Source organism: Pseudomonas sp. TE3910, assembly GCF_056279025.1.
In genome coordinates this window covers 1,372,626-1,430,122 of the sequence record NZ_JBWBQN010000001.1, presented here as the reverse complement: position 1 = coordinate 1,430,122, position 57,497 = coordinate 1,372,626, and the positions used below count along the sequence as shown (strand labels likewise).

The 57,497-nt window shown below is 60.8% G+C and carries 46 protein-coding genes, 5 pseudogenes and 1 riboswitch (2 of these 52 cut by a window edge); of the genes and pseudogenes, 25 read left to right on the top strand and 26 right to left on the bottom strand.

Annotation, left to right across the window (positions count from 1 at the left end; translation table 11 throughout):
* From ACZ9H3_RS06280 to ACZ9H3_RS06265, 4 genes are all read right to left on the bottom strand, one after another.
* On the bottom strand, positions 1–10 hold the 5' portion of the coding sequence (locus tag ACZ9H3_RS06280) for an NAD-dependent succinate-semialdehyde dehydrogenase (RefSeq protein ID WP_065758627.1). The gene continues 1,439 nt to the left of window position 1, outside the view; only the first 10 of its 1,449 coding nucleotides appear in the window; its start codon is at positions 8–10; its stop codon lies off the left edge, out of view.
* Between the two features lie 51 nt (positions 11–61).
* A complete protein-coding gene (locus tag ACZ9H3_RS06275; protein ID WP_065758628.1) occupies positions 62–1,183 on the bottom strand; it encodes an aromatic ring-hydroxylating oxygenase subunit alpha in 1,122 nt (373 codons plus the stop codon).
* Between the two features lie 140 nt (positions 1,184–1,323).
* A complete protein-coding gene (locus tag ACZ9H3_RS06270; protein ID WP_102051922.1) occupies positions 1,324–2,925 on the bottom strand; it encodes a BCCT family transporter in 1,602 nt (533 codons plus the stop codon).
* Between the two features lie 193 nt (positions 2,926–3,118).
* Positions 3,119–4,210 carry a tartrate dehydrogenase gene (locus ACZ9H3_RS06265; protein ID WP_476220125.1) on the bottom strand — a complete coding sequence of 364 codons (1,092 nt, stop codon included), beginning with the start codon at positions 4,208–4,210 and terminating at the stop codon, positions 3,119–3,121.
* A 108-nt stretch (positions 4,211–4,318) separates the two neighbouring features.
* Between ACZ9H3_RS06265 and ACZ9H3_RS06260 the strand changes: the two genes are divergently transcribed.
* A complete protein-coding gene (locus ACZ9H3_RS06260) occupies positions 4,319–5,221 on the top strand; it encodes a LysR substrate-binding domain-containing protein (RefSeq protein ID WP_305885270.1) in 903 nt (300 codons plus the stop codon).
* A 57-nt stretch (positions 5,222–5,278) separates the two neighbouring features.
* Here ACZ9H3_RS06260 and ACZ9H3_RS06255 read toward each other — a convergent pair whose 3' ends face one another.
* From ACZ9H3_RS06255 to ACZ9H3_RS06235, 5 genes and pseudogenes are all read right to left on the bottom strand, one after another.
* The gene (locus tag ACZ9H3_RS06255; RefSeq protein ID WP_476220124.1) at positions 5,279–6,298 is read right to left on the bottom strand and encodes a FecCD family ABC transporter permease; all 1,020 of its coding nucleotides are present in this window, start codon (positions 6,296–6,298) and stop codon (positions 5,279–5,281) included.
* The gene (locus tag ACZ9H3_RS06250; protein ID WP_476220123.1) at positions 6,298–7,269 is read right to left on the bottom strand and encodes an ABC transporter substrate-binding protein; all 972 of its coding nucleotides are present in this window, start codon (positions 7,267–7,269) and stop codon (positions 6,298–6,300) included. The genes ACZ9H3_RS06255 and ACZ9H3_RS06250 overlap by 1 nt, the downstream gene beginning before the upstream one ends.
* The gene (locus tag ACZ9H3_RS06245) at positions 7,266–8,051 is read right to left on the bottom strand and encodes an ABC transporter ATP-binding protein (protein ID WP_476220122.1); all 786 of its coding nucleotides are present in this window, start codon (positions 8,049–8,051) and stop codon (positions 7,266–7,268) included. Before ACZ9H3_RS06245 ends, ACZ9H3_RS06250 begins: the two co-directional genes overlap by 4 nt.
* Positions 8,052–8,071: 20 nt before the next feature.
* A pseudogene (locus tag ACZ9H3_RS06240) lies at positions 8,072–10,263 on the bottom strand (TonB-dependent receptor).
* Positions 10,264–10,322: 59 nt separating this feature from the next.
* A riboswitch (cobalamin riboswitch) is annotated at positions 10,323–10,523 on the bottom strand.
* Between the two features lie 30 nt (positions 10,524–10,553).
* Entirely contained in the window at positions 10,554–11,954 is a 1,401-nt protein-coding gene (locus ACZ9H3_RS06235; protein ID WP_476220121.1) for an amino acid permease, read from the bottom strand.
* Between the two features lie 386 nt (positions 11,955–12,340).
* On the opposite strand from ACZ9H3_RS06235, the gene ACZ9H3_RS06230 reads away from it, so the two are divergent.
* The 3 genes from ACZ9H3_RS06230 (at position 12,341) to ACZ9H3_RS06220 (ending at position 15,595) form a co-directional block, all read left to right on the top strand.
* Positions 12,341–13,594 (top strand): 2-aminoadipate transaminase, encoded by a 1,254-nt coding sequence (locus ACZ9H3_RS06230; protein WP_476220120.1) that lies wholly within the window; start codon positions 12,341–12,343, stop codon positions 13,592–13,594.
* A gap of 220 nt (positions 13,595–13,814) precedes the next feature.
* Complete coding sequence (locus tag ACZ9H3_RS06225; protein WP_476220119.1) at positions 13,815–14,675, top strand: CAP domain-containing protein; 861 nt, start codon at positions 13,815–13,817, stop codon at positions 14,673–14,675.
* Between the two features lie 68 nt (positions 14,676–14,743).
* Complete coding sequence (locus ACZ9H3_RS06220; RefSeq protein WP_099775176.1) at positions 14,744–15,595, top strand: CAP domain-containing protein; 852 nt, start codon at positions 14,744–14,746, stop codon at positions 15,593–15,595.
* 99 nt (positions 15,596–15,694) lie between these two features.
* Here the strand turns inward: ACZ9H3_RS06220 and ACZ9H3_RS06215 are convergent, their stop codons facing one another.
* The 4 genes from ACZ9H3_RS06215 to ACZ9H3_RS06200 all read right to left on the bottom strand — a co-directional run bounded on the left by ACZ9H3_RS06215 (position 15,695) and on the right by ACZ9H3_RS06200 (position 18,759).
* Positions 15,695–15,877: a DUF1289 domain-containing protein gene (locus tag ACZ9H3_RS06215; RefSeq protein ID WP_476220118.1), complete on the bottom strand. Its 183-nt coding sequence runs from the start codon at positions 15,875–15,877 to the stop codon at positions 15,695–15,697.
* Positions 15,878–15,880: 3 nt separating this feature from the next.
* Entirely contained in the window at positions 15,881–16,237 is a 357-nt protein-coding gene (locus ACZ9H3_RS06210; protein WP_476220117.1) for a hypothetical protein, read from the bottom strand.
* 250 nt (positions 16,238–16,487) lie between these two features.
* Positions 16,488–17,738, bottom strand: a complete 1,251-nt coding sequence (locus tag ACZ9H3_RS06205) for an MgtC/SapB family protein (protein WP_102051913.1) — start codon at positions 17,736–17,738, stop codon at positions 16,488–16,490.
* A gap of 100 nt (positions 17,739–17,838) precedes the next feature.
* Positions 17,839–18,759, bottom strand: a complete 921-nt coding sequence (locus ACZ9H3_RS06200; RefSeq protein WP_099775172.1) for a helix-turn-helix domain-containing protein — start codon at positions 18,757–18,759, stop codon at positions 17,839–17,841.
* A 172-nt stretch (positions 18,760–18,931) separates the two neighbouring features.
* Between ACZ9H3_RS06200 and ACZ9H3_RS06195 the strand changes: the two genes are divergently transcribed.
* The 3 genes and pseudogenes from ACZ9H3_RS06195 to ACZ9H3_RS06185 all read left to right on the top strand — a co-directional run bounded on the left by ACZ9H3_RS06195 (position 18,932) and on the right by ACZ9H3_RS06185 (position 22,739).
* Entirely contained in the window at positions 18,932–20,290 is a 1,359-nt protein-coding gene (locus ACZ9H3_RS06195; RefSeq protein ID WP_065758644.1) for a glutamine synthetase family protein, read from the top strand.
* A gap of 48 nt (positions 20,291–20,338) precedes the next feature.
* Complete coding sequence (locus tag ACZ9H3_RS06190) at positions 20,339–21,427, top strand: polyamine ABC transporter substrate-binding protein (RefSeq protein WP_476220116.1); 1,089 nt, start codon at positions 20,339–20,341, stop codon at positions 21,425–21,427.
* Positions 21,428–21,441: 14 nt separating this feature from the next.
* A pseudogene (locus tag ACZ9H3_RS06185) lies at positions 21,442–22,739 on the top strand (NAD(P)/FAD-dependent oxidoreductase).
* Positions 22,740–22,770: 31 nt separating this feature from the next.
* On the opposite strand, the gene ACZ9H3_RS06180 reads toward ACZ9H3_RS06185, so the two are convergent.
* The 5 genes from ACZ9H3_RS06180 to ACZ9H3_RS06160 all read right to left on the bottom strand — a co-directional run bounded on the left by ACZ9H3_RS06180 (position 22,771) and on the right by ACZ9H3_RS06160 (position 27,734).
* Positions 22,771–23,910: a GGDEF domain-containing protein gene (locus tag ACZ9H3_RS06180; RefSeq protein WP_102051910.1), complete on the bottom strand. Its 1,140-nt coding sequence runs from the start codon at positions 23,908–23,910 to the stop codon at positions 22,771–22,773.
* A 205-nt stretch (positions 23,911–24,115) separates the two neighbouring features.
* A complete protein-coding gene (locus ACZ9H3_RS06175) occupies positions 24,116–24,520 on the bottom strand; it encodes a DUF488 domain-containing protein (RefSeq protein ID WP_099775169.1) in 405 nt (134 codons plus the stop codon).
* A gap of 12 nt (positions 24,521–24,532) precedes the next feature.
* Positions 24,533–24,946, bottom strand: a complete 414-nt coding sequence (locus ACZ9H3_RS06170; RefSeq protein ID WP_099775168.1) for a DoxX family protein — start codon at positions 24,944–24,946, stop codon at positions 24,533–24,535.
* Between the two features lie 35 nt (positions 24,947–24,981).
* The gene (locus ACZ9H3_RS06165; protein ID WP_476220115.1) at positions 24,982–27,252 is read right to left on the bottom strand and encodes a putative bifunctional diguanylate cyclase/phosphodiesterase; all 2,271 of its coding nucleotides are present in this window, start codon (positions 27,250–27,252) and stop codon (positions 24,982–24,984) included.
* Positions 27,253–27,422: 170 nt separating this feature from the next.
* Positions 27,423–27,734 (bottom strand): hypothetical protein, encoded by a 312-nt coding sequence (locus tag ACZ9H3_RS06160; protein WP_065758650.1) that lies wholly within the window; start codon positions 27,732–27,734, stop codon positions 27,423–27,425.
* A 711-nt stretch (positions 27,735–28,445) separates the two neighbouring features.
* On the opposite strand from ACZ9H3_RS06160, the pseudogene ACZ9H3_RS06155 reads away from it, so the two are divergent.
* The 4 genes and pseudogenes from ACZ9H3_RS06155 to ACZ9H3_RS06140 form a co-directional block, all read left to right on the top strand.
* Positions 28,446–28,721 (top strand): annotated as a pseudogene (locus ACZ9H3_RS06155) (methyl-accepting chemotaxis protein); the annotation flags it as partial.
* Positions 28,722–28,724: 3 nt separating this feature from the next.
* Positions 28,725–29,117 carry a CZB domain-containing protein gene (locus tag ACZ9H3_RS06150; RefSeq protein WP_371917191.1) on the top strand — a complete coding sequence of 131 codons (393 nt, stop codon included), beginning with the start codon at positions 28,725–28,727 and terminating at the stop codon, positions 29,115–29,117.
* 69 nt (positions 29,118–29,186) lie between these two features.
* Entirely contained in the window at positions 29,187–30,833 is a 1,647-nt protein-coding gene (locus ACZ9H3_RS06145; RefSeq protein WP_099775165.1) for a SulP family inorganic anion transporter, read from the top strand.
* A 36-nt stretch (positions 30,834–30,869) separates the two neighbouring features.
* Positions 30,870–31,064 (top strand): hypothetical protein, encoded by a 195-nt coding sequence (locus ACZ9H3_RS06140; protein ID WP_476220114.1) that lies wholly within the window; start codon positions 30,870–30,872, stop codon positions 31,062–31,064.
* A 6-nt stretch (positions 31,065–31,070) separates the two neighbouring features.
* Here ACZ9H3_RS06140 and ACZ9H3_RS06135 read toward each other — a convergent pair whose 3' ends face one another.
* Positions 31,071–31,559, bottom strand: a complete 489-nt coding sequence (locus ACZ9H3_RS06135; RefSeq protein ID WP_158240123.1) for an outer membrane lipoprotein — start codon at positions 31,557–31,559, stop codon at positions 31,071–31,073.
* Between the two features lie 227 nt (positions 31,560–31,786).
* Here ACZ9H3_RS06135 and ACZ9H3_RS06130 point away from each other — a divergent pair, with 227 nt between their 5' ends.
* Positions 31,787–32,476 carry a VIT1/CCC1 transporter family protein gene (locus ACZ9H3_RS06130; protein ID WP_102051907.1) on the top strand — a complete coding sequence of 230 codons (690 nt, stop codon included), beginning with the start codon at positions 31,787–31,789 and terminating at the stop codon, positions 32,474–32,476.
* A 32-nt stretch (positions 32,477–32,508) separates the two neighbouring features.
* Here the strand turns inward: ACZ9H3_RS06130 and ACZ9H3_RS06125 are convergent, their stop codons facing one another.
* The 3 genes from ACZ9H3_RS06125 to lpxO all read right to left on the bottom strand — a co-directional run bounded on the left by ACZ9H3_RS06125 (position 32,509) and on the right by lpxO (position 34,533).
* Complete coding sequence (locus tag ACZ9H3_RS06125) at positions 32,509–33,075, bottom strand: GNAT family N-acetyltransferase (RefSeq protein ID WP_102051906.1); 567 nt, start codon at positions 33,073–33,075, stop codon at positions 32,509–32,511.
* Between the two features lie 72 nt (positions 33,076–33,147).
* On the bottom strand, positions 33,148–33,486 hold the full coding sequence (locus ACZ9H3_RS06120) for a carboxymuconolactone decarboxylase family protein (RefSeq protein WP_065758655.1): 339 nt from the start codon (positions 33,484–33,486) through the stop codon (positions 33,148–33,150).
* 147 nt (positions 33,487–33,633) lie between these two features.
* On the bottom strand, positions 33,634–34,533 hold the full coding sequence (gene lpxO / locus ACZ9H3_RS06115) for a lipid A hydroxylase LpxO (RefSeq protein WP_065758656.1): 900 nt from the start codon (positions 34,531–34,533) through the stop codon (positions 33,634–33,636).
* A 227-nt stretch (positions 34,534–34,760) separates the two neighbouring features.
* Between lpxO and ACZ9H3_RS06110 the strand changes: the two genes are divergently transcribed.
* Positions 34,761–34,958 (top strand): co-regulatory protein PtrA N-terminal domain-containing protein, encoded by a 198-nt coding sequence (locus ACZ9H3_RS06110; RefSeq protein WP_145991779.1) that lies wholly within the window; start codon positions 34,761–34,763, stop codon positions 34,956–34,958.
* Between the two features lie 51 nt (positions 34,959–35,009).
* On the opposite strand, the gene ACZ9H3_RS06105 is transcribed toward ACZ9H3_RS06110, so the two are convergent.
* The 3 genes from ACZ9H3_RS06105 to ACZ9H3_RS06095 all read right to left on the bottom strand — a co-directional run bounded on the left by ACZ9H3_RS06105 (position 35,010) and on the right by ACZ9H3_RS06095 (position 36,778).
* Complete coding sequence (locus ACZ9H3_RS06105; protein ID WP_099775162.1) at positions 35,010–35,333, bottom strand: AzlD domain-containing protein; 324 nt, start codon at positions 35,331–35,333, stop codon at positions 35,010–35,012.
* Entirely contained in the window at positions 35,330–36,028 is a 699-nt protein-coding gene (locus ACZ9H3_RS06100; RefSeq protein ID WP_102051905.1) for an AzlC family ABC transporter permease, read from the bottom strand. The genes ACZ9H3_RS06105 and ACZ9H3_RS06100 overlap by 4 nt, the downstream gene beginning before the upstream one ends.
* A 102-nt stretch (positions 36,029–36,130) precedes the next feature.
* A complete protein-coding gene (locus ACZ9H3_RS06095) occupies positions 36,131–36,778 on the bottom strand; it encodes a sel1 repeat family protein (RefSeq protein WP_371918267.1) in 648 nt (215 codons plus the stop codon).
* A gap of 349 nt (positions 36,779–37,127) precedes the next feature.
* On the opposite strand from ACZ9H3_RS06095, the gene ACZ9H3_RS06090 reads away from it, so the two are divergent.
* The 3 genes from ACZ9H3_RS06090 (at position 37,128) to ACZ9H3_RS06080 (ending at position 42,531) form a co-directional block, all read left to right on the top strand.
* Positions 37,128–39,488, top strand: coding sequence for a DNA polymerase II (locus tag ACZ9H3_RS06090; RefSeq protein ID WP_476220113.1), 2,361 nt, complete (start codon positions 37,128–37,130; stop codon positions 39,486–39,488).
* Positions 39,489–39,736: 248 nt separating this feature from the next.
* Positions 39,737–40,291 carry a DUF4174 domain-containing protein gene (locus ACZ9H3_RS06085; protein WP_102051902.1) on the top strand — a complete coding sequence of 185 codons (555 nt, stop codon included), beginning with the start codon at positions 39,737–39,739 and terminating at the stop codon, positions 40,289–40,291.
* Positions 40,292–40,437: 146 nt separating this feature from the next.
* On the top strand, positions 40,438–42,531 hold the full coding sequence (locus tag ACZ9H3_RS06080) for a TonB-dependent siderophore receptor (protein ID WP_476220112.1): 2,094 nt from the start codon (positions 40,438–40,440) through the stop codon (positions 42,529–42,531).
* Between the two features lie 157 nt (positions 42,532–42,688).
* On the opposite strand, the gene ACZ9H3_RS06075 is transcribed toward ACZ9H3_RS06080, so the two are convergent.
* Entirely contained in the window at positions 42,689–44,026 is a 1,338-nt protein-coding gene (locus ACZ9H3_RS06075; protein WP_476220111.1) for a spinster family MFS transporter, read from the bottom strand.
* Between the two features lie 262 nt (positions 44,027–44,288).
* On the opposite strand from ACZ9H3_RS06075, the pseudogene ACZ9H3_RS06070 reads away from it, so the two are divergent.
* The 9 genes and pseudogenes from ACZ9H3_RS06070 to ACZ9H3_RS06030 all read left to right on the top strand — a co-directional run.
* Positions 44,289–45,375 (top strand): annotated as a pseudogene (locus ACZ9H3_RS06070) (alkene reductase).
* Entirely contained in the window at positions 45,372–47,225 is a 1,854-nt protein-coding gene (locus tag ACZ9H3_RS06065) for a long-chain-acyl-CoA synthetase (protein ID WP_476220110.1), read from the top strand. The pseudogene ACZ9H3_RS06070 and the gene ACZ9H3_RS06065 overlap by 4 nt, the downstream one beginning before the upstream one ends.
* Positions 47,218–48,303, top strand: a complete 1,086-nt coding sequence (locus ACZ9H3_RS06060; RefSeq protein ID WP_476220109.1) for an MBL fold metallo-hydrolase — start codon at positions 47,218–47,220, stop codon at positions 48,301–48,303. Before ACZ9H3_RS06065 ends, ACZ9H3_RS06060 begins: the two co-directional genes overlap by 8 nt.
* 67 nt (positions 48,304–48,370) lie before the next feature.
* Positions 48,371–50,039: pseudogene (locus ACZ9H3_RS06055) on the top strand (DUF1302 domain-containing protein).
* Positions 50,040–50,147: 108 nt separating this feature from the next.
* Positions 50,148–51,359 (top strand): thiolase family protein, encoded by a 1,212-nt coding sequence (locus tag ACZ9H3_RS06050; RefSeq protein WP_476220108.1) that lies wholly within the window; start codon positions 50,148–50,150, stop codon positions 51,357–51,359.
* Positions 51,360–51,364: 5 nt separating this feature from the next.
* A complete protein-coding gene (locus ACZ9H3_RS06045) occupies positions 51,365–52,312 on the top strand; it encodes a bifunctional OB-fold nucleic acid binding domain-containing protein/MaoC family dehydratase (protein ID WP_476220107.1) in 948 nt (315 codons plus the stop codon).
* 255 nt (positions 52,313–52,567) lie between these two features.
* Entirely contained in the window at positions 52,568–53,539 is a 972-nt protein-coding gene (locus ACZ9H3_RS06040) for a WD40/YVTN/BNR-like repeat-containing protein (protein ID WP_065758669.1), read from the top strand.
* 10 nt (positions 53,540–53,549) lie between these two features.
* Complete coding sequence (locus ACZ9H3_RS06035; protein ID WP_099775150.1) at positions 53,550–55,925, top strand: efflux RND transporter permease subunit; 2,376 nt, start codon at positions 53,550–53,552, stop codon at positions 55,923–55,925.
* An 847-nt stretch (positions 55,926–56,772) separates the two neighbouring features.
* Positions 56,773–57,497 carry the 5' portion of a helix-turn-helix transcriptional regulator gene (locus tag ACZ9H3_RS06030; RefSeq protein ID WP_099775149.1) on the top strand. Its footprint extends 508 nt past the window's final position, so only the first 725 of its 1,233 coding nucleotides appear in the window; the start codon lies at positions 56,773–56,775; the stop codon falls past the right edge of the window.

Genomic DNA, 57,497 nt, shown 5'->3' with positions numbered 1-57,497 from the left:
TAAGTTTCACGCAAGGCACTCCGTATACCGCCGCCGACCCGTAGGTCGGCGGCTGGCAGGGTCAGTCGTTGATATGGGCGACGGCGATCAGGTTGTGGAAGTGGGCAATGCCGTGCTCGCTCATGCCGCTGCGCTGACGGTCGGCCATGATCCGGCCCTGACCACGGTAGCCACGCGACTTCAGGCCCTTCTGCACGCTTTCCACCAGGCGCAGGTCTTCAGGACGGAACACTTCGCGGTACCAGTCGATCAGCTTCTGCTGCTCTTCGGTGATGTCCTTGTTCAGGAAGTAGATGTCGTAATGCTGGAGTGTGGTTTCAGCATCGACCGGGAACTCATAGATCACGGTCATGAAGTTCGCACCTGGCGGTACGTTGAACATGGTGCATGGCCAGGTCCAGAAACCGGCGAAGGATGGGTCTTTCACCGAATCGTCGAACTTGAACGACTGCTCCGACGGTTTGGCCAGACCGTATTGCAGGGTCCAGTTACCGAAGGTGGTGTGGGTGTACTGGCCAACGTCTACCGAGTCGGCGAAGCCTGGGTGGGCCGGCGCGCAGTGGTAGCACTCCAGGTAGTTGTCGACGATCGACTTCCAGTTGGCCGGGGTGTCGCTGACGAAGCGGGCAGCCAGGTGCAGGTCATCAATGACCGCACAGGCTTGACGCATGCGCGCCTCCAGGCCAGGCAGCTGTTCTTCAACGGTGCCGGCTTCCATGTCCATGTTGATGAAGATGAAACCGGCGTACTCCTCGACGCGCAACTGCACCAGGGTGGAGTTTTCCTTGTCGAAGTTCACCACGTTTTCGCAGTTACGGGCATGGGCCAGCTCGCCATCGAGCTTGAAGGTCCAGGCGTGGTAAGGGCAGGTGATGACGTTCTTGGCCTTGCCGCTGCCGCTGAGCAGCTGGTGACCACGGTGTGGGCAGACGTTGTAGAAAGCGCGCAGCACGCTGTCACGACCACGAACAACGATGATACTTTCGCCGATCACTTCACGGGTGATGTAGGCGTTGTTTTCGGCGACTTCGCTGCGGTGGCCCACACAGATCCAGCTATGGGCGAAGATCGTTTCTTTCTCGTGCTCAAACACCGATTGCTGGGTGTAGAAGTTCGCCGGAATGGTAAAGGCTTCATCGGCGTTACTGCAGAAGTCGGCGGGCAGACGTTTGAAATCGTTCACGGTGGTTTCCTCTTACAGGCACTGACGCGTTAGCGTCGTACTTTTTACTTGTTGGTTAACGAGTATCTATTGGTTAACAAGCTGGGTAAAAAAATAGCCTGCCGCCTCGGTCCTTGAGGGCGAGCAGACCGTCGCCGTGGTTACGGCGTTGCGACAACCGCAGGGGCCGGGGCTTTTTCTTCAGGGGATTCACCTGCCAGCCGCGCCGCTTCTTCTTCGATGCGGTATGCCGGTACATGGCTGTAGTCCTGAAGCATCCATTTGAAGAAGCCGTAGATCTTCACCAGCAGGATCAGCATGAAAGGGATCGCTGTGAGCACGACAGCGGTTTTCATGGTCGACAGCGAAGCCTTGGCGAACAGCATGGCCAGTGGTACCAGGGTCAACACCAGGCACCAGAACAGGCGGTGGGTTGGCGTTGGGTCTTCACCTTCGCGCAGGTTCGGGGTGCTGGTGGCGGCGACCGCATAGGCAGCGGCGTCCATGTGCGAGGCGCAGAAAACGGCCATGATGAACAGGTACACGGCGAGGAACACCTTGCCCAGCGGCAGGGCGGTCAGCAGCGCACTCACGGCGCTTTCGCCACCTTGTTCCGTCAGGATTTTCGGTACGTCGATGGCACCCGTGATGAACTGGTGCATGCTGTAGCTTTCCAGTGCGCCAAAGAAGAACCAGCACCCGAAGCTGCCACCCAGCAGCAGGGCGAAGACCACTTCCTTGATCTGCCGTCCACGGGAAACGCGGGTCACGAACATGGCCACGCCCGGTGCGTAGGACACCCACCACAGCCAGTAGAACACCGTCCAGTTACGGGTAAATGCACCGTCACCGGCAGGGTCGGTGAACAGGCTCATGTGCACGTAGTTCTGGATCATGATGCCGACGGCGTTGGCTGTGTTGTTGATGGTGAACTGCGTTGGGCCGACCAGCAGTACCACACCGGCAAACACCAGCGCGCCGATACAAACCATCTTGCTCAGACGCTGCAGGCCGCCATCGATGCCGATGTAGGAACTGAGCGAGAACAGCACTGCCACGGCACCGATCACCATCAGTTGCACGGTAAAGGTGTTGGGCGTGCCGGCCAGGTCAGCCAGGCCTCGGGTCAGGGTCGAGGCGGTCAGGGCCAGGGATACCGTCAGTGCGCCCATCATGGTCAGCAGGAAGATCAGGTCCACGGTGCGACCGACCGGGCCGGTGGCCTTGAAGCCGGTTACCGCTTCAACGATCGAGGCCAGGTTCAGGCCGCTCTTCTTGCGGACATGGAAGTGGTAGGCCATGGCCAGGGATGCCAGCGCGTAGATCGACCAGGCGCTGATGCCCCAGTGGAAGAACGAGTAACTGACACTGTATTCCAGTGCCTGGCGCGACTGCGGAACAATGTTCAGGCCCGGCGTCTGGTAGTAGTAGGCCCATTCCATGACGCCCCAGTAGAGGGTCGAGGAGCCCATGCCGGCGCAGATGAACATGAATACCCACGTGGTCGTGGAGTATTCCGGTTTACCACTGCCGAAGCGGATGTTGCCGTACTTGCTGAAGGCCAGGTACAGCACCGCCAGGGAGCTGATGAACACCAGCAACTGCACGCTGGTACCGAAGGTGCGGGTGGAAAACTCGAACAACAGGTTGGCCGTGGTTTCGGCCTGGGTGGGGAACAAGGCTAACCCGATGACAGTGAGCAGCACGGCAATCAGGCTCACGGTAATCAGAAACACATCAATCTTTTTATTTTTGTGGGACATCATCGTCTCCTGGACGTTGGCGTACGTAGTGCTTGGCCCGGAGCAAGTCCGGGGTACTGCGGTACCTCTACCTCCTTGTCGTTAACCAAAAGTTAACATGAATCTTTCGGTTAACAGTTTGCATAGAATCGTCGAGGACTGCAAGCACGCGAAGGCCGGTTGTCGGACAATCCTGACAACCGGCCTTGGGGGATCAGGCCCCGATCAGTTCGGCGATCGCCTTGCCGACCTGCTGGGTGGACGCGTTGCCGCCCATGTCGCGGGTGGTGTCACCGTCGGCGATGACCTGTTCAATGGCCTTGAGGATGTCGTCGTGGGCGGCGCGGTAGCGTGGGTCGGCACCGTCGTTGCCGAGGAATTCAAGCATCAGTGCACCGGACCAGATCATGGCAATCGGGTTGGCGATGTTCTGCCCGAAGATGTCCGGCGCCGAACCGTGTACCGGCTCGAACAGCGACGGGAATTTGCGTTCCGGGTTGAGGTTGGCCGACGGCGCGATGCCAATGGTGCCGGCGCAGGCCGGGCCCAGGTCGGAGAGAATGTCGCCGAACAGGTTGGAGGCCACCACCACGTCGAAGCGCTCTGGCTGCAGCACGAAACGTGCACAAAGGATGTCGATGTGCTGCTTGTCCCAACTGATGTCAGGGTAGTGCGCAGCCATGGCGGCAGTACGTTCATCCCAGTACGGCATGCTGACCGCCATGCCATTGGATTTGGTCGCTGAAGTCAGGTGCTTGCGTTCGCGGGTCTGGGCCAGGTCGAAGGCGTACTTGAGGATGCGGTCGACACCACGGCGGGTGAACACCGACTCCTGCAGGACGAACTCATTCTCGGTGCCTTCGAACATCCGCCCGCCCAGCGACGAGTATTCGCCTTCGGTGTTTTCGCGGATCACCACGAAGTCGATATCGCCAGGTTTGCGCCCGGCCAGTGGGCACGGCACGCCAGGGAACAGGCGAACCGGGCGAATGTTCACGTACTGGTCGAAGTCGCGACGGAACTTGAGCAGCGAACCCCACAGGGAAATATGGTCCGGTACTTTGTCCGGCCAGCCGACTGCGCCGAAGTACAGCGCATCGAAACCTTTGAGCTGCTCAAACCAGTCGTCCGGCATCATCTTGCCGTGCGCCAGGTAGTAGTCGCAGCTGGCCCACTCAAAGAATTCGAACTCAAGGTTCAGGCCGTGCTTGCGCGCAGCCGCTTCGACCACGCGGATACCTTCTGGGAGAACTTCGTTGCCGATGCCATCGCCAGGGATTGCGGCGATCCGGAATGTCTTGCTCATGGGGGACACACTCGTTGTCTAGGGAACAGGTGCGGACCATGCTATAAGGGCTTAGCTTAGAGATAATCTCGTCAATCATGGATTCTTAGTGCACGTATCGTGAACAATATGCCCAGCCTTGAAGACCTGACCATTTTTGTTCAGGTCGCCAAACGTGCCAGCTTTGCGGCAGTTGCCGATGAGCTTGGAATGTCTGCCGCGTTCATCAGCAAGCGCATTCGCGTGCTTGAAGACAACCTGGGGGTGCGGTTGTTGCACCGCACCACCCGGCGTGTGTCGGTGAGTGAAGAGGGCGAGCGCGTCTACCGCTGGGCGCTGCATATCTTTGATGCGGTGCAGCGCATGGGCGACGACATCAGTGCCCAGCACCGCGAGCCGGTAGGGCAACTGCGCATTGCCAGCAGCCTGGGGCTGGGCAGGCGTTTCGTTGCCCCGGCCTTGTCGGAACTGGCCGAACGTTACCCGAAGCTGGATATCCGGCTGGACGTGCATGACCGCCTGGTTGACTTGATCGACGAAGGGGTCGACCTGGATATCCGCGTGGGCAACACCATCGCCCCGAACCTGATCGCCAAGCCACTGGCGAAGAACCGCCGTGTGCTCTGTGCCTCCCCAGACTATCTCGAACGTTGTGGCACGCCGCGAACCCTGGCGGAACTGGCCAGCCATGACTGCCTGGTGATCAAGGAACGTGACCACCCGTTCGGGATCTGGCAATTGGAAGGCCAGCAGGGTGAGGAGAGCGTGCGAGTGACTGGCACATTGTCGACCAACCATGGCGAAGTGGCCCACCAGTGGTGCCTGGATGGTCGCGGGATACTGCTGCGCTCCTGGTGGGACTTGCACGACAGCCTGGCGGCAGGGCGGTTGGTGCAGGTGCTCAGCGAGTACCACCAGCCGGCGGATATCTGGGCGGTGTACGCTTCGCCGCTGGCCAGTTCGGCGAAGGTTCGCGTTGCGGTGGAGTTCTTCCGTCAGTACTTTGCCGAACGCTACACCTTGCCTGGGTAGTCATTGTGTTCTCACGCCCTGTGCGCGGCTTCTGGATCGCCAGCAAAGCTGGCTTACCTATCGGCGCCGTAGCAGGGCGATGAAGAACACCCCGCCAATCGCTGCCGTGGCGATGCCGATGGGCAAGTCTTGCGGGGCGATCAGGGTGCGGGCGGCAACGTCCACCCAGACCAGAAACAAACCGCCGAGCAAGGCGCTGACCGGCAGCAGTCGCCGGTGTTCGGCGCCCACCAGGCGCCGGGCCAGGTGCGGCAGCATCAACCCGACAAAACCAATCGCCCCGGACAACGCCACCAGCACCCCGGTCAGCAATGCCGTGCAGACGAATACCTGCACGCGTACCGCCTGGACATTGAACCCCAGGCTCACGGCTGTGTGTTCTCCGCTCATCAATGCATTCAAGCCACGGGCCAGGGCCAGCAAGGCGAGCAGGCCGAGCAGCAAGCACAGTGCCGGCAGCCAGAGCATCTCCCAACGTGCCAGGCCAAGCCCGCCGAGCATCCAGAACATCACCGAATTGCTGGCGTGTTGGTCGCCGGTGTACAGCAGCAGGTTGACCAGTGCCATCAGCACGAACGACACCGCCACCCCGGCCAGCAACAACCGTTCGCTGCTCATTCGGCCTTGTTGATTGGCTACCGCCAGCACTAGGGCCATGCTGCCCAAGGCGCCGATGAAGGCGGCCAGCGGCAGGCTGAACACCCCGGCAAAATCGCCGAGGAACAGCACCACCAGTACTGCGCCCAGCGCCGCACCGGAGCTGACCCCCAGCAGGTGCGGGTCGGCCAGCGGGTTGCGAGTCACGGCTTGCAGGGCGGTACCGACCAGGGCCAGGCCGGCGCCAACCAGTGCGCCCAGCACCACCCGTGGTGCACGAATCAGCCAGACGATGCGTGACTGGCCCTGCGTCCAGTCACCGCCACCGCGTAGCCCCAACTGCTCGCCAACAATCCCCCAGACGTACGCCAACGGTACGCTCGCCGAGCCAAAGGCCAGCGCCGTCAGGCACGACACCAGCAGCACGCCCAGTAACCCAAGCACCAATAGGCGGTACGCCGCCACGCTACGTATCTGCATCACTGACCTGCCCGCGCCACGGTCTGCGGATGCAGGGCGTTGGCGATAGTTTCGATGGCCTCGGCGTTGTCCACGGACGGCGTCACCGCCACATAGGGCAGCACGATAAAGCGTTGCGTGCGGATTGCACTCACGCCCTGCAGGGCCGGGTGCTGCAGCAGGAAATCACGCTTCTGTTGCCAGGTGCGTGGGCCATAGTCGACGATCAGGATGACCTCGGGGTCTCGCTCGACCACACTTTCCCAGTTGACCTGGGTCCAGCTGGCGGCGATGTCATCCATCACGTTGTGGCCACCTGCCGTCGTCAATAGCGCCTGCGGAATACCCAGGCGCCCAGAGGTCATGGGGCGGTCTTCGCCGCTGTCATAGAGGAATACGCGCGGCGTTTCGTCCGTTGTCGCCAGCCGCACCTGAACCCGGGCGATACGTTGGCGCAGGTCGTTGATCAACGCCTCGGCGCGGGCTTCGACCGAGAAGATTCGCCCGAGATTGCCCAGGTCACGGTACAGGTCGTCAAGGCTGGCCTCGCGTTGCGGCATGATCCGCGAGCAGGACTCGCTCAGTTCATAGACCTTGATCCCCAGCGGTTCAAGGCTGGCCGGGGTGAGCGGGCCGCCAATCCGCATGCCATAGCCCCAACCGGCGAAAAAGAAGTCGGCACCCGCGTCCAGCAGGTTCTCTTCGCTGGCGTAGTGGCTGGCGAGTTCCGGTACGCCCTCGAGGGCCGTGCTGAGCCTCGGGTCGAGGGTTTTCCAGCCGCTGACGCCGGTGTAGCCGACCATGCGTTCGCGCAGGCCGAGGGCAAGTAACATCCCGGTCAGGTTGATGTCATGGCTGACCACGTGCTGCGGCGCCTGCTCGAACGTGACCTGGCGGTTGCAGCTCTGCACACTCAGCGGGTAATGGCTGGCCTGGGCCGAGAGGGCCGGCAGCAGCGCAAGCCAGGCGAGGTAGGGAAGCGCTCGTTTCATGGTTCGGTGATCCAGGTAATGCGCGGGTAGCCGGCCAGTGGATGGGTGTCGACCAGTGCATGCACACCGAATACCTGGTGCAGGCGTTCGGCCGTCAACACCTCGGCCGGTGTGCCGCTGGCGACAATGCAGCCGTTGTCGATGACGTAAAGGCGGTCGCAGAATGCCGCAGCCAGGTTCAGGTCGTGGAAACTGGCCAGGGTGCTCAAGCCCAGGCGGCGCAAGTGGCCCAGCAGTTCCAGTTGGTAGCGTGGGTCGAGGTGGTTGGTCGGCTCGTCGAGTATCAGCAGTTGCGGTTGCTGCACCAGTGCACGGGCCAGCAGCACGCGCTGTTTTTCGCCACCGGAAAGGGTGGCGAAATCGTGTTGATCAAGGTTGCCCAGGCCAACCGCGCCGAGGGTCTGTGCGATCAGCTGGCGGTCTGCCTGGTTGTCGCCGGCAAACATCCCCTGGTGGGGCGTGCGGCCCATGGCCACGACGTCAGCCACGGTAAGGCCGAACGCCTGGGGAAACTCCTGCAGCACGACGGCAATGCGTTGTGCGCTCCAGCGCGGGCGCTGTTGCCAGAGGTCAGTGCCGTCCAGGCTGACGTGCCCGGCCAAGGGCGGGTTGAAGCGGTAGGCGCAGCGCAACAGGCTGGTCTTGCCACTACCATTGGGGCCGATCAGACCGACGAACTCACCGGCCGCCACGTGCAGGTCGATACCGTGCAGCAACCAGTGCTGGCGACGCTCGAGTGCTGCCGGCGTCCAGCGCAGTTGTTGGATATTCAATGCGGTCATGAGCGGCGGTTCCTTGTGCCTTAGAAACGGTAATCGAGGGTGGCGAAGTACGAGCGCGGCGCCCCCATCAGCCATTGCTCAGCGCTATGGGCCGTGACGGCATAGCGGCGGTCGAGCAGGTTATTCAGTTGCAGGCCCAAACGCACCTCCGGCAGCAGTTGCCAGCCGAGATTCCCATCGATCACGGTGTAGCCCGGTACCGTTGCGGTGTTGGCGGTATCGGCATAGCGCGCATCAACGTAACGCAAGCCCAGCCCGGCATCGAGGTTGTTGCGCAAGGCCTTGCTGAGCCAGAGGTTGGCGGTGCGCCGTGGTACACCGATCGGGCGGTTGCCCGAGCGGGACACGATATTACCGGCCACCACCTCGTCGAAGTCATCATACGCGGCACGCACCAGCGAGGCGTTTGCCGAGACGTGCCACTGCTGCGCAAGGGCCAGCTCCAGGGTCGCCTCCAGGCCTTCGGAAGACTGCTGGCCGACTTGCTGGGTGAGTCGCGTGTGGCTGTCGGTGACCACCGGCAGCTTCTTTTTCACGATCTGATAAGCCGCCAGCGTCCACTCGCCACGGCCGTTCCAGAACTGCTGCTTGAGGCCGAGTTCGGTTTGCTTCGACTCGGTCAGGTCCATCTGCTGTGCAGCCGGGCTGAGGCTGATCAGGTCGCCAACCCCGTCTTCACTGGTGGAGTACTGGCCGTACAGCGACAGCTGATCGGTGACTGCATACACCAGCCCGGCACGCCAGTTGCCGCCGTCGAGGCTGCGGTCGCTGCGCGTGCCGTCGACCCGGTTGTCTCGGTCGATATGGTTCTGGTCGCGGCGAATTCCGGTGACCAACGACCAGCGCTCTGACAATTGCGTGCGGTTTTCCGCGAACAGGGCAAAGGTCTGGGTGGTGCTGTGAGTTTGTGGGCGGGTGGGGTCCTGGCTGCTGAAGTATCCCGGGGCCGGCTGCCACGGGTCGATGTAGTCGCCGCCGTTGTCGGTGTACGGCGAATTGCTGTCGACGTCGAAACGAATCCGGTTGTATTCGGCACCGACCACGGTCTTGCTCGTCAGGCCGAACAACGTATGGTCGAGAGAGAAGCTCTGGCGGTCGCCGATTTGCTCCTGGTCATGCTTGATGTGCAGGTAGCTCTGGCGCAGCAGTTGGTCGCGGCTGCTGTCCCAGCTGTAGTCCTCGGCATTGCGCCAGTGCCGGCGGCTCTTGATGTAATAGAGCTGGTTGCTGGCCGTCAGGCTCTCGTTGATCGACCAGTCGCTGTTCAGTCGCGTCCATTCATCGTGGTAACGCTGTACCGCGTCATGGAGGTTGTAGTTCTTTTTGCGCAGGCTGTCGCGGTAGTGGCCGTCGATCAGCGGAGTACCGAAGTCGTTCATCGGCTCACTGTCGCCACGCTCATGGGCCAGGGTGAAGCTCAGGTCATCACTGGCATCCCAACGCAGCGCGGCACTGCCGGCGAGGTTTTCCGAGTCGCCGCGATCAATCCAGCCGTTGCTCTGCTCACGGTTGAGGGTGAGCCGGTAGCTCAGCCGCTCGTTTAACGAACCACCGCTGTCCAGGCCCAATTGCTGGCGGTCATACGAGCCATAGCCCAGGCGCAGATGGTTACGGATCTCGCCGATGAAGGGCTTCTTCGGGATCACGTTGATCACGGCCCCGGTTGCCCCTTCGCCATACAGCACCGAGGCCGGGCCACGAATGATATCGATGCGCTCGACCATCCACGGGTCTACCGGGAAGCTCTGGGTGCCTGCACCGGTGTACAAGCGCGAGCCGTCGAACAGGGTCATCACCGAGCTGTGACCGCTGAAGCCTCGGGCAGAAAGGGCTGTGTTGCCGTTGCCCGGGGTGCCCACAGAGGTGATGCCCGGCGAGCGACTGACCGCGTCCTGCACACTGCGGTTGTTGCGCCCGTCGATGGCCTCGGCATCGAGGCTGCTGGTGCTGGCAGGCGTCTCCAGCGCACTGAGGTTCAGTCGGGAGCCGGTCGGCAGTGGTGTTGCCAGAGTGATGGCTTCGTGTTCGCTATCATGATCGCCCGTGATGGCTGTCGAGGGCAGGGCGAGGATGCGCTCGGTATCATCGGTGGCCAGTGTCGGCAGTGAAAGCGAGAGGCAAGCAGAGGACACAAGTGTGTGAAACAGGTAATTGCGGGACATGTCGTTCCAGGCTGAAACAGGAATGAATGAATCCCGGGGGAATAACGCATAGAGGCATGACGAGCACGCAGGCGCCCGCCAACCGGCCTGCGCCCGCCCACCGCGGGGTTGCCAAACAAGGCTTCAGGCCGGTCTCCGGGCTTGCGAGGGTCATGAGGCCTTCACCTTCCCATGCCGTGGCACAGTGGTCTGTCGAAGGCCTCGCTCGCTTACCGTTGCGGGGGCAGCGCCGGACTGGTCAAAGAGACGCACCGGCTTCCCGTTTCACCCTGCGCACGGCGGCGCAGGACACCTGAAACTGGCGCGCATCTGAACATCGAACGCCAGCTCAGTCAATCACTTAGCCGCGTTGCGCGGCAGCAGCGGCGGGTGTTGTCGTGCTCGATTTGCGCACCAGGCTGATCATCAGGACGATGCCGGCAACCGCTGCGGTCATCAGGGTTTCATAGCGATATGCGGCGCTGAACAACATGTAGCCGAGCACGCTGCAGATCAAGGCGATGACGAACCAGGTCAGCCATGGGAACAGCCACATCCGAAACACCGGGGTCTGGCCTTTCTGCTCCAGCTGCTTACGCATGCGCAGTTGTGACACCGCGATCACCAGGTACACCAGCAGGGCGATGGCGCCGGTGGTCGAGAGCAGGAAGCCAAAGACCTTGCCCGGCAACAGGTAGTTGATCAGGCAGCCGACGAAGCCTGCCAGGGTGGACATCAGCACGGCCACGGTCGGCACGCCGCTGCGCGAAATATAGCGTGTTGCAGTCGGTGCTTCGCCGCGTGCGCCCAGCGAGTAAAGCATGCGTGATGCGGTGTACAGGCCCGAGTTCATGCAACTGGTCACGGCGACGAACACCACCAGGTCAACGATCAGTTTCGCGCCTGGCACATTGAGCACTTCCAGTGCGCGCTGGAACGAGCCGACTTGCAGCAGCCGTGGATCGTTCCAGGCAACCAGCGAGACGATGAAGAAAATCGAGAAGATGTAGAAGATCGCAATACGGTAGATCACCAGGTTGGTGGCGCGGCGGATCTTCTCTTTGGGGTTCTCGGTTTCGTCGGCGGCGATGGTGACGATTTCGGCGCCGAAGAACGAGAAGATGGTCACCAGAATGCCGCCCAGCACCGCACCAAAGCCATTCGGCATGAAGCCGCCATTGCTCAGCAGTTGGCCGACCCCCGAGACTTCAGCCAGCGGCCAGTAGCCCAGTACGGCCGCGCTGCACACGCCGATGAAGGCCAGGATGGCGATGATCTTGATCAGGGCGAACCAGTACTCGAAGGTGCCGAAATTGCGCACGCTGATCAGGTTGGTGGCCGACAGGGTGACCATGATCAGGAAGGTGAAGGCCCAGGACGGGATGGCGGGGTACCAGGCATGCAGGATGTCGGCACCGGCGATGGCTTCTACCGGGATGATCAACACCCAGAACCACCAGTACAGCCAACCGATGGTGAAACCGGCCCAAGGGCCGATGGCCTCGCCGGCGTAGGTGGAAAACGAACCGCTGTTCGGGTTTGCAACGGCCATTTCGCCGAGCATGCGCATGACCAACAGCACCAGCAAACCGGTCAGTGCGTAGGAGATCAGGATGGCCGGGCCTGCGGTGGCGATGGCGTTGGAGGAGCCGATGAATAGACCCGCACCGATAATGCCTGCGATGGAGATCATCGAGACCTGGCGTGTGGTCAGGCCATGCTTGAGCGAGCGTTGCCCGCGGTTGTTATTGTTTGAACTCATGCATCAACCCTCGGTTCAGCAGCCCCCTGGCTCACAGGTCCGTTCGGGGTGAGCCGGCGCTGAACAATCGTTAGTAAGGAAACCTTCCGTGTCGGTACTGCGTCCTGCTCCTGGTAATTGATCCAGATCAGTATTGGTCGACGAACGGGGCTTCAACAAACGAGCAATACTCAGAACATCATTCCTTGGGGGAATTCAATGTGTGCCTGGGACGACCGTGCGAGGTCTTAAGGAAAACCTTCTTGCTAAGTGATTTGTGGCCGGTGACGCCAGATTCGATACTTTTAGGAATGACAGTAGAATTTTTATTCGCTTGTGCCAGGCCACCGTCACTCGCTTAGATAGCCGCCATACACGACCCTCAAGCCACGGGAGCGGCGCTTGTCATGCCTGCGCAAACCATCAGCAATTCCATCGCAATAGTTCACCCGATCGAACTCGATCATGGCCGCAATGCCGAGGTCTGGGATGTCGATGGCAAGCGTTACATCGACTTTGTCGGCGGTATCGGCGTGCTCAACCTGGGCCATTGCAACCCGGCGGTGGTGGCGGCGATTCAGGCGCAAGCAGCACGCTTGACCCACTCGGCGTTCAACGCTGTGCCGCACACGCCTTACCTTCAGTTGATGGAGCGGCTTGTGGCGTTCATCGGCCTGAGCTACCCGGCCAGTGGCATGCTCACCAACAGTGGTGCCGAAGCGGCCGAAAATGCCCTGAAAATTGCCCGGGGCGTTACCCGGCGCACTGCGGTGGTGGCGTTCGACGGCGGTTTTCATGGCCGCACCCTGGCCACCCTGAACCTCAATGGCAAGGTCGCCCCGTACAAACAAGGCATTGGTGTGTTGCCGGGGCCGGTGTATCACTTGCCATACCCCAGCCCGGACAACGACGTCAGTGTCGATCAGGCGCTGAAGGCCATGGAGCGCCTGTTCAGTGTCGAAATCGACGTCAACGAGGTGGCCTGTTTTATCGTGGAGTCGATTCAGGGCGAGGGTGGTTTCCTGGCGCTGGAGCCAGCGTTTGCCCGGCACCTGCGTCAGTTCTGCGATGAGCGCGGGATTCTGCTGATTGTCGATGAAATTCAGTCTGGCTTCGGGCGCACCGGGCAGCGTTTCGGCTTCGGTCGCCTGGGTATTGAGCCGGACCTGCTGCTGCTGGGCAAGAGTATTGCTGGCGGGGTTCCGCTGGGCGCGGTGGTGGGCCGTCGGCAATTGATGGACACGCTGCAGCGCGGCGCATTGGGCGGTACCTATTCAGGCAACCCAATAGCCTGTGCGGCGGCGTTGGCCAGCCTGGAGCAAATGAGCGACAGCAACCTCGCCACCTGGGGCGAGCGGCAAGAGAAGGCGATTGTCGAGCGTTATCAGCGCTGGAAAGCATCCGGTTTGTCCGCTCACCTGGGGCGCCTGACCGGCACAGGCGCCATGCGCGGCATCGAGTTGGTAAATGCCGACGGCTCGCCAGCACCTCAGGCGCTGGCCACGTTGTTGCAAACCACTCGTGAGGCGGGGCTGTTGATCATGCCGAGTGGCAAATACCGGCATATCGTGCGCCTGCTGGCGCCGCTGACCATCGAACCCGAGGTGTTCGAGGAAGGCCTGGATATTCTCGAACGCTGCCTGGCTGGACTCAGCGCCTGACATCATTGCCCGCCTTACTGCTCACAGCGGCCCTCGGGCCGCTGTAGCACGACGTCCTGAAGACCCTGACCCGGCTGGCGACCTTGCCACCTCGGTAAAAAATACCCTTCACCCCATGAACCTTGTGCAGCGGCTCCAGTCTTAGGCCCTGCCTTGGCATGTCTTGCCTTGGCTGCGTTACTGCCTTTTCTGTCGTCACCTCTTCAGAGCTGTCTGCCTCATGCGCCAAGCCGTCCACTGTTCCCGCGTTGTTTCGCTCTGCCTCGTCCCGCTGTTGCCGCTGCTTTCCAGCCCCGCCCATGCGCGCGGGGAACAGCAACTGGCGGAGGCGATCAACGACTACCGTGCTCATCCCCAGCGTTGCAGCAGAAGTGCGGGCCGCGCCTTGCCGCCACTGGCGCTGAAGTCGAGCCTGGCGTTGCCGATTCGCTATCGCGGTGAAATGCGCGAGGCGTTGAAGGATTCCGGCTATCGGGCCGTTGCAGTGCGGAGTATCCGCTTGGTGGGTGCCTACGACGCTGATGAGGCGTTCGACCAGCTAGCGCGTGATTACTGCGCAGCCTTGCTCGATAACCAGTACGCGGATATCGGCATCCGTCGTGACGACAGTGAGTGGCGAGTCGTGTTGGCGCGCCCCTTGCTCGAGGGGCATCTGGAGGATCGGCGAGCAGCGGGCGCTACCTTGCTGGCACAGGTCAATGCGGCGCGGGCAAAGCCGCGCCTCTGTGGTCGTAAACGGTTTGCCGCCGCCCGGCCGCTTGCGTGGAGTAGCGCCCTGGGGGCCGCAGCGCAAGGGCATAGCCGGTCGATGGCCAGCGGCAACTACCTGGCCCATCGGGACCTTGATGGTGACATGCCTGCAGACCGGGCATGGGCGGCTGGCTACCGTGGCCGGCAGATTGGCGAGAACATCGCCGCCGGGCAAGGTTCAGCGAACAAGGCCCTGGCGGGCTGGCTGGCCAGCCCTGGCCACTGCGCCAACCTGATGAGCCCGATGTTTACCCAGGTTGGCGCGGCCTATGCGACAAACTCGCGTAGCGATGCGGGGGTCTACTGGACGATGGTGTTCGGTGCGCCCTGAGTAAAGCCCTTGTGCCGCAGGGGGGGATTTCGCGCATTATTAGCACCATCAGCAAAAGGGAGAGTTACATGCGCGTCCTATCATCCGCTTTGCGTTTTGCCGCGTTGTCTGTGGGGGTGGTGTTAGCCGCCACGGCAGCCGCGACCGAGGAGACGCAACTGGTCCAGTCGATCAATGCCTACCGCAGCCAGGTGCAGCGTTGTGCGGGGCAGGCCTCGCAGGAGTTGCCGCCACTTGCAGCCGATCCGCGTCTGGTGCTGTCTGCCAGTAGTGTCGGTGACCTGCAGCAGGCACTGGCGCGAGCCTCGTACCCGATGGTCAATGTGCAGGCGATCAGCTTGTCCGGGCCGCGTGATGCGCAGGCGGCGATGAAGGCGGTGCAGGAGAGTTTCTGCCAGATTGTGCTCGACCCGCAGTTCGTCGATATCGGCGTCAGCCGCGAAGACCGTGCCTGGCGCATCGTGCTGGCCCGGCCGCTGCTGGCGGGGCGACTGGGCGACTGGCAAGCCGAGGGCCAGAAGCTCCTCGAACAGATCAACAGCGCACGTGCGCAGGCCCGCCAGTGCGGCACCCAGCCCTTTGGCGCGACAACACCGTTGGCCTGGAATGCGACACTGGCAACGGCGGCTGAAGGCCATACCCGATCCATGGCCAACAACAATTTCTTCGATCACAAGGACCGCGAGGGCCGTACACCGGGTGACCGGGCTGAACTGGCAGGTTACAGCGGCCAACTGATTGGTGAGAACATTGCCGCCGGGCAGGACACCGTACGCAAGGTGGTCGACGGCTGGCTGGCCAGTCCTGGCCATTGTGCCAACCTGATGAACCCACGGTTCCGCGAACTGGGCGCAGCCTACGCAGTCGACCCCAAGAGTGACGCGGGGATCTACTGGACCGCGATGTTCGGTACGCCGTGAGCGCCTGTGATGGTATCGGCGCGGTGTCAGTATGTGCGCGGTGCCTGCATCGTTGGCAAGCCAACTCCCACAGGGAGCACTGCGCTTTCGGTATTTGGCTTAGGGGCGTTTCTTTTGCAGGCTTTTCAGGCGATGGGTTGCGCGTTGTACGGCGGCCATCTTTTCCGGCCGCTTCATGCGCTTCCATTTCTTGATGTCTTCCTTGCTGCGACCACAGCTCAGGCACAGGTCGCCGCTGAGCTGGCAGACGGCGATACACGGGTTCTCGATATCCTTGGCCATGCTTCAACCCCGCGCCAAACGCTGTTGCCAGTTTCCCGCATGGGTGCGCTGGCATTGTTCTTCCGTGTCGTAGTGCACATGTGTCGACACGGGGTCGAGGGCAATCCCGGCTTCAGCCAGCGCCATTGCCGTCAGCTCAACCATGCGCGCGCCTTGCCCGCTGGCCAGGGCCTGTTGCTTGTTGGTCAGGGTATCGAAGACCCAGGTCACCCTCAGGCTGGAGGGGAACGCCCGGTAATCCACCGTGTGGGTTAGCCAGCAGAACCCGACGATTTCTGCCTTGGCCGTCTCGCAGGCCTCGGTCAGGGTTGCCACCAGGCGGCGCTCGATGTTCGCCTGATCGCGTTTGTTGAAAAACATGGGTTGATCCTTGCCTGTGTGTCGACGTGCAGTCTCTGGGGTGAAACGTTTTTTGCGCGAAGGGGTGACTTGTTCCACTTGGCCGTCATCTCTGCTTGCATCATAAGCGATGTGCTGATGCCTCAAGCACAGAATGCTTGGTTGCTGATCGATATCGACTACTTCAGCAATCGCGCTGATTCGGGCTGCGGACCAGGCGTTGTATAGCGCGAAAGCCGCAGGCCGCAACCGTGTGGCTGTTCATGCGGCGCTACAGCAGGAGCAGCAACCCCCCGGCTGCCAGGCCTAGCAGGAAGCACAGGCTTTCCACGCCCGCTTTGCGGGAGGCCAGGGTGAAGGCATAGATCCCCTTGACCAGGTTGTTGCTGGCCGCTGCAACGATGATGGCGGAGGCTGCGACTGACAGCGGGGTGCTGCTCACGGCAGACTGCGTCATGCCGAGAATGAACGGGTCTACATCGGTGACGCCCATCACCGAGGCCAGTGAGTAGATGCCCACGGACCCCAAGTATTCGATTGCCAGGTGTGTTGCCACCAGCATGCCGACAAACAGAAATGCGAACAGTAGCGCGGCACTGATTTCCAGCGGGTTCTTGGGTTCAAGTGGCTTTATCGTCGTCGCCCCGGCGTATCCTTTTCGCGACCATAGCCAACCGATGAGTATCGCCATACTGCCCAGGACAATGAACGGAAGTGCCAGGCGGCTCATCAGGTCGCGGTTGAACAGGGCCAGGAGGGCCGCCAGGCGCAAGTACATGGCGCCCGATGCAATCAGGATGGCGCCAGAATAAAGGTGCGCCTGTTCTTCCTGCTGCGAGCGCCTGGCAAGCACCACCGTGGTCACAGTCGATGAATAGGCGCCCCCTACGAGTGCCGACATCAACACGCTGCTCTGGTTTTTTGTCACGCGCTGCAACACATAGCTGCCATACGACAATGCGCTCACAGCAACCACAACAAGCCAGGTGGTGAAGGGGTTGATCTGAAACGGGGTGAGCGGTGTGTTCGGCAACAGTGGCAGGATGACTGCGGACAGCAGGAGAAATTTTGCGAAGGTCAGGATGTCCGTGGTTTCAATGCGCTTGGCCAGGTTTTCCAGCTGTGTCTTGAGCTCCAGAAGGATGATGCTCGACACGGTCAGCGCGGTGGCCAGCCAGAACATCTCGTGATAGATCAGGGCGCCCACCAGGTAGGTGGTCAGCCCGGACATTTCCGAGGTGATGCCGGGTGATCCGGTAGAGGAGAGCCGGTGCCAGTAGGCCAGTAACAGGAAGGCGGCCACAACGGCAAAGCCCAACGCTTGCGGCAGCAGTTCGCCACTGTTCAACACTGCAATCGAGTAACCGATCAGGCCTATCAGCGGATAGGTGCGGACGCCGCCAAACGCATACTGGTCATTGTTGGTCTTGTGCTCTTCGCGTTCCAGCCCGATGAGGAAAGACAGGAACAGCACAAAGAACAGGTGGATTGCGTCTGTGGGGAGCCAGTCAAAGCTGTTCATCGAGTCTCATCAAGGCAGGTGGCAACAAACTTTCACACTATAGACTCATCCGGGTGGAAAGCTTGCCGGTTACCGGTGTTCGCATCCATGCACCGCCGGGTTAGCCGTGTTTGAGGGGCAAGCGGAACCCGTTGCGCTTCAGTGTCTCACTCGGAAGCTCCTTGAACAGTGCCTGGTAACTGCTGGAAAACCGCCCCAGGTGCCAGAACGACCAGCGCATTGCCACTTCCGCCACGGTCACATCGCGGGCCTTGAGCAGTTCGCGTCGTGCGCCGTTGAGGCGACGCAGGCGTAGCCAGTGGGTCGGGGTCATGCCGGTATAGGCTTTGAAGGCGCTCTGCAGTTGGCGCAACGATCCCCCCGCAATGTGCGAGAGCTCCAGCAAGTTGACGGTTTCCTCGGGTGAGTCCGCCGCCCACTCGCATACCCTGCGCATGATGTTGCGCTCTTCGGTGCGCCGCCACAGCTCGTTCTGCCCAAGGCGGGCACAGGCGTTGTCGAGGATGAACAAACAGTCTTCCAGCAACTGCTCGGCCAGTGCGCCCTGGTCGGGTGAGTCGAGGCTTTGCGAGAGTCGGGTGAGGGTGCTGCTCAGCCAGCTGCTGAACAAGGCATTCTGCTGGGAGTTGAGCGGCGCCATGAACAGGCCTTCCATCGCGGCGACATCCAGCCCGTGCCCACGAACGAACTCCGGGCCAAACACCACGGCCACTTCCTGGTAGTTCTCCGGAGTGATCCAGATATTGCGGCTCTCGCCGTTCAACACGTAAAGGCTGTTGTCGCTGCGGTCGAAACAGAACGCCAGTGAGCCACTGGGTGCGCTGAAGCTCTGTTCTACGCGAGTGTTCATGCGCTCTTCGTAGACGTCCACGCCCTGCAGGTCCAGGCAGCGCACCAACCCCGCGAAATGCCCAGGTGACATTTGCTGATAGTGCTGCGCCCAGCCAGGGGTCGCACGCACCTGTTCGGCAACATCGGCGGTGGTGAAAGCCTGGACACGCAAGGGGTTCAGCGACGTCATGGAAACCTTCAATGCACTACATTGGTGCATTTTGTTGTGTTCAAAGTGGATAGATCGAAGCCCGATCGCTCGCCCAAGATAGTCCTCAACGCGATGCAGGGGAAGCCATGCACCCCGCGATGCGTAGAAGGCGCCATGTCGGGTGCCACCCCAAAACAACAACGAGGTTTCTATGAATACCCCTTTCGATCAGCTGTCCGCCTGGCTGAAAGAACACAAGATTACTGAAGTGGAGTGCGTGGTCAGCGATTTGACCGGGATTGCCCGTGGCAAGATCGCGCCCACCAACAAGTTCCTGCATGAACGGGGCATGCGCCTGCCGGAAAGTGTGCTGCTGCAGACGGTGACCGGCGATTTCGTCGACGACGAAATCTACTACGACCTGCTCGACCCAGCCGATATCGACATGATCTGTCGGCCAGACTCAAACGCGATCTATGCCGTGCCGTGGGCCATCGAGCCGACCGCCATTGTGATTCACGACACCTTCGACAAGCTCGGCAACCCGATCGAACTGTCGCCGCGCAACGTCCTGAAGAACGTCTTGAAGCTGTATGCCGACAAAGGCTGGCAGCCCATCGTCGCGCCCGAGATGGAGTTCTACCTGACCCAGCGCTGCGACGATCCGGATCTGCCGCTACAAGCCCCGCTGGGCCGCTCGGGCCGTGCCGAAAGTGGTCGGCAGTCGTTTTCAATCGACGCGGCCAACGAATTCGACCCGCTGTTTGAAGACGTCTATGACTGGTGCGAAGCCCAAGGCCTGGACCTCGACACACTGATTCACGAAGACGGCCCGGCGCAGATGGAAATCAACTTCCGTCATGGCGATGCGCTGGACCTGGCCGACCAGATCACCGTGTTCAAGCGCACGATGCGCGAGGCTGCGCTCAAGCACAACGTCACCGCCACCTTCATGGCCAAGCCGATAGGGGATGAGCCAGGCAGTGCCATGCACCTGCACCAGAGCGTTGTGGACATCGCCAGCGGAAAACCGATCTTTGTCGATGCCGACGGGAAGATGAGCGAACTGTTCCTCCACCACATCGGCGGCCTGCAGAAGTACATCCCGAAAGTACTGCCGATGTTCGCGCCCAACGTCAACTCGTTCCGCCGCTTCCTGCCGGACACCTCGGCGCCGGTGAACGTAGAGTGGGGCGAAGAAAACCGCACGGTGGGCCTGCGTGTACCGACCTCCAGCCCTGAAGCCATGCGCGTGGAAAACCGTCTGCCAGGGGCGGATGCCAACCCCTACCTGGCGATTGCCGCCAGCTTGCTCTGTGGTTATCTGGGCATGGTCGAGCAGATCAACCCGAGTGCCGCCGTGCAGGGCCGAGCCTATGAGCGCCGCAACCTGCGCCTGCCGATCACCATCGAGGATGCGCTGGCGCACATGGAAGACTGCCCGACCATCGAGCGCTACCTGGGCAGTAAGTTCGTGCGCGGTTACGTCGCGGTGAAACGTGCCGAGCACGAGAACTTCAAGCGGGTCATCAGCTCATGGGAGCGTGAGTTCCTATTGCTCAGCGTCTGATTTCGGCCACGTCATACCCATCGATAAAACAATATGAAAGGTGTCGATATGCGTCTTATGAAAACCGTTGTTCCGGCGGGCTTTGCCTTGCTGTTCGGTACGCTTGCCCAGGCTCAGCCAAGTGTCAGTGTGTACAACTGGACCGACTATATCGGTGAGACCACGCTCGCTGACTTTCAGGGCAAAACCGGGATCAAGGTGATCTACGACGTTTTCGACTCCAATGAAACCCTGGAGGGCAAACTGTTGGCAGGGCGGACCGGGTACGATGTGGTGGTACCGTCCAACCACTTTCTGGCACGCCAGATCAATGCTGGCGCGTTCCTGAAACTGGACCGCGCCGAGCTGCCCAACTGGAAGAACCTCGATCCGGCGCTGCTCAAGCTGTTGGAAAAGAACGATATCGGTAACGCGCACTCGGTGCCCTATCTGTGGGGCACCAACGGCATCGGCTACAACGTCGACAAGGTCAAGCAGGTGCTGGGTGTAGACCACATCGACTCCTGGGCCGTGCTGTTCGAGCCCGAGAACCTGAAAAAACTCAGCCAGTGCGGCGTGGCGATGATGGACTCGGCCGATGAGCTGTTTCCGGCGGTACTCAACTACATGGGCATGGACCCGAACAGCACCCGCCCTGAAGACTACAAGAAGGCCGAAGCCAAGCTGATGACCTTGCGGCCGTACATCACCTATTTTCATTCCTCCAAATACGTGACGGACCTGGCCAACGGCGATATCTGTGTGGCGATGGGTTACTCAGGTGATGTGTTCCAGGCCGCCAACCGTGCCAAGGATGCAAAAAACGGTGTTCACATCGCCTACGCCATTCCCAAGGAAGGCAGCAACCTGTGGTTTGACCTGCTGGCGATTCCCGCCGATGCCAAGAACACCACGCAAGCCCATGCCTTCATCAACTACCTGCTTGAGCCAAAAGTGATCGCCAGCGTGAGCAGCACCGTTGGTTATGCCAACCCGAACCCGGCGTCCAAGGCGTACATGGAGGCCGAGCTTGCCGGCAACCCGGAGGTCTACCCGCCGCAAGCCGTGCTGGACAAGCTGTACATCTCGCAAACGCTGCCGCCTGCGATCATGCGCTTGATGACCCGCGCCTGGAGCAAAGTGAAATCCAACCAATGAGTCGAGCACGTACCATGGCAACGTCGTCGGAACATGCCCGTTCGTACTACTACGCAACGGTGAAACACATGGCTGCCTATCCCGCGCTCGCATCGGATGTTATCGCCGATGTCTGTGTGATCGGCGGCGGCTTTACCGGGGTCAACACCGCGATTGAGCTGGCCCAGCGGGGGCTCTCGGTGGTGTGTTGCTCGAAGGCAGGCGAGTCGGCTGGGGCGCCAGTGGGCGCAACGGCGGCCAATTGATTCGCGGCATCGGTCACGATGTTTCAGGCTTTGCCCGTCATGTCGGCCAGGAGGGCGTGCGCTATCTGCAGCGCGCAGGTATTGAGTCGGTCGAGGTGGTCGGCACGCGGATTCGTGAACACGCGATCGACTGCGACCTGCGCTGGGGGTTCTGTGAGCTGGCCAATACGCCTGCGCAGTTCGCCGCCTTCAGCGAGGAGCAGGAAAGCCTCGCAGCCTTGGGGTACCGCCATGAAACCCGATTGATCAGGCCAGAGCACATGCGCCAGGTCGTGGCGTCCGATGCCTATGCCGGCGGCTTACTGGACATGGGCTCGGGCCACCTTCATCCCCTTGATCTGGTCTTGGCTGAAGCGCGTCTGGCCGAATCACTGGGCGTGCGTATCTACGAGCAAAGCCCGGTGCTGGAACTGATCCACGGCGACACGGTGCAGGTGCGTTGTGCCAAGGGTACGGTCAAGGCGGGAAGCCTGGTGCTGGCGTGCAACGCGCACCTGGACGACCTGGAACCGCGCCTGAGCGGCAAGGTGCTGCCTGCTGGCAGCTACATCATCACCACCGAGCCGCTGGCGCCCGCCGTGGCCAACGCGCTGATCCCGCAGAACCTGGCCCTGTGTGACCAGAAAGTCGGCCTGGATTATTACCGCCTGACCGCTGACCGGCGCTTACTGTTCGGTGGCGCGTGTCACTATTCCGGGCGCGACCCGGCGGATATCGCCAGCTACATGCGACCGAAAATGCTAAAGGTGTTCCCACAGCTGGCCGACGTGCGCATCGACTTCCAATGGGGCGGCAAGATCGGCATTACGGCCAACCGTTTTCCCCAGGTCGGGCGTTTGCAACAGCACCCGAACGTGTTCTATGCCCAGGGCTACTCAGGCCATGGCCTGAACGTCACCCATTGGACCGCGAAACTGCTGGCCGAAGCGATTCATGCCGGGCACAGCCATGGCCTGGACATCTTCAGCAAAGTGCCGCACATGACCTTCCCCGGTGGCCCGGCCTTGCGCTCGCCGCTGCTGGCGCTGGGAATGTTGTGGTATCGGCTGCGGGAGTTGTTGGGGTAGCGCCAGTATTCTCGTTAAAAGGACGAGGAGGTTACTCGGCCGCAACCACCTGATTGCGGCCGAGGGCCTTGGCGCGATACATGGCTTTGTCGGCATTGTTCAACAGGTCGTGCAGGTCCATATCCTCGGCACTCGCCGAGGCTACCCCGAGGCTGGCGGTAAGGCGTTGTGTTCGTGTTTTTTCGAGCATCAAGGGCATCTCGGCAATCGATTTTCCGAGCTGTTCGGCAATGCGTAGCGCTGCCTCCAGGGTGGTATCTGCCAGCAGTACCGCGAACTCCTCACCGCCAAGCCTGCCGTAGACGTCCGATTCGCGAAAGGACGCCCGGATCACTGCACCTATTTGGCGCAGAACCTCATCACCGGCCTGGTGGCCGTGTGTGTCGTTGATCTGCTTGAAGTGGTCGATGTCCAGCACCAGGGCGCAAAGAGGGCGCTGATTGCGCTTGCAGTAGCTATAGAGTTGTTGGGCGTGCTCGAAAAATGCGCGGCGATTGTTCAGGCCGGTGAGTTCGTCGGTCTGCGCGGCATAGCTGGCAATGCGGTGTGCATGCTCCATTTCATGGGTTAAACGAAAGGCTTTCTCCAGCGCCTCGGAGAGCTCGCGCGTCGCCCGCACGATGGATGCCGAGAACAGCAGAGCGGCGATGGCCATGCCGACCTGCATCGCTGAGGGTTGAAGCAGTAGCCAGAGCGTGCACGGCAGCAAGACCAGCCCCATGGCCGACAAGGTCATGGATCGGTACGCCGAGTAGCAGGACACGGCGCTGCCGGCCATGCCGACGGTAAACAGCAGTACGATCGCCTGCGCCAGGAGGTCATCACTTGGCATTATCGCCAGCGCGCCGAGCCCCCAGAGGCCGGCAGAGAGCACCAGGGTGATCCAGTACTTGCCTTCCCAGCGGTCAGGAATGCGTTCGCGCTCATGGCTGCGAAAGTAGGCCAGGAACAAGCCGATGCGCAGCAGTGTTGCGCCACCGAGCAGTGAGATCCATAACAGAATGACGGATTGATCCGCACGCTCCCAGCACAGCCAGCAGAGCATACAGGCGGCAATGAAGCTGCCGACCACCGCCGTTACAGACTGACGGAACAGCAGATGCAAGCGGTCGGTACGAACTTGCTCGGCAATGAGCACATTCTGGTCATGCTGTAGTGCAAAAGGGTTCATTCGCGCCGCCCAATCATGACACTGCTCCATCAGCGCAGTTGGGGGATGGTTGACTGTCATCGACCCAGGCGCGCGAGTGCTAAAACCTTACGAATATAAAGGATAACTCAGCGACGTATCTATGCAATCCAGAGGCCACCCGGAAAATACCGGAAAATAGCCAACCTGCGTCATGTACAAGCCCCTAAAACCCACTTCACTTTCATCAGTACTCTGGGAAGTCACCCAGGTAGCACACAGGCGAGCTTGCGCCTGCCGATCGATCAAGTGCCTCTTCCAGCCAGTCGGCGAGGACCACGGCATTGTTTGCCTGCGGATCCCTGGCTGCGAACACAAGGGTAAGCGTACCCTTTTCGGCATGGGGCAAAAGCGTTTGCCAATACTCCGGATGTGCGGCCAGCTCTTGCCGATAGGCCGCGGTGAACTGGGCAAAATCCAGTTCACCGGACTTGAAGGCCTTGCGTAAGTGCGTAGAGGGTGCAACGTCTTGCAGCCACGCGTTCAGCAACAGCTGGTCTTTCCGACAATTTCGCGGCCACAGCCGATCAACCAGAACGCGGTATCCGTCTTCCGCGGCTGCTGGGGTGTAGGCGCGTTTGCACTGAATCATGGGGGGATCGGGTTACTGCCGATCGACCGAGAACTTGCCTGCGCCTGTCACGCTGAGCAGCAACAAGCCTCCCATGATGCTGATGTTCTTGTAGAACTGGATCATGTTGGCGGCCTTGTCGGGCTCAGGCATGCTCCAGAAGGGATGGCCAATGAGTGCCGTCCCCAGCACGAACAACGCCATCAATGCCGCCAGTGGCCGGGTAAAAAAACCGACTATAAGGGCAATGCCGACGAAGAACTCCATCAGTATTGCGATCCCTGCTGCCACGGGCGGCATCGGTGCGCCAAGCGACGCAAGATAGCCTGCAGTACCTTCGAAGTTGGTCAGCTTGCTCCAGCCAGACATGACAAAAATAGTCATCAGCAAAAGGCGTGCGATGAGGATGATCAAGTCTTTCTGCTGTTCAAACAGGGTGTAACGCATGGTCTTTACCCGATGCTGAATGTAATGCCATGAGTCTAGTCATTGCGTCGCCGAGTGCCAGTACGCGCAAAGGCTGAGGTGAGTACCTGCAGCCAGCCCATCACCGCGTCTCTAAGCTGTTCGCTGTGTTGAACAGGCGTTGCATCTGGTCGGCCGGTCGTGGCTGGCTTAAACCAGTAACCCTGGCCATAGTGGCAGCCTTCATTGAGCACAAAATCGAGTTGTGCCGGGGTTTCGATGCCCTCGGCGACGACTTCCAGGCCGAGGTTCCGGCCAAGGCCGATGATCGCCTGGCTGATCGTGCCTTGTTTGCTATTGAACGGGATACCGCCGATGAAGCTCTTGTCCAGTTTGAGAATGTGCAGTGGAAAGCGCGTGAGATAGCCGAGTGATGAGTATCCGGTGCCAAAGTCGTCCAACGCCAACAATACGCCCAGGCTGGCCAGTTCATTCAGGCAGGCCAAGGTGTTCGAGTCCTCATTGATCAACTGGCTTTCGGTAATTTCCAGGATCAGGCTGGCAGGGGGCAGGCCGCTTTCCTGCAGGATATCGATCAGCCTGGGGGTGAAGTCGGTTTGTTGCAGTTGCAGGCTGGAAATGTTCACCGAACAGCGGATGTGCTCATGTCCTTCCATCTGCCAGGTGCGGGTCTGCTGGCAGGCCTGGCGCAGTACCCATTCGCCGACGTGGATGATTTCTCCTGATTCCTCCAGCGCTGGAATGAACTCCAGGGGTGAAATCAGGCGTTCATCCTGGCGCCAGCGCAGCAGCGCTTCCACCCCGCACACCTGTGGTACCCCTTGGTCCAGGCGATAGATCGGTTGGTAGTGCAGTTCGAATTCATCGTGCTGGAGTGCCTGGCCCAGCGCGGACTCCAGTTCCAGATGGTGCTGTGCATCGTCCTGCAAGGCTTCACTGTAGTGGGCAAAGCGTGCCTTGCCAGCAGATTTGGCGCTGTAGAGGGCAAGGTCGGCGGCCTGCACGACATCCAGCGCCTTGCCATGTTCGTGCATGGGGGCGATGCCAATACTGGCACTGACCACAAGGGTATGGCCGTCGATATGCAGCGGCTGATGCAGGTTGTCCAGAATGCGCTGGGAGATGTGTTCGGCGTCGAGGCTGCAGCTGAGGTCGCTAAGCAGGACGATGAATTCGTCGCCGCCGAAGCGGAACAGTTGATCACTGGGACGCAGCGCGTTTCTCAGGCGCTGGGCCACTTCGACCAGCACGCGATCACCGACACTGTGGCCCAGGCTATCGTTGATCAGCTTGAAGCGGTCGAGGTCGATGAACAGCAGAGCTTCGTAGTCGCCGCCCCTGCGTTCTTTCATGATGGTCTTCTGCATTTGCTCATCAAGGCGTATGCGGTTGGCCAGACCGGTCAGCGGATCATGGTGAGCGGCATGCATCAGGCGTTGCTCGACGTCTTTGCGGGCACTGATATCGGACTGCGAGCCGGCCATGCGTAACTGGCCCGGTGTGGTGACTTCGGCGACCCCGCGTACCAGTACCCAGGTATAGTCACCGTTGCTTTGGCGGATACGGTACTCATGGTGCACGAGGGCGGTCCGCCCTTGCAGGTGAGCATCGATGGCTTGACGAAAATCCGGCAAGTCGTCCGGGTGAACGCGGTTGAACCAACTGGCACTGCTCTCGCCCATGCTGTCGCGGCTGAGGCCGAGCATGCTGGCCCAACGCTCGGATACATACAGTCGATCCTGGTCGATGTGCCAGTCCCAGATGCCGTCGTTGGCACCGCGCAGTGCACGGGCAAAGCGTGCTTCGCTGTCTTCCAGCGCCTTGTGCTGCGCTGCGCTGTAAGTGTCGATGGCCAGGGTCATGTCGAAGAACACGGCCTTCAACAGGCTTGAGTAAAGCGTGGCCTGATCGCTGTCACCGAATAGGCTGGCAAGCATATCGTCAAGGTACAGACGGTAGGTGCCCAGGTACCATTTCAACTCCAGGCCGACCTGTTGGTGGATCACGCCAATGCGCAGGCGGCTGTTGATGTAGGCATCATCGTAGAGACCAGCCCACAAGCGCTGGTAGTACTCCGCCTGGCTGTGCTTCAGGCGGGTAGTGATCTCGGGCGTGCGCAGCAGTGCAGACGGTGTGGCAAACTGCTCCAGGTGACGGTACAGCCGATTGATGAACGTCGGCTGAGCAGGGGCCATGCGCGCTGCTGCTGCGCTGAGACGCTCGGCATCCGCTGCGCTCCAGTCTAGAAAGCGAAAGCGCTCGGCGATTTCCTCTTGGTCGAGGCGAATACGTTTAAGCAACTCCGTCAGATCTGCTGTCACCTTCATTCACATGGCCCTGTACTTGTACAGATACGTTTTCTGCTGAAAAAAAAGCGCCGTGCCCCTGCATTCTGCTCAAGAACGCATGGTCACGGCGCTTCGTCTTTCAGGCCCGATGTCCTGCTCGGCAAAGCCGGCTCCCGCTTCTAGCGGAACCTACTGATGGCATAATTACATCATTCTGGATTGTCTGACAACTTCTCCAGCAGCCCAACCAGACGCCGCCGTAACATCCCCAGTTCGCGGGATTTGAAGGCATGACGCGTCTGCTCCAAAACCTCGGTCGTTTCGACCAAGGCCGCGTGTACTCGCCCGGTCGACCCGAGGTGCGCGTCACCTAGCCAGCGACAAAGGGGGGCGGCACTGCAATCACTCGGTACAACCAGCACCTCGCAGTCTGGCGCGATGTTAGCCAGCAGCGGGCGTAGCTGGTCGGCTAGCACTTCATTGCTGCAGATGATTCGGGCTGCCTGGTTGGACTCGTACATGGCACTGCATCCCTACGAAGGTGGACGGGCTATGTACAGCAACGCCTGTTGCAGTTCACTGACATGAATCAACGTTCAAGCCGACCGTGCTCAGTTGCTGCTGTTTGATATGTGCGCCTGCCTCATGGTTGATAACAGTATTGAATACTTGGATGATGGCTGATTGATGTCAATGCTGCGTCAGTGTGACGCGTTTAAAGTTCCTCGATACGATCAAGGTGCACCGACTTCAGGCCCGCGTTTTGATTACTGACACCATGACGTTTGGCACACGGGTGCTAAGGAGCGGTTGCGATGTTTAGTGGTAAATGGCGAACGCGAGTTGCCGAGCAGGACGATGAGCTGGTCGCGTTGCGCCGAGAAAACGAAGCCTTGCGCCAGGAAAACCGGCAATTGGCCGATCTGGTTGCCCAGACCCAGGCCGAACAGGCTGCGCTCAATGGTTACAGCCGCTACCAGAGTGAGCTGCATGACAAGCTGGGCATGTTCGATGAGTCCATGAAGCAGACCCGTGATGGCGTGGTCCATCAGGCAGAAATTCTGCGCGGCGAAGTGGACCACCTCAAGGCCAATAGCGGTGTATTTGCCCAAACCTCCGAGATGCTGTCCTCGTTCTCCAGTTCGCTCACGCACATGGCAGAGCAGGGCGTGAGCAGCGTGGAGAGTGTCAGCCAACTCAAGACCCGCGTGAGTGAGATCAGCAACATCGTTGGCTTGATCAAGGCGATTTCTGACCAGACCAACCTGCTGGCACTGAATGCGGCCATCGAGGCGGCGCGTGCCGGTGAACAGGGCCGTGGTTTTGCAGTGGTTGCCGATGAGGTCCGGGCGCTGGCGCAACGCACCCATCAGGCGACCCAGGACATCAGCGTCCTGGTGGATGGCATCAACACCGATACGGCGGCGGCAAGCGCCTCGATCGGTAACCTGTCCACCGAGGCAACCCGCCTGGCCAGCGATGTGTCGTCGTCGGCGCAGACCCTGGATGAAATGGTGGTGATGGGCGACCACATGACCGGCTTGATCGAGAATATCGCGCTCAGTTCGTTCTGTGAGGCGGTCAAGCTTGATCACCTGTTGTTCAAGTTGATGGTCTATCTGCGCCTGTTCAATCAAGACCAGAACCTTGAGCTCTCGGACCACAAGAACTGCCGTCTCGGGAAGTGGTACCTCACGCCTGAAACCCAGGAAACCTACCGAAATGATCGGTCATTCAGCCAGCTCGACGATCCGCACCGTCTCTGCCACGAGTCCGCAAGCGAGGCGTTGCACAAGGCGCAGCACAAGGATTGGAATGCCGTGGTGCAGTCGTTGAACAGCATGGAAGTCGCGAGCTTGAAGGTTAACCAGGTTCTGGTTGCGCTGGCTAACCGGGACGCTTAGTAGAGGAATGCCGCGTACGGGTCGCACTCATGCTACTAGTATGAACATGCAGCCGTTAAGGAGCCTGGCATGATTGCGATACGTGAAGCATGGAAAGCCGGCTTGTTCGGGCGCGAGCATTGGCTAGGCAATCTGGTGTCCGGGGTGGTTGTCGGGGTGGTTGCACTGCCGTTGGCCATGGCGTTTGCCATCGCCTCGGGAGTCAAGCCCGAGCAAGGCATCTACACCGCAATCATTGGCGGCCTGCTGGTGTCGATCTTTGGCGGCAGCCGGCTGCAGATTGCCGGCCCGACGGGGGCATTTATCGTCATCCTGGCAGGTGTCACCGCGACCCACGGTGTCGAGGGCCTGCACATTGCCACGATGATGGCCGGCGTCATCCTGTTGCTGCTGGGCATCACCCGCCTGGGTGCAATCATCAAGTTCATCCCGGACCCGGTGATCGTCGGTTTTACCGCGGGCATCGGCGTGATCATCTGGGTGGGTCAGTGGAAGGACTTCTTCGGCTTGCCGGCAATTACCGGTGAGTACTTTCACGAGAAGTTCTGGCATTTGCTGCTCGCGCTGCCGAACCTGCACATGGCCACGACGTCGTTGGCGTTGCTCAGCCTGTTCCTGGTGCTGATCACCCCCAGAATTGCAGCGCTCAAACGCTTTCCCGGGCCATTGGTTGCCATGGTGGTTGCGACGCTGATCCAGTCACTGTTCCACTTCGATGGCGTCGCCACGATTGGCAGTGCCTTCGGCGGTATCCCTCAAGGTTTCCCCGACTTCAACCCGCCGCAGATCACCCTGGCGCGTGTTATTGACCTGATTGGGCCTGCGTTTGCGATCGCCATGCTGGGGGCCATCGAATCGCTGCTTTCCGCTGTGGTTGCCGACGGAATGGCCGGCACTCGGCATGACTCCAATCAGGAGCTGATCGGCCAGGGTATCGCCAACCTGGCAACCCCTCTGTTTGGTGGGTTTGCCGCGACCGGCGCGATTGCCCGTACGGCGACCAATATCCGTAATGGCGGTACAAGCCCGCTGGCCGGTATTGCCCATGCCATTACCCTGGTCTTGATCATTCTGTTCCTGGCACCCTTGGCCTCGAACATTCCTCTGTGCGCCCTGGCGGCCATCCTGTTCGTTGTCGCCTACAACATGAGCGAGTTGAAACACTTCAAGCGTATGGTTCAACGTGCCCCGCGCGCTGATGTAGCGATTCTGCTCATTACCTTCACCCTTACCGTATTCAGCGATCTGGTGATCGCCGTGAACATCGGCGTGATTCTGGCGATGCTGCAGTTCATGCGGCGCATGGCATCCTCCGTCGAGGTGCAGCAGGTCGTCGAGCACGAGCTAGAACACGAGCTGCGCCAGAACGGTCACCAACACCTGCCGCCTGGCGTGTTGATCTACACCGTCGAGGGGCCGCTGTTCTTTGGTGCGGCGGAAACCTTTGAGCGTGCCCTGGCCCAGACGCATACCGATCCCGTCGTACTCATTCTGCGCCTTAAACACGTACCGTTCATGGACATCACCGGCCTGCAAATGCTCGAAGAAGTGATCCAGCAACTGCACAAACGGCACATTGTCGTAAAACTCTGTGAAGCCAATGCCAAGGTGTTGGGCAAGCTCGGCAGGGTAGGCATCCTGCAAGCCATTGGCAGCCAGCATTACCATGCGGCGTTCAGTGACGCACTGGCTGACGCTGCCGAGCTTGCGCGCTGACCTCGGACACAGGACGTTGCGCTGACTGCGTCATTTTTGTATCTACATTGGGAAGCGCCACACAAGGCACAGCACAAGGACTGGAATGCCGTGGTGCAGTCGTTGAACAACATGGAGGTCGCCAGCTTGAAGGTTAACCAGATTCTGGTTGCATTGGCTAACCGGGATGCCTGGTTCAAGCTCCCGGTCGACCGCTTTCTGCGACGCTCGTCAACGTGCTCACTGATGTAGCCCTGCCTAGTCCCGCTGCAATAATCCGTTCTGGATCCTGACACGGTCGCCAACTTTCAGACCGCCAGTCGAGCTTTGGTTCAGGGTCTGGTAGGAGCCGTTGTCCATGCGGATGGTAATCGCGTAGCTGGCAGGTTGCTGATTACGCTGTTCCAGTTGGTGTCCCACGTAGGCGCCGCCTGCTGTGCCCGCGACCATCGCAACCGTTTTGCCGGTGCCTGAGCCTACTTGGCTGCCGGCAAGTCCACCGGCGAGGGCACCGATCAGTGTCCCTAGCCCGTAACCCGTACCCGCCAAGCCCTGGTAGCCCTGATTGGCTGGGACAATCGATTGCACGACACCACGGCCAGAATAGGCTGATGTTGTCTGGATGACTTCTGGGCTGTTGTAGATCGGGGTTGAGGTGTTGTTTGGGGGATAGAGTTCAGCGCATGCGCTGAGGGTCAAGCCACAGGCCAGGCCAACGATGGCGTTGAACGTGTTCAGGGTACTCACTTCACATCTCCTCTTGTGCTGACTGCTGACTGCTGAGCGCGTGGGGGCATACAGAAAGGGCTTGGAACACGCGACCACACGCCATTCAACGACTGTGATCAACATTGCGCTCAATACCCGGAAACGTCGGTGCGGTAGCGCACAATGCGGGAGGGTGTTAAGTGCCTTGGGCGGACCGCATAGCGCTATGCTTGTACCGCGCTTGTTTTCTGCATAGGGAGTCACTCATGAGGCACATCGAAGTCCATAAAACTCATCGTATAGGGTGGCTGCGTGCCGCTGTGCTTGGCGCCAATGACGGTATTGTTTCCACTGCCAGCCTGATCCTGGGTGTGGCGGCGGCCGGCGCAAGTGCTGCAAGTATTCTGATCGCCGGCGTTGCAGGCCTTGTTGCGGGGGCGATGTCGATGGCCGCTGGCGAATACGTGTCGGTTAGTTCGCAGGCGGATACCGAGCGTTCCGACCTGGACCGGGAACGCAAGGAGCTGGCGGCTGATCCTGTACATGAACACGCCGAGTTGACCGAGATCTACGTTGGTCGCGGGCTCGATAAAGAATTGGCCAGCCGCGTCGCCACACAGTTGATGGCACACGATGCGCTGGGTGCGCATGGCCGCGATGAACTGGGCATTTCCGAAGCATTGGCCGCGCGACCGGTGCAGGCTGCCCTGGCCTCTGCAGGTTCGTTTTCAGTCGGTGCGGCACTGCCACTGCTGATCGTTCTATGGGTGCCGCAATCGCTGCTGATGTATGCCGTGGCTGGCAGTTCGCTGCTGTTTCTGATGCTTCTGGGGGTGTTGGCAGGCTACACCGGTGGCGCGTCTGTGGTAACGGCTGCAGCCCGCGTGACCTTTTGGGGCGCACTGGCCATGGGCCTGACGGCGGGGGTCGGTGTTTTGTTTGGCGTCACCGCTTGACGGGCGTGCGCCAGGTTATGTGGCAGCCGTAATCAACGGCCGCGACGCCGGGACACCACCGCCTCGATATTCTTGCGACCAATCAGTTTTGGCTGCTCATGCGGCATAGCTTCGCCTAGCCATTTGTACATCACCAGGCAGTCCACCAGGCCCAGGCGTGCGTGCTGGTAGGCCTTGGGCAGGCGTCCGACCACCTCGAAACCAAGCTTTTGCCAGAGGGCCACGGCCACTTCGTTGCTCGACACTACCGAGTTGAACTGCATCGCCATGAAACCGTTATCGCGGGCCAGTTGCTGAGAGTGTTTGCACATCGCCTGCGCTACGCCTCGGCCGCGTGCGGCCTCGGTAACCATGTAGCCGCAATTGCACACATGGGCGCCTGGGCCGGCGGCGTTGGCCTTGAGGTAATAGGAGCCCAGCAGTTCGCCGTTTTCCTCGGCTACCAGGGTATGCAAGGGCATTTCCAGCCACAGTTGGCGTGCCTGTTCGACAGTGATAGCGGGGTCGAAGGCATAGGTTTCGCGGGCGCCGACGATGGCCTTGAAGGTCGGCCAGAAGTGCTCGAAGTCGGCGGCGGTCATGGGGCGGATGTGAATCATGCTGTTCTCGGAGGGGGCGTGCGGGTTGGCTGGCTGCAACGGACGTGTCGCGCCAGCCTGGCGATGGCGGGATTATGGCTCGACCTTGCCTACCGCATCCAGTGCCCGTGCCGAGTAAACCAGTGCTGCACCCGCGTTCATCGCGATGGCAACGCCCAGTGCTTCGGCAATTTCTTCCCGGGTGGCACCGTGTTTCACGGCCTGTGCCGAATGCACGGCAATGCAGCCATCGCAACGGGTCGTGACGGCCACGGCCAGAGAGATCAGTTCGCGGGTCTTGGCGTCGAGGTGGTTGGTTTTTTCGCCGGCAGCACTGGCGGTCAGGTAGCCGCTGACCGTGTCCGGTGAGAGTTGCTTGAGGTCGCGAATGCCGGCCGTCAGCTGTTTACGGTACTCGTTCCAGTCCAACATGGTGTTCACCTTGTGTGTTTCGACAAAATGAACAGTGAAGCTAGTTTTTCGGCAGTTGCTGCGCCGTTGGTCGATAGGCGCAGGGCAGGGACGTGGGCAGTCTTTGCAAGACGTGGGCGCCGACTGTGTCGGCGCCGCCATAACGGGTCAGATATAAATGAAGATCAGCGCCAACACGGCCACTACCGCCCATTTTTCGGCGTAGTAACGTGCGCGGTTGCGTTTCTTCAGTGCCTTGCCGCGCTCGCGGATCTTGTAGATCCGGGTGAACAGGCGGTTGATGCCGCCGGTCTTGTCCCCGTCAGCGTTCGGCGCGGCAGCCGCGGCCATGACATTGCGGCTGAACCAGCGGTTGAACGCAGTGGCCCAGCGGTACTTCAGGGGACGCTCGATATCGCAGAACAGAATGATGCGGTTTTGATCCGTCTGGTTGGCGGCATAGTGAATATAGGTTTCATCGAACACGACACCTTCACCGTCACGCCAGTGGTACTTCTCACCGTCCACGTCGATGTAGCAGTCCGGGCTGTTGGGGGTGTCCAGGCCCAGGTGGTAGCGGTAAGAACCGGCATAGGGGTCGCGGTGACGAACCAGTTTCGAGCCCGGTGGCAGGGTGGCGAACATGGCTGCCTTGACGGTGCCGATACCTTGCAGCAGCTCTGTGGTACGTGGGCACAGCTTCATCGCCGAAGGGTGACTTTCGCCATACCACTTCAGGTAGAAACGTTTCCAGCCACTTTTGAAAAATGAGTTGAAGCCCACATCGTCATAACGCTGCGAGCTTTTGATTTCGCCGACATTCAGGAGCTGTTGGGCCTCTTCGCGGATGGCTTCCCAGTTGTCCTGCAGGGGTTTGAGCTCGGGAAATGAATCGGTGCTGAGGTAGGGCCGGGCGGGCAGCCTGGAGAACAGGTAGAGGAAGACGTTGACGGGCGCCAGGAAGCTGGAGTGGTCGCCCAACTGACGGGTCAGTTTGTGTCGAACGCGACCGCGCAGGTGGACATAGGCAATCGAAAAAACGAACAGAAGAACGAGAAATAGTTTCATGCACGGTTACTTGTCGGTGTGGCTATGAGCCATTGCGTAAGTGCGCCAGCATAAACAATCGCGCCTAGTCTTTGAACATATTGTTACTGTTTGACAGGTCGACTTATGTGCAATATCCAGCCGGGATTTACCCGTTAATCAGCCGATAATCCTACACCTCGACACTGCCTGGACTCACTTTCGAGTGCCGCACCGCGTGTGGCAAATCAGTCATTGGAGAAACCCGTTTGAAATGTTCCCGACTTGCCCTGATGGGTGTATTGAGTCTTGCCTCTACGTTGGCCTTGGCCGAAGGCGGCAGTGATCGCCTGCAGGCGCGCTATGAAGCGATCTTCGCCGCTCAGCAACAAGCCCCTGACAACGTAGCCTCGGTCGAAGCCCCTGAGCAGGCCGCTGAACACACCGATGCCGAGTCAGAAGGCTAGTTACACAAGCCCGCTTGCCGGCGATGCTATCGTTGGCAAGCCTTCTCTGCTTCACGCCGCACCGTTCATCCACCAGCGAAAGACGAAGAAAAACGCCATGCTCAGCAGCATGCTGATCAAGGTGTTTCGGGTCAACAACACCAGCACGACCGCCACCATCGAGCCCACCAGGTAGGGGTTGGCCGGGTTGAGGTCAAGCTGGTGGTCGGGCATGAAGATGATCGGCCCGCAGATAGCGGTGAGCATGCCGGGCACGGCAAAACCGAGAAATTGCCGCGCATTTGAACTCAGGCGCAATGGCAGGCGGGGCTCGAGAAAGGCGTAGCGGTTGAGAAACACGACCAGCCCCATGCCGACGATCAGCAGGAAAATCATGAGCGGCCTCCGCTCAGTTTCTGGCAGATGAAACCGGCGCTCATGCCCAGCAGGCCGGCCAGCACCAGCGCTGTTTCCCAGTGCCAGAAACTGAACAGCACTGAACTGAACAGCGAAACCGCGACGCACACCACCGTTGGCAGGTTACGTACCAGTGGCGCAATCAAGGCTACAAACGTGGCAACGATGGAGAAGTCCAGGCCCAGTTTGTCCAGGTGCGGAATGTTCTGGCCCAGGACGATGCCGGCCAGGGTGAACAGGTTCCAGGCCACGTAGAAGGTCAGGCCTACGCCCAGTGCATACCAGCGGTTGAACTGTTGTTTGTCGTACTGGCTGGTCAGGGCGAAGAATTCGTCGGTCAGCAGAAAGCCCAGCCCCACCCGCCAGCGCACAGGCAGGTCAGAAATCACGGGGCGCATCGACAGACCGTAGAGCAGGTGCTGTGAGGTCAGTAGCAGGGTGGTCAGGATGATCGAAAACAGGTTCGCGCCGCCCTTGAGCATACCGATGGCAACCAGTTGTGCGGCACCGGCGAAGACAATTGCCGATAGCCCCTGACCTTCAAGGGGTGTCAGGTTGGCTTCAATGGCCATCGAGCCGGCCAGCAGGCCCCAGGGGGCAACGGCCAACGACAGCGGCAGGATGGCAATGGCGCCATGGATGAACGCCTGGCGGGCGAGGTGTGGGTGAGTCATGGTCTACAAACGCGACTGAATAGGGGGGCATAGCATGCCAGAGTGCCAGCTGCGCTGCTTGAGCGATCTTGTCAGGCTGCGAGCTGGCACATGTCATCCCACTCAGCGCTGGCTGGTCAGGCGATGCTGGGCGGTTGCGCAGCCATTGGCATCAACCGCCTTGCGGTACCACATCTGGCGCTGCGGTCGGTCGACGGCACCGAGCAGTCGATAGACCTCGGCCTGAAAGTCACGTTGCTGGCCCCATTGCAGCGTCAGCCCCCGACGACCTTGCGGTCGGCACTCCAGGCGCATGGCCGGTTGCGGGTAGTAGGTGGCATAGCGCGTGGCATCTTGTACGGCTTTCTTCAGCGCTGCCCGATAGGCATCGCTGTCGCGGTACTCGCTACACAGCGAGTTGATCTGCAGCGAGGCCGGTGCGAACCCCTGGCTGAGGCTGGCGGCAAGTAGCGGGCAGGCCTGTGCCGGTACTTCGGCGGGGCTCAGGTAGGTCATGTAGTAAAGCGCCAGTCGGTACTCGGCCACCGGGTGGTTGAGCGACGCTGCCTTGCGCAGCAGCTCCACACCTGGCGTCAGGGTTTGCACCAGTGTCGTGCCCTGGCGCAACAGGTCGTCCTGGGTTGCGTTGGCTTGCGGGCTGAAGGTACTGGCCTGGGTGTCAGCCTGCTCCAGAAACGGCAGGGCCTGGCGGTACAGCAGGTCGGCGTGAGGGTCGATAGGGCTGTCGGCCAGGCTCAGGCAAGGTGCCATTATCGAAAGCACCGTCAACAGACGCAGGCAGCGGTTCACTTCGCGCAACCTGTGAGCAGGGATGAGTGCTCGACGTGTACACGCCAGAGCGAAGCAGATGAGCCGACGACGGTATGCATGAGTCGATCCGATGGTCCAGCAGTGGAAAGGGCGTTACCTGATGCTCGCTATTCTAGCGGCTGCAGGCAGACAGCTGAAGTGATGCCTTATGCCCTGTCATACACCTTGTCGGCAAGCGGCCGCAGGGCCGCGTTATCGACATCGTTGCGGTTAAGCGCAGAGGACACGACGGAGCGGGTGACAGCTCGGGTAGAATCGAGGCTCACGATTCAGTTCAGGGGTTGCAGCGGTGGATGTACAACAGGGCTTCGTCCTGACCCGGCATTGGCGGGATACGCCAGACGGCACCCTGGTGGAATTCTGGCTGGCGACCGATGCCGGCCCACGCCAGGTGCGGCTGCCGGTGCAAACCTCCGTGGCCTTTGTCCTGGCCGAGCAGCGAGACCGCGTCGAGGCCTTGCTGGCTGGCGAGCGAGAGGTCGAGCTGCGCCCGCTGGACCTCTGTGACTTCCAGCACCGCCCCGTACTGGGCCTGTATTGCCGCCAGCACCGTCAGTTGATGCAACTGGACAAGCGCCTGCGTGCGGCCGGCATTGAACTGCTGGAAGCCGATGTTCGTCCGCCGGAGCGCTACCTGATGGAGCGCTTCATCACCGCGCCGGTGAGTTTCGCCGGGCGCGTCGACGCCAGCGGTGTATGGCTGGATGCTCAGCTCAAGCCCGAATCAGGCTACCGCCCACAGTTGAAGCTGGTGTCGCTGGATATCGAAACCACCGAACGCGGTGAGCTGTACTCCATTGCACTGGAAGGCTGTGGCCAGCGTCAGGTGTACATGCTGGGGCCGGCCAATGGCGACGACCAGACCGTGGATTTTGCCTTGGAGTATTGTGCCAGCCGTGCGCAATTGCTTGAGCGGCTGAATGCCTGGTTGGCCCGTCACGACCCTGACGCGATCATTGGCTGGAACCTGGTGCAGTTCGACCTGCGTGTACTTCATGAGCATGCTCAAAGGCTGAAGGTCCCTTTGATCCTCGGGCGTGGAGGCGAGCCGATGGAGTGGCGCGAGCACGGCAGTCGTTCTCATTTTTTTGCCGGTGCCGCAGGGCGCTTGATCATCGACGGCATCGAAGCGTTGCGTTCGGCGACCTGGAGCTTTCCGTCGTTCAGCCTGGAAAACGTTGCCCAGACCTTGCTCGGCGAGGGCAAGGCAATCGACACGCCTTATCAGCGCATGGACGAAATCAATCGCATGTTTGCCGAGGACAAGCCGGCTCTGGCGCGCTACAACCTCAAGGACTGCGAACTGGTGACACGGATTTTCGCCAAGACCGAATTGCTCACCTTCCTGCTGGAGCGTGCCAGCGTCACCGGCTTGCCCGCGGACCGCAGTGGCGGCTCGGTGGCGGCGTTCTGTCACCTGTACATGCCGCTGATGCACCGCCAGGGGTTTGTGGCGCCCAACCTCGGTGGCCGTCCGGACGAAGCCAGCCCGGGCGGCTTTGTCATGGACTCGCGCCCGGGCTTGTACGAGTCGGTACTGGTGCTCGATTACAAGAGCCTGTACCCGTCGATCATCCGCACGTTCCTGATCGACCCGATCGGCTTGGTCGAGGGCCTGCGCGAACCTGGCGATGCCACGTCGGTGCCAGGTTTTCGGGGGGCGCGTTTTTCGCGTACCCGGCATTGCCTGCCCTCGATTGTCGAGCGGGTGTGGCAGGGGCGTGAAGCGGCCAAGCGCGAGCGCAACGCCCCGTTGTCCCAAGCCTTGAAAATCATCATGAACGCGTTCTACGGGGTACTCGGCTCCAGTGGTTGCCGGTTCTTCGACCCACGGCTGGCATCGTCGATCACAATGCGCGGTCATGAAATCATGCGTCGCACCCGCGAGCTGATCGAGGCCCAGGGGTATGAAGTGATCTATGGCGATACCGACTCGACCTTCGTCTGGCTCAAGCGCACACACAGTGAAGAGGATGCAACGGCCATCGGCCGACGCCTGGTGCAGCAGGTCAACCTGTGGTGGCAAGCACACCTGCAGGCAGAGTACGGCCTGACAAGCGCTTTGGAGTTGCAGTTTGAAACCCACTACCAACGCTTTCTGATGCCGACTATCCGAGGTGCCGAGGAGGGTAGCAAGAAGCGCTATGCCGGCTTGGTGCGCCGTGCAGACGGGCGTGACGAGATGGTCTTCAAGGGCCTGGAAACCGTGCGTACCGATTGGTCGCCGCTGGCCCGGCAGTTCCAGCAGGAGCTCTACCAGCGCATCTTTCTGCGCCAGCCTTACCAGGCTTATCTGCGTGACTATGTGCGGCAGACGCTGGCGGGTGAACGGGATGAGCAACTGATCTACCGCAAGCGCCTGCGTCGACCCTTGGCGGACTATCAGCGTAACGTCCCGCCGCACGTGCGTGCCGCGCGCCTGGCCGATGACTACAACGACCGTCAGGGGCGTCCACGCCAGTATCAGAATGGTGGCTGGATCAGCTACGTGATCACCTTGGCCGGGCCTGAACCCCTGGAAAACCGCAACGCGATGATCGATTACGACCATTACCTGACCAAGCAGCTGCAGCCGATCGCCGATGCAATCCTGCCGTTTGTGGGCGATAGCTTCAGTGCCTTGATTGACCGGCAGATGGGGTTGTTCTAACGCCGGGTGCCTTCGCGTGGATTAGATGAAACTCGATGCTGCGAGCCGATGGACGGCAGCAAAGTGCGGACCATCAGCTATCCTCTGGTTCAATGGATTCAGCCTTTCATAGCACGTCGGGTGGGGCTTGGTCATCGGAGGTTACCGTTGTCTTGCGTACATGGTCGGTACAGTCGTTTAGGCTCGCAGGTCGGATCTTTCGTCAGGATTCGTAGCCTATGGAGCATTGAAACAAGAAGGAGATGCGTATGCTCACTCGTTCACTGACCCTTGCCACCCTGCTGGCTGTTGCCTGCCCCTTGATGGCCGCTGACAGTGACGGCCCCCTCGCTCTGGAGCGGGGTAGAACCCGACCCTTGATCATCATTGCGCCCAGTACGGTAGATCCGACGCTGGTCAGCCTGAAAAAGGCCCTGGATGAACCGGCCAACCGTCAGGCGTTCACTGAGCGCAACATGGTGCTGTTCACCATCGCCAATACCATCGGTCAACGCGACGGCAAGAACATGGACCCGCAAACCACCATGGCCTTGATTCGCGAGCTCAAGCTGGGTGCCAGCGTGGGTACCAAGGTGATTTTGATGGGCAAGGATGGCGAGAAAAAGCTCGAGCGCATTGGTACGGTTGAGCCCAAGGAGCTTTTCACCACCATCGATCAGTTGCCGGCCAGCGAGAAAGAAATGGTTACGACGACACCTGTCGTGACAGAGGCTGCGCCAGGCAAAGAGGGCAAAGAGGGCAAACCGGTAAAACCGGCGAAGCCAGCAAAACCGGCAGCGCCGCCCAAGCCGCTTGAAGACTGATCATCCCCGGCACGCCAGCCCAGTGCCTGCAGCAATGCGGCAGGCACTCACCGCGATACCCTCCTTCCAGTAAATGATTCTCGCTAAGCAGTAGGATATTGCTCGCTTTATTGTTATGTTATTACATATTTAATAAAGGAGCCCCCATGAATCACCCGCTAGGAAGGTTGTACCTTGGCCTGTCCGCAGGCCTGTTGAGCGTGCCTGTCACTGCCGAACAAACCATCGTCCTCGATGCCGTCACCGTCAGTGACAGTCGTTTTGAAGAGCGTGCCGATGGCCCGGTACAGGGTTATCGGGCCACGCGCTCCAGCACCGCGACCAAGACCGATACCGACATCCGCGACACCCCGCAGAGCATCAGTGTGGTACCCGCCCAAGTGCTCGATGACCTCAACAGCACCCGCATTGATCGCGCACTGGATTTTGCCGGGGGTGTATCGCGGCAGAACAATTTTGGTGGCTTGACCTTCCTCAACTACAGCGTGCGGGGCTTCACCACCGGCGAGTTGTACAAGAATGGTTTTGCCGTCAACCGGGGCAGCTACAGCGCGCCGGACACCTCCACTATCGAGCGTATCGAAGTGCTCAAGGGGCCTGCTGCCAGCCTGTATGGGCGAGGTGACCCCGGCGGCTTGGTGAACATCGTGACCAAACGGCCCGAGGCCGAAGCCTTCACCCGCTTCAAGGCCAGTGCCGGCAGTTGGGACCGCTACCGCAGCAGCCTGGATGTGAACACCCCGCTCAACGACGATGGTTCGCTGCTGTCGCGGGTGAACCTGGCGGTGGAAGACAACGGCAGCTTCCGTGACCATGTCGACAGCCAGCGGCGGATCGTCAGCCCGTCGCTGAGTTGGCAGCTCAACCCGGACACGCAACTGTTCGTCGATACGGAATTCTCCCGTACCGAGTCGGTGTTCGACCGTGGCATTGCGGCCGTGAACAACGAACTGGGTTCAGTAAAGCGTTCGACCTTTCTGGGTGAACCCAACGATGGCCGTATCCGCAATGACAATCAGACGCTGGACCTGGCGCTGGAACATTACCTCAATGACAGTTGGAAGCTGCGTCTGGCCAACCATTACACCCAGGGCACCCTCAACGGTGACAGCTCGGAAGCTTCACGGGTGGTGGGAACGGCCATCAGCCGGTTCTACCGTCAGCGGAATTTTGAATGGAACGACAACATCACCCAGGCAGAACTGCATGGCCGTTTCGATGTGGGCAATTGGCAACACCAGACACTGATTGGCCTGGAGTACGAGAACTACCGCAACAGCCAGAAGTACCCGCAAAGCGCTACGACCCTGGACTATGGCCTGGATGTTTACAACCCGGTGTATGGCCAACCCAAACCTGCCATCGTCAAGGCCAACGACTTCTTCGAGCGCACCGAAAGTTACGCCCTGAACCTGCAGGACCAGATCGTTTTCACCGAACGGCTGCGGGGGTTGCTCGGCGTACGTCTTGAACATATCGAGCAGACCGCTCAGAACCGAGCAACGCAGGTCAGTAACACCCAGGAAAAAGATGCCGTTACGCCTCGGGTGGGCCTGTTGTATCAGCTGACACCGCAGGTGGGGGTGTTCGCCAACGCATCGACCTCGTTCAAGCCTAACGGCATGGGCACCCAGGGCGAGGTCTACAAGCCGGAGAAAGGCCTGGGTTATGAAACCGGGGTCAAGCTCGACCTGTTCGACAGCCGTTTGGGCGCGACGATTGCGTTGTTCCAGATCGACAAGGAAAACGTCATCACCACCGATGCCAATGGCGACAGCATCGCGGCGGGCAAAGCACGCAGCCAGGGCCTGGATGCACAGTTCAGTGGCCAGTTGAGCGATGCCGTGCGCGTGATTGGCGCTTATGCCTACATCGACGCCGAAGTCACCAAAGGCGATGCCAGCGTGCCCAAGGGCAGCGACTTGCTGGGTATTCCCCGGCATAGCGGCAGCCTGATGGCGGTGTATGAGTTCCAGGACGGTGCCTTGCGCGGTTCTGACATGGGGGTGGCGGCCAACTATATAGGCGAGCGCTCGGGCCTTGCTGGCAGCGATTTCCGCTTGCCCGGTTACAGCACGGTCGATCTGTTGGCCCATTACAAGGCGACGGAGAAGCTTACGCTTGGTTTGAACCTCAACAACCTGTTCGATCGCACCTATTACGAGCGCAGCTACAACGCGGCGTGGGTCATGCCAGGTGATCCGCGCAACGTCAGTCTGAGCCTGGCCTTGAGCCTGTGATTCTGGCTTGGCCCCGTGTGCCAGGCTTGCCTGCGATGGCATCGGCAGGGTGTCAGTAGGTTCGGGGGGCCTGCATCGTTGGCAAGCCAACTCCCACAGGTGGGAGCAGGCTTGCCTGCGATAGTCTCAACTCGGTTCGCGTGCGTACCTGATGCCGTCAGGCGGTAACGGCCTGTGCGGGAGGGACAGCCAGCGCCGTTTGCTTCAACTGCTGTCGATAACGCGGCAGTGCCAGCGCCAGGAAAACCGCCGCCAGCACCAGCAGCGAGACGGAAGAGGCGAGTGCATAGCGCAGCGACTCGCCGCCCAGGGTCGGGATGAAGAAATCACTGAGCATGCCAATCAGCAGCGGGCCGACACCGACACCGAGCAAGGTCATCGACATCACAAAAATAGCGGTGGCCTGGGCCAGTCGTGAGGCCGGAAACAGGTGGGTGATCGCGCTCAGGCAGGGCGTCGCCCACCAGACACCGAAGAACCCGAACGCACTGTAGAACAGGAACGCTTGCGGTACGGCGATGCTGCCGATATGGAAGGCAACGCCTTGTGGCCAGAGGAAATAGGCCAGTGCAAAGGGGATGCTGATCAGCGTGCCCAACAGGGGTACACCGATTTGCCAGCCGACATCGCGCCGTGCCATTCGGTCGGTCAGCAGGCCGCAGGTCAGGGTGCCGATAGTCGAGCCGGTGCCGCCGACCACGCCGACCAGGAACCCAGCCTCCTGCAGGTTCAGGCCATGGGAGCGAATGAGGAAACTCGGGCTCCAGGTACCAATCGCATACCCGGCAATGGCCGCTGCACCGCCGGTGAGCACCAGCCACAGGAATGATGGCATCTGGAACAACTCGACCAGCGTCTTGAACCAGCCTTCCTGCTGCAGTGCCGCCTTGTTCAGGTGCGCTGGCGGCAGTGCAGGTTTTGGCGCGCGTACGGTCAACAGCAGGAGCAGGCCAAGGAAGATACCGGGGGCGCCGATCAGCAAGAAGGCGTAGCGCCAGCCGTGGTGCTGGGCGATCCAGCCGCCCAGGCCGAGGCCGACAATCGCACCCAGGCTTGAGCCCAGCATCAGCACGGCCAGTGCTGTCGAGCGGCGGCGTGCCGGGTACAGGTCCGAAACCATCGCCACTGACGGCGCGGTACCGCCGGCTTCACCGACAGCGACGCCGATCCGTGCCAGTACCAGCGTCAGAAAGCTGCCAGCCATGCCGCAGAGCATGGTCATCAGGCTCCAGGCGATGCAACTGAAGGCAATGACCGGTTTACGCCCGATGCGATCCGACAGGCGCCCCAGGGGGAAGCCAAAAACCGTATAGAACACCGCGAAGGTCACACCCGACAACAAGCCGATGCCGGTGTCCGATATGCCGAATTCGAGCTTCACCGGTTCGATCAGAATCGCCATCAACTGGCGGTCGATGTAGTTGAAAACGTAGATGCTGGCGAGCACGAAAAGCGCGTAATGCGTTCGCCATGTCACGGGGTTGGATGCGTTCACTGCGGGTGCTCCCGGTCTTGTTCTAGTGGGCTTGATCGTCAGTGCATCCGGCTGTTTTTTCATCGTCCGTTCAGACCATTTTTCCCGTAGTTGCGGGCATTTGGCTGCGATGTCCAGGCCGGTAAATCTAGTCTTGTCGGACGATGTTTCAGTTGCGTTCAAGGTGAATCATTCAGCCCATATCCGGTTCTGCGCAATCCCTGGCCACCTTGCGGTGAGCCGCTTGGCATCGCCGGAAACAATAAGACGTTAAGGAGCTGACATGAGCATCTTGTTCGAGCCGGTGTGCCTCGGCGAACTGCAGCTGGCCAATCGTATCGTCATGGCGCCGATGACCCGCAGTCGTGCCGATGCCGGTGCGGTGCCAAGCGCCGACATGGTCGAGTACTACCGCCAGCGTGCCAGCGCCGGGTTGATTGTTGCCGAGGGTACGGCGCCATCGGCCAGTGGCCTGGGCTATTGCCGTACACCGGCGATCTACACCGGCGAACAGATTGCCGCCTGGCGCCAGGTGACCCGTGCGGTGCATGACCAAGGCGGTCGCATCGTACTGCAACTGATGCATGTGGGGCGCGCTGCCAGCCATTACAACAAACCCGGCGGTGCGGCTACCGTGGGCCCGTCGGCGGTGCGCGCACGCACTCAAGTGTTCAGTGATGCCGTTGGCCTGGTAGACACCGATAGCCCGCAGGCGTTGACCCAGGAAGGCATCGCCGCGGTGATCGAGGACTACCGTCAGGCAGCGTTGAATGCGCGTGAAGCCGGTTTCGATGGCGTCGAGTTGCATTGCACCAGCGGCTACCTGCCGATGCAGTTCATGGCCTCGGGCAGCAACCAGCGTACCGATGCCTACGGCGGTTCGGCGAGCAACCGGGTACGGTTTGCCAAGGACGTGATCGAGGCCATGGCCGCAGCGATTGGCGCTGGCCGTGTGGGCTTTCGGATGTGCCCGGGCAACCCCTATAACGATATCGACGACCTCGACCCGGCAGGCACCGCTGTCGCACTCTGCGCCGCCGTGGCACCGCTGGGCCTGGCCTACCTGCACATCATGCGTTCACCGGTGGCGGGGCTCGATGCCTTTGCCCTGGGCGCGCGAGCATAGCGCCCATGGGCTGATTCTCAACGACGGTTTTGATGGCGCTTCGGCCCGCGCCGCGCTGGAAGCGGGCGAGGGCGCAGCGGTCTCCTTCGGTCGACACTTCATTGCCAACCCCGACCTGGTCGAGCGCTTGAAGCACGGCTTGCCGTTGGCCGGGTTTGACCGCAAGACCCTCTACACCTCTGGCCCTCGTGGCTATACCGACTACCCCGTCTATCAGACCGATGCACTGGAGGTGACGCCATGAGCCTGAGTAACCTGGCCAGCGTCCTGCCGAGCTGCCCTGTGCCCCGTGAACAGACCCAGGCGATTCTGGATCGACGTTCGGTAGCCAGCGCGCAGATCAAACCCCGTGACCACTACACCCTGGCCGATCGGCTCGAGCAGCAGGCCATCCGTCATGCCGATCGGGCGTTTCTGATCTATGGCGACGAAATCCTCAGCTACGCCGAAGTCGATGCGCGCGCCAACCAGATGGCCCATACCTTTTACGCCAACGGCCTGCGTGCCGGTGATGTCTGTGCCATCGTGATGGAAAACCGCCCGGCGTTCTTCTGCACCTGGTTTGGCCTGGTCAAGCTGGGGGTGGTGGTTGCGTTCATCAACACCCAGGTCAATGGCCGGCCCCTGTTGCATGCGCTGGAAACTACCGGGGCCAAGGCACTGGTGGTCGGGGAAGAGTGCCTGGCCAATGTCCAGGTTACCGAGGGCCTGCCTGAGCTGCCCTACTGGCTGGTACGCGACCCAGAGAACCCATGGCCCGAGGCGCTTCCCAAGGGGGTCGACGGGCATTTCGCTGCGCGCCTGGACAGTGCGCCACGCAGTGCCTTCCCCCGCGATGTGCGTGCGGACATCGAGGCCCAGGCCCCGACCTTGCTGATTTTTACCTCGGGTACCACCGGGTTGCCCAAGGCCGCCCGTTACAGCCATATGCGCTGGATGTCGTCTGGCGATGTGATGGAGGTAACGCTTCAGGCCACTAGCGACGACGTGTTCTATTGTTGCCTGCCGCTGTACCACGGGGCCGCCGCCACCTCGGTGACCTCGACCGCGCTACGTGCCGGTGCGAGCATCGTCGTGCGCCGAAAGTTCAGCGTGCGTGAGTTCTGGAGCGATGTCGCCCGTCACCGTATCAGCGTCTTCCAGTACATTGGCGAAATCTGCCGCTACCTGCTCAACCGGCCGGTTGTACCGGGTGAACGCGAACATAGCCTGCGCTGCATGCTCGGTGCCGGCCTGACACCTGAGTCGTGGCAACGCTGGATTGAACGTTTTGGACCGATCCAGGTTTTCGAGGGCTGGGGTGCCACCGAAGCCAACACCAACCTGATCAATGTCGACAACTATATCGGTTCGTGCGGGCGTATACCTGACTGGAACAAGACCAACCTGCGGCTGGTGCGCTTCGATGTCGAAAATGACTGTCATCCGCGCGACGAGAATGGCTTCTATCAGCTCTGCGAGGTCGGCGAAGTGGGTGAAGCCATGGGGTTCATCGTCGATCATCCGGATATCGGCGGTGGGCGCTTCGAAGGCTATACCTCGACCGAGGCCACCGAGAGCAAGATCCGCCGCAATGTCTTTCGCGAAGGTGATGCCTACTGGAGTTCGGGCGACTTGTTGCGCGAGGACGCCGATGGCTACTGCTATTTCGTGGACCGTATCGGCGACACCTTCCGCTGGAAGAGCGAGAACGTCTCCACCCAGGAAGTCGCCGATGCCCTGGGGGATCTGCCGGGCCTTGAACTGATCAATATCTACGGTGTGCAGGTACCGGGGCATGAAGGGCGTGCGGGCATGGCCGCAGTGCTGATGCAGCCGGGGCAGGTGTTCCAGCCCGAGGCCTTGTACGCACTCACCGAAGCGTGCCTGCCGCGTTACGCCGCGCCAGTGTTCGTACGTGTGACCGCTGCGGCGGACCTGACCAGCACCTTCAAGCTGCGCAAGGTCGATTTGCAGCGCCAGGGCTATTGCCCGATTGCCTGCAGCGATCCGTTGTTCATTCGTGATGAAAGCACGCGAACCTACCAGCCCTATTCGCCAGAGGTGTTGGCGCGAGTCGGTCTGGCGCCGTTCGCAGGTGCGCATCATGGCTGATCTGGACCCGAACGGCCATGAGCTGCGCAGCGGCCTGCGCTACCCGTGGCCGCAGGCCCCGGCCGCCGGGCAGGTCTGTGAAGTCGCGCCGGGGGTGCTCTGGCTGCGTATGCCGCTGCCGTTTCGTCTGGACCATATCAACCTCTATCTGCTGCGTCATGGCGATGGCTGGGTAGCGGTGGATACCGGCATGAACACCGCGCAAACCCGCGAGGTCTGGGAGCGCGTGTTGAGTGAGGCGTGCGCGGGGCTGCCGCTGCTGGCGGTGGTCTGCACGCATTATCACTCCGACCATGCCGGTGTCGCCGCCTGGTTGGCCGAACGCTTTCGCTGCCCGGTGTACATGACCGCCAGTGAATACCAGTCGTTGTACGTCAGCGTCCCCTCTGATCAGCCGCCCGGCTGGGACTTCCTGGCGTTCTACCGCAAGGCCGGTTTCAGCAGCGAGCAGGCCGCCCAGATGTACGAGGTGATCCAGAACGGGCATTTCCGTCCCGCGCATTTCAACAGTTACCGGCGCTTGCGCGACGGCAGCCAGCTGCGCATCGGCGGTCGCCTCTGGCAGGTAGTGGTCGGTCGCGGGCACTCGCCCGAACATGCCTGCCTGTTTGCCGAAGAGGATGGCCTGCTCATTTCCGGGGATCAGGTGTTGCCGCGCATCACCCCGACGGTCGGCGTGCATGCCACTGAGCCTGAAGCCGATCCGCTGCGCGACTGGCTGGCCTCCCTTGAGCGCTTGCGTGGCTTGCCGGACAGCGTTCTGGTTCTGCCGGCCCATGAACGGCCGTTCTTCAACCTGCATCAGCGCCTGGACCAGTTACAGGCCCATCACCAGGCTCACCTGGCGCTGCTGTTGGCCAGCTGTGAGGAGCCGCGTAGTGCGCTCGAACTGATGGCTGTGTTGTTCCCGAAGCTTTCAGGTCGTTTCGACGAACTGATGGCGCTGGGTGAAACGTTGGCGCATGCCAACTACCTCGTGGCCGAAGGGTCGCTGTTGCGGGAGGAACACCGCGGGCTTCACCAGTATCGGCGTTCCCCGCAGGGGGCACCTGCTGTCACCCCGCTCGTGGTGTTTTGAGCGGCCGGTGCAGCGGCAATGTTCAACATTCCAGGCGGCCAACCGGTTGCCCTTGAGGAGAGTCAGTGTGATCGATAAGAACAACAATAATTGTACTGGCCTTGGTTCGCGAGGTGTTCAGGCAGTCAGCCTGACGGCGGCCATCGCTTTGGTTTCGACACCGGTATGGTCGGGGGAGACGATCGAGTTTGATAACGGCACGACCCTCGACTGGTCGGTAACCACCAGCTACGGCGTGGGCGTGCGCCTTAACGATCAGAATGATCGCTTGCTTGGGGTCAACGCTGACGATGCCAACCGCAACTTCGATCGCGGGCAGTCTGACCACCAACCGTGTGGGTGCGCTGGGTGAGATGATCCTGCGCAAGGACAACTACGGTGCCGTCGTGCGCGGCAGTACCTTCTACGATGATGTCTACCACCAGGAAAACGACAACGATTCGCCCGCGACCGTCAACAAGGCCGGGCGCAATGATGAATTTACCAGTGATACCCGTTACTACAGTGGTGGTCGCACGCGTTTGCTGGATGCCTACGTATTCAGTGGCTGGCGCTTTGACAATGACTCCATGCTCGACGTCAAGGCGGGCCGCCATATCGAGTCCTGGGGCGAGAGCCTTTACTACCCCGGCGTCAACGGCGTACAGAACCCCTCCGATGCGGTGAAGGCGGCGCAGCCGGGCGTTGAGGTCAAGGAAATCCTGTTGCCGGTAGGGCAGTTCTCCGGGTCCTATCGGTTGAATCCAAGCCTTACCTTTGGCGCTTATGTGCAGTACGAATGGAAAGGCACCGAGTTGCCGCCAGTGGGCAGCTACCTGTCTGGCAGTGACGTCGTCGGCCCGGGCCGCGAATTCATCATCACCCAAGGCGGCAAGGTTCCCTACCGTGGTACCGACGAGCCTCGCGACGGTGGCCAGTGGGGGGTACAGGTTCGCTACCGCCCCGTACCGGCTCTTGAATTGTCGCTGTTTCACGTCAATTACCACGACAAGAACCCGGCCACTGCGCTGGTGGGGTATGACCCGTTGCCCGTGGGTGGCGGCCTCTATGCCTTCACGCCCAACGGCTACCGGGTGAAGTATTTCGAAGACATCAAGCTGACCGGTATCAGCGCCTCGACCAAGCTGGGTGATACCCAGGTCGGTGCCGAGTGGTCCTACCGCGACGGTGCGCCGGTCATGGTCAACACTGGCCTCGGGCCGGTACCGGCCAAGGGCAAGGGCCAACAGATGCAACTGTCGGCGATCCGCATTCTCGGCGATCGGCCATGGGCCAGCCAGACCAGCCTGACGGCGGAGATTGTTCACGTGCTGGTCGACAGCGTCGAATCCACTTCGGCCGCGGGCAATCTGCAAGGCGTGAACCTGTTGCCTTCGCTGGCACCGTTGGTTGGGGAGTCGGATGACTACACCTACAAGACCAGTTCGGCCTGGCGCACCAAATCGGCCAGCGCCTACACCCTGGGCGCCTCGTTCAGCTACCCGGGCGTTTTCCAGGGCTGGGACCTTGAAGTGCCCGTGCGCTTTTCCAACGTATTCAGTGGCTCGACCCCGATGGCCGGCAGCATTTCCGGCGTTCAGGGCGACCGCCGCATGAGTATCGGTACCACCTTCAAGTACCTGGGCAACCTGGAAGTCGGCATGAACGTGACCAGCTACCTGGGCGCAGCGGATGCGATCAAGCGGCCGTTTGCCGACCGTGACTACGCCACGTTCTCGATGAAGTACTCCTTCTGATCCCGGCTGTTTCGTCTTGACCACTCAGGTCCGGGGCAGATTGCCTGCCTCGGGCCTCAACCATCACCTGGAAATGTCCGAAGCCCGGCGCTTCGGAGTGGAGGCACTATGGGGCTCAAAGGGCATGCGGCCATTATTGGCACCGCGCAGTACAAACCGGAGAAGTACGCGACTGCGCCGAAGATGTTTCACCTTGAACAAGTCGCCGACCTGGCGGCCCAGGCCCTGCGCGATGCGGGGCTCAGGGCTGAAGACCTTGACGGGCTGGTGATCAACGGCCCGCAGTTTCATGAGGCGTCGGTGTTCGTCCCGGCAATGGCCGCCGAGTACCTGGGGTTGCGGCTGAATTTTGCCGAAGTGGTGGACCTTGGCGGCTGTACCTCGGTGGGTATGGTCTGGCGCGCTGCCGCCGCCATCGAACTGGGGTTGTGCCAGGCGGTACTGTGCGTACTGCCTGCACGCATGGCACCGCTGGGCCCGGATGAAGACCCGAGCTGGATGGCCAGGGCCATGCGCTTTGGTGGCCACAGCACGGCCTTCGGTGCGCCGGAGGCGGAATTCGACCTGCCCTACGGGCACATGGGCCAGAACACCGGTTACGCCATGATTGCCCAGCGGTATGCCGCCCAGTACGGCTACGATCCGGTGGCGATGGCCAAGATCGCCGTGGATCAGCGCACCAACGCCCAGGCCAACCCGCAGGCCATGTTCTATGGCCAGCCGTTGACCATTGAGCAGGTGCTGGTGAGCAAAATGGTTGCCGATCCCCTGCACATACTGGAAATCGTCATGCCCGTGGCCGGCGGTGCGGCAATGATCATCGCTTCCAAGGAAGTCGCGGCACGGGCGCGCAAGCGGCCTGCGTTCATTACCGGTTTTGGCGAACACCTGGCCTTCAAGTCGCCGTCCTATGCCGCAGACATGATCCACACGCCGATTGGGCCAGCGTCGCGACGTGCCTTCGAGATGGCCGGGCTCAAGCCGACCGATGTCGACGCGGCGCAGATTTACGACTGCTACACCATCACCGCGTTATTGACCCTTGAAGATGCAGGTTTCTGTGGCAAGGGCGAGGGCATGGCGTTTGTGCGTGAGCATGACCTGACCTGGCGGGGTGATTTTCCGATGAATACCCACGGCGGGCAGCTCAGTTTCGGTCAGGCCGGTTCGGCCGGCGGCATGTCCCAGGTGATCGAGGCGGTGACGCAAATCGCCGGGGTAGCCGGCGAACGTCAGCTTGGACGCTGTGACAGCGTCTATGTCTCCGGTACCGGCGGCGTGATGAGTGAGCAGGGCGCATTGATACTTCAGGGAGCATAAGCACCATGTCCAACAATAAACCGATGCCTGTACCGACGGAAATTTCCGCACCGTTCTGGGAAGGCCTGAAGGCCCGGCGCTTACTGATTCAGCAATGCACAGCCTGTGCGCACTGGATTTTCTACCCGCGTCGGCATTGTCCCGCCTGCATGGCCCATGACCTGGCCTGGCGCGAGGTCGAGGGCAGCGCGACGCTGTACAGTTACACGCTGACGCGCATTCCCACCTTGCCCGATTTCATGGATGAAATGCCGCAGAAACTGGCTGTTGTCGAGTTGGCCGAAGGTGTGCGCATCAACACCAACCTGGTCGGCCTGGCTGAAGACGAAATACACATCGGCATGCGATTGAAACCGGTGTTTGCCGAGGTCGACGCCAAGGGCAATCGCTTGTTGCGCTTCACCGGCCTGGACAAGGAGGCTGCCAGCCTTGAACGCTTGCCCGCCGTCGACAGCGAACCGACACCGACGCACTCGCAACCCGAGCCACGCAAGATCGATTTCAACGATGCCGCGAGTCTGCAGGCGCTGGTCAGTGAAAAGTTCAGTGACTGGAGCAACAGCATCGTGGTGGATCAGGCCCTGATCGATGCCTTTGCGCAGTTGTCTGGCGACGACTACTGGATCCATACCGACCCTGAGCGTGCTCGTCTGCAGAGTCCGTTCGGCGGCACCATCGCCCACGGCGCCTTGGTGCAGGTGTTGCAGTCGCGGATGAAGCTGGCGCTGGGTTTCGAGATCACAGGGTTCACTACCCAGATCAACTATGGCTCCGACCGTTTGCGCTTCCCGGCACCCGTGCCAGCGGGTTCGCGTATCCATTCGCGGGCGCGGGTCAAGCAGGTCGAACTGCTTGCCAGAGGCACCCAACTGACATTGGAGCTCAACACCCATGTCGTCGGTCATGAACGGCCGTCGGTCATCAACGATCTGGTGATTCTCTACCGGGCCTGATCGTGCCCGTCCTACGCCCACGGCAAGGCTGTGGGCGGCATTGCCGTGCGCCTTTGCCGCGCATTTCCGACATACGCCATTCACGCCATTTTTAAGCCGTTTGGACGATGTTTCAAACGGCCCTACACCTGAGTATCCCCCCTAGGCAATGCCCACTTAGCTCGCTGCGACCCAAGGCGTGGCGCCATACAAGAACAAGAGGATTGGCCCAATGACCCCTACTTTGCACGCGTGTCACGAACAGGAGCGTCCCTCATGCGCTCAGTGATCGGATACCTGGTCTGCCTGGTTGTCGGGCTGACCATCCTGTTTACCTTTTCCCCCAAAACCGAGCCCGAGCAGGCGAAAGTCGCGCTGCGTTCGGACCGGGTTCAAATCAACGGTTTGCTCAGCCTGGGGACACGTGTCGTGGCCGTGGGCGAACGCGGCAGCATCCTGTTCAGCGACGACCAGGGTGTGAGTTGGCAGCAGGCCAGTGTCGACCGGCAACGTGATGTCGCGCTGACTGCCTTGGTCGCACTGGGTGAGCAACGCCTACTGGCGGTCGGGCACGACGGTTGGATCCTGCGCTCCGAGGATGCCGGTAGCCACTGGCAGGAAATGCGCTACGACAACGAATTGGGCGAGCCGCTGCTGGGTATCTGGGCGGCCGGTGACGAGAGTGTCCTGGCGTTCGGCAGCTTCGGTAAGTTCTATCAGTCCGATGATGCCGGGCTGAGTTGGCGCAAGCTGGCGCTTGATGTCGACAGCGCGCACCTCAACAGCATGGACGGCGGCCCTGATGGCCGAAGGATGTTGGTCGGCGAGCAAGGCCTGGTGCTGCGTACTCGCGATGGCGGCAAGCATTGGCAGACCCTGCCTGCATTTTACAGCGGTTCGTTGTTCGGCATCGTGCGCCTGAGCCCAGAGCATTGGGTGACCTATGGCATGCGCGGCCATGTATTCGTCAGCCACGACTTCGGTGATAGCTGGGCACAGGTCAACGTCGGTAACCAGTTGCCGCTCTACGGGCATGTGCTGTTGCCCGACCACTCTGGCCTGGTGATCGTCGGTGCTGGCAGCTCGGTCGTTCGGCTGGATGCTCGGGGTGCGCTGGTTGGTGTCAGTCGTTTGGCCGGCCTCGGTACCTTGACCTCGGCGACGATGGTCGGTTCGCGTCTGCTGGTCGGTGGTGAGCGCGGGTTACTCCAGGGTTCTGGTGGCAGCGTTGCCGCCCTAGGTAAATGAGAGGCGGGCAATGAAACAAGCTAAAAGCTGGGTGACGCACAGCGTCGAAGCGGTCGCGGATCGGCTGATGGCATGGCGCAAGGGGTTGTTAGTGCTGTTTGTGCTGGTGACCGCAGGCCTGGGTTACAGCGCTACCCACACGCAACTGGACCCCGGCTTCAACAAGCAGATTCCGGTGCGACACGCGTACATGGTCAACTTCCTGAAGTTCAGCCAGTACTTCACCGGTGCCAACCGTTTCCTGGTCAGCGTGCATTGGAAAGGCGAGGGGGATATCTATAACCCGGTGTTCCTCGACACCTTGCGCAAGGTGACCGACGATGTGTTCTTCATCTCCGGGGTCAGTCGTGCCAGCGTCACCTCGTTGTTCACCACCAACGTACGCTACATCGAAATCACCGAGGAGGGTTTTTTCGGTGATGTGGTCGTACCGCCACGCTTCAGCGGCACCGAACAGGACCTGGCTCAGGTACGCAGCAATGCCGCCGCGTCCGGGCAGATCGGGCGCTTGTTGGCCAACGACCTGAAGTCGGCCATGGTGCGTGCCGACCTGCAGGATATCGACCCACAGACCGGCGAACCGGTGAAATATGCCGAGGTTGCCCGCCGTCTTGAAGAGCTTCGCGACAAATACAGCAATGAGCAGATCGAAATCAACATTGTCGGTTTCGCCAAGCTGGTCGGTGATGTGGTCGAGGGGTTGAACACGGTCATCGGCTTCTTTGTGATCGCCTTCGTGATTACCGGGCTGCTGCTCTGGCTGTATTCGCGCTCTTTGCGCCTGACCGTGGTTGCATTGGTGGTGGCGTTGCTGCCGGTGGTCTGGTTGCTTGGCCTGTTGCCGCTGTTGGGGCTTGGCATTGATCCGATGTCGATCCTGGTGCCGTTCCTGATTTTCTCCATCGGTGTGTCCCATGCCGTGCAGATGACCAATGCCTGGAAGCAGGATGTGGTGGCGGGTAGCGATTCGTTGCGGGCCGCGCATTCGGCATTCTGCAAGATCTTCATTCCCGGCTCCCTGGCGCTGTTGATGAACGCCCTGGGTTTTGCGGTGATCATGTTGATCGATATCCCGATCGTGCATGAACTGGGTGTGACCGCCTGTATCGGCGTGATGCTGATGATCATCACCAACAAGCTGATGCTGCCGGTGATAATCTCCTACCTGCGGCTGGAGCCCGGGTTGCTGCGACGGGCGCAAACCCGTCAGGCCGGCAGGCATCGGCTGTGGTGGCGGTTGTCTGCGCTGGCCGAGCCGGGACCTGCACTGAGCGTGTTCGCCATCAGCCTGTTACTGCTGGTGGCCGGCGCCTACAAGGCACGTGACCTCGCGGTGGGCGATATCGGTGCGGGCGCGCCGGAGCTCAGGGCCGACTCGCGCTACAACCAGGACAACCGCAAGATTGTCGACAGCTATTCGATCGGCCTCGACGTAATGTCAGTGTTTGTCGAGGTCCAGGGCATCGAAGAAGGGTGCTTGTCGCCGGAAGTGATGCGCGCGGTAGAAGCCTTCGATTTCCGCATGCGCGCTGTCACCGGTGTGCAGTCGGTCCAGAGCGTCGCCGGCATGGGCAAACGGGTCATTGCCGGTAACAACGAAGGCAACCCACGTTGGGCGGCGATCCCAGGTTCAGCACGCGGCCTGAGCCAAGGCGCACGGGCCTACATGCCGGACGACGGGTTGGTGACCGACGGCTGCCAGCAAATGCAGATCCTGGTGTTCCTGGCCGACCACGAAGGGGCCACGGTGGCCCATGCGATCAATGAAGCCAAGCGCATCATCGCCGAGGTGCGCACCCCGCAGGTGGCGTTTCTCCTGGCGGGCGGAAACGTGGGTGTGATGGCGGCATCCAATGAGGCGGTGAAACGGGCGGAGATCATCATGTTGGCGGCACTCTTTGGTTCGGTGGCGCTGTTCTGCTGGCTGACCTTCCTCTCGGTCCGCGCCGTACTGTGCATTCTCGTCCCCCTGGCGATTGTAGCGATCCTCTGCAACGCGTTGATGGCGATGCTGGGCATTGGCCTGAAAGTCGCGACCTTGCCGGTGATGGCGCTGGGTGTGGGTGTGGGTGTCGATTACGGGATCTACCTGTATGAACGTATCCAACACGAAATGGCCGGTGGTGCGAACCTGCGCGAGGCGTTCTACGAGGCGATGTGCCAACGGGGCACGGCTGCGGTGTTCACAGCCTTGACCATGTCGATTGGTGTGTGCACCTGGGCGTTTGCGCCGCTGAAGTTTCAGGCAGACATGGGCGTGCTGTTGTCCTTCATGTTCCTGGTGAACGTCTTGGGTGCCATATTCCTGCTACCGGCGCTGGCGGCCTGGTTCAACCGCGGGCGCCGGTTGGTTGCCACGGAAAGTCCCGTGGCCCAGGTCCAGTGAGCCGGCAAAAGGCCTTGTAGGAGCGTGCTTGCCCGCGATGGCATCGGCGTGGTGCCGGTAAGTTCGCGGTGTATGTATCGCAGGCAAGCCTGCTCCAACAGGGCTGCGGTTCATCTTGTAGGAGCGTGCTTGCCCGCGATGGCATCGGCGTGGTGCCAGTGAGTTCGCGGTGTTTGTATCGCAGGTAAGCCTGCTCCAACGGGGCTGCGGTTCATCTTGTAGGAGCGTGCTTGCCCGCGATGGCATCGGTGTAGTGCCAGTGAGTTCGCGGTGTATGTATCGCAGGCAAGCCTGCTCCAACGGGGCTGCGGTTCATCTTGTAGGAGCGGGCTTGCCCGCGATGGCATCGGCGTGGTGCCGGTAAGTTCGCGGTGTATGTATCGCAGGCAAGCCTGCTCCAACAGGGCTGCGGTTCATCTTGTAGGAGCGTGCTTGCCCGCGATGGCATCGGCGTGGTGCCGGTAAGTTCGCGGTGTATGTATCGCAGGCAAGCCTGCTCCAACAGGGCTGCGGTTCATCTTGTAGGAGCGTGCTTGCCCGCGATGGCATCGGTGTGGTGCCAGTGATTTCGCGGTGCCGGCATCGCGGGCAAGCCCTGCTCCTACAGGCTGGCGCGGGCTCTGTTGGAGCGGGCTTGCCCGCGATGGAATTTAGACATTCAGTAACTAAAAATAAAAGGTCAACACCTATTGTGGAGTACGTAGTGGACAGGGAGACTGTGGCGCGGGCCCTGTTGCAGGCCCGTGCAAGTCGCGTGTAGTCAAAAAGGGGGCGTGCTGCCCTCAAGCCGAAATTATAAAAATAACAAGGGAAGGTCATCGTGCCTTACCCGTGCGCGGAGAAGACTATGGTAAGTGCTGTCTTGACCCATGAGGTTTTGGCCAGCGTCGGCCTTGACCTGAGCGAATACGACCGCCTGGTTGGTGAAGTCTATGAAGGTGCCCTCGACCCAAAGTTGATGGCGCGTGCTCTCAAGAGCTTCCGTACGCTCTACGACGCCAACTACGTCACACTGATCCTGCGGGTGCCGGACCAACCTGACATGGGTGTGATGATCATCGCCGGCGACATCGAAGGGGCCGGCGACGTCAGCTACATGACCTACCCCCAGACCAATACCCCGTTTGCCAACCAGCCGCTGGACTACGTGTTCACGGTCGACGACGTCATGACGTCCGCGGAATGGGAGCACAGTGCCTACTTCAAGATGTTCTGCGGCCCGCAAGGGGTGTACCACGTGATGGGGGCCGATATTTCCACCCCGGACGGCGGCAAGTTGCGCTTTCGCATTACCCGTCCCAAGCACGCACCCAACTTCTCGGCCAACGAACGCGCGTTGTGCGGCGTGTTCTTGCCACACCTGCGACGGGCGCTACAGGTGCATAACTTGCTGGACCGCAGCGAGTCGTTGAGCGAGCTGTATTCCCAGGCAATCAGTCGGCTGTCGGTGGCGACCCTGGTGCTGGATGAAAGCGGCAGTGTGCTGCGGGTCAACCCGGTCGCCCAGGACATCCTCGCCAACGCCGATGGGCTGAAATTGGTCGGCGGTCGCCTTGAGGCCAGCTACCCAAG

Bases quoted from the DNA above. Each gene is read 5' to 3' on its own strand.
- ACZ9H3_RS06270 (WP_102051922.1), bottom strand. From the start codon at position 2,925: ATGTCCCACAAAAATAAAAAGATTGATGTGTTTCTGATTACCGTGAGC.
- ACZ9H3_RS06265 (WP_476220125.1), bottom strand. From the start codon at position 4,210: ATGAGCAAGACATTCCGGATCGCCGCAATCCCTGGCGATGGCATCGGC.
- ACZ9H3_RS06260 (WP_305885270.1), top strand. From the start codon at position 4,319: ATGCCCAGCCTTGAAGACCTGACCATTTTTGTTCAGGTCGCCAAACGT.
- ACZ9H3_RS06255 (WP_476220124.1), bottom strand. From the start codon at position 6,298: ATGCAGATACGTAGCGTGGCGGCGTACCGCCTATTGGTGCTTGGGTTA.
- ACZ9H3_RS06250 (WP_476220123.1), bottom strand. From the start codon at position 7,269: ATGAAACGAGCGCTTCCCTACCTCGCCTGGCTTGCGCTGCTGCCGGCC.
- ACZ9H3_RS06245 (WP_476220122.1), bottom strand. From the start codon at position 8,051: ATGACCGCATTGAATATCCAACAACTGCGCTGGACGCCGGCAGCACTC.
- ACZ9H3_RS06235 (WP_476220121.1), bottom strand. From the start codon at position 11,954: ATGAGTTCAAACAATAACAACCGCGGGCAACGCTCGCTCAAGCATGGC.
- ACZ9H3_RS06230 (WP_476220120.1), top strand. From the start codon at position 12,341: ATGCCTGCGCAAACCATCAGCAATTCCATCGCAATAGTTCACCCGATC.
- ACZ9H3_RS06225 (WP_476220119.1), top strand. From the start codon at position 13,815: ATGCGCCAAGCCGTCCACTGTTCCCGCGTTGTTTCGCTCTGCCTCGTC.
- ACZ9H3_RS06220 (WP_099775176.1), top strand. From the start codon at position 14,744: ATGCGCGTCCTATCATCCGCTTTGCGTTTTGCCGCGTTGTCTGTGGGG.
- ACZ9H3_RS06215 (WP_476220118.1), bottom strand. From the start codon at position 15,877: ATGGCCAAGGATATCGAGAACCCGTGTATCGCCGTCTGCCAGCTCAGC.
- ACZ9H3_RS06210 (WP_476220117.1), bottom strand. From the start codon at position 16,237: ATGTTTTTCAACAAACGCGATCAGGCGAACATCGAGCGCCGCCTGGTG.
- ACZ9H3_RS06205 (WP_102051913.1), bottom strand. From the start codon at position 17,738: ATGAACAGCTTTGACTGGCTCCCCACAGACGCAATCCACCTGTTCTTT.
- ACZ9H3_RS06200 (WP_099775172.1), bottom strand. From the start codon at position 18,759: ATGACGTCGCTGAACCCCTTGCGTGTCCAGGCTTTCACCACCGCCGAT.
- ACZ9H3_RS06195 (WP_065758644.1), top strand. From the start codon at position 18,932: ATGAATACCCCTTTCGATCAGCTGTCCGCCTGGCTGAAAGAACACAAG.
- ACZ9H3_RS06190 (WP_476220116.1), top strand. From the start codon at position 20,339: ATGCGTCTTATGAAAACCGTTGTTCCGGCGGGCTTTGCCTTGCTGTTC.
- ACZ9H3_RS06180 (WP_102051910.1), bottom strand. From the start codon at position 23,910: ATGAACCCTTTTGCACTACAGCATGACCAGAATGTGCTCATTGCCGAG.
- ACZ9H3_RS06175 (WP_099775169.1), bottom strand. From the start codon at position 24,520: ATGATTCAGTGCAAACGCGCCTACACCCCAGCAGCCGCGGAAGACGGA.
- ACZ9H3_RS06170 (WP_099775168.1), bottom strand. From the start codon at position 24,946: ATGCGTTACACCCTGTTTGAACAGCAGAAAGACTTGATCATCCTCATC.
- ACZ9H3_RS06165 (WP_476220115.1), bottom strand. From the start codon at position 27,252: ATGAAGGTGACAGCAGATCTGACGGAGTTGCTTAAACGTATTCGCCTC.
- ACZ9H3_RS06160 (WP_065758650.1), bottom strand. From the start codon at position 27,734: ATGTACGAGTCCAACCAGGCAGCCCGAATCATCTGCAGCAATGAAGTG.
- ACZ9H3_RS06150 (WP_371917191.1), top strand. From the start codon at position 28,725: ATGGTGGTGATGGGCGACCACATGACCGGCTTGATCGAGAATATCGCG.
- ACZ9H3_RS06145 (WP_099775165.1), top strand. From the start codon at position 29,187: ATGATTGCGATACGTGAAGCATGGAAAGCCGGCTTGTTCGGGCGCGAG.
- ACZ9H3_RS06130 (WP_102051907.1), top strand. From the start codon at position 31,787: ATGAGGCACATCGAAGTCCATAAAACTCATCGTATAGGGTGGCTGCGT.
- ACZ9H3_RS06125 (WP_102051906.1), bottom strand. From the start codon at position 33,075: ATGATTCACATCCGCCCCATGACCGCCGCCGACTTCGAGCACTTCTGG.
- ACZ9H3_RS06120 (WP_065758655.1), bottom strand. From the start codon at position 33,486: ATGTTGGACTGGAACGAGTACCGTAAACAGCTGACGGCCGGCATTCGC.
- lpxO (WP_065758656.1), bottom strand. From the start codon at position 34,533: ATGAAACTATTTCTCGTTCTTCTGTTCGTTTTTTCGATTGCCTATGTC.
- ACZ9H3_RS06105 (WP_099775162.1), bottom strand. From the start codon at position 35,333: ATGATTTTCCTGCTGATCGTCGGCATGGGGCTGGTCGTGTTTCTCAAC.
- ACZ9H3_RS06100 (WP_102051905.1), bottom strand. From the start codon at position 36,028: ATGACTCACCCACACCTCGCCCGCCAGGCGTTCATCCATGGCGCCATT.
- ACZ9H3_RS06095 (WP_371918267.1), bottom strand. From the start codon at position 36,778: ATGGCACCTTGCCTGAGCCTGGCCGACAGCCCTATCGACCCTCACGCC.
- ACZ9H3_RS06085 (WP_102051902.1), top strand. From the start codon at position 39,737: ATGCTCACTCGTTCACTGACCCTTGCCACCCTGCTGGCTGTTGCCTGC.
- ACZ9H3_RS06080 (WP_476220112.1), top strand. From the start codon at position 40,438: ATGAATCACCCGCTAGGAAGGTTGTACCTTGGCCTGTCCGCAGGCCTG.
- ACZ9H3_RS06065 (WP_476220110.1), top strand. From the start codon at position 45,372: ATGAGCCTGAGTAACCTGGCCAGCGTCCTGCCGAGCTGCCCTGTGCCC.
- ACZ9H3_RS06060 (WP_476220109.1), top strand. From the start codon at position 47,218: ATGGCTGATCTGGACCCGAACGGCCATGAGCTGCGCAGCGGCCTGCGC.
- ACZ9H3_RS06050 (WP_476220108.1), top strand. From the start codon at position 50,148: ATGGGGCTCAAAGGGCATGCGGCCATTATTGGCACCGCGCAGTACAAA.
- ACZ9H3_RS06045 (WP_476220107.1), top strand. From the start codon at position 51,365: ATGTCCAACAATAAACCGATGCCTGTACCGACGGAAATTTCCGCACCG.
- ACZ9H3_RS06040 (WP_065758669.1), top strand. From the start codon at position 52,568: ATGCGCTCAGTGATCGGATACCTGGTCTGCCTGGTTGTCGGGCTGACC.
- ACZ9H3_RS06035 (WP_099775150.1), top strand. From the start codon at position 53,550: ATGAAACAAGCTAAAAGCTGGGTGACGCACAGCGTCGAAGCGGTCGCG.